Raw genomic sequence first — 57,671 nt, 5'->3', positions numbered from 1 at the left:
GCCGCCGCGCCAGGTCCGTCCATTCCGGCGTACGGGGATTACCGGCGCCCGCGTACACCCGCTCGCCCGCGAGTTCCGCCAGCGGTACGGCGTCCAGCCCGGCCAGCCGGTGGTCCTCGGGCAGGATCACGGTCATCGGCTCGTACCGCACCGGCTGCTGTTCGAGCCGCGCCCGCACCGCCGGTTCGAGCCCCGCGAACCTCCCGAACGACACGTCCAGCCGCCCCGCGAGGATCTCGGCCGCCGCATGGGTCAGCCCGCTCTCGTACCGCGCCATCAACTCCAGCTCCGGGACGATCTCCCGGGCCCGGCGCAGCACCCGCGTCCCTGTGGCCAACCCCGGCGAGTTCAGATCCACCAACAGGGGCCGCGCCTGCCGGAACGCGGCCACCAGCTCCTCCTGCGCCTCCACCACCCGCCGCGCATAAGGCACCAGCCGCTCCCCGTCCGCCGTCAGCACCACCTGCCGAGTCGTCCGCAGAAACAGCTCCACCCCCAACTCCCGCTCCAGCCGCCGGACATCCCGGCTGAGGGCCTGCTGAGCGACATAGAGGCGAGCGGCGGCCCGGGTGAAGTGCAGCTCTTCGGCGACGGCGAGAAAGCCACGAAGGAGCCGGGGCTCGATGGCATAGGGGGCGACAGACATCCGGCGAATTTACAACCGGGGTGCGTGAATGGCCACGGAGTAAGTGTTGGACGGTGGATCATGATCGGGGCGACGGTGGCCGCATGCCGCATCCACCGACCGAACACTCCTCCGCGCCCCTGCTGACCGTCACCGCCGACACGTTGGTGGCAGCCGACTTCGCCCCTCGCCGCCGCCCGACGACAGCGCCCCGAAAGGGGCGCGGAGAACTGCGCGACCAGCCACGACGAACCCGCACCCGCCGACGCACAACCGCCCCCACCTCTTACCGCGCCCTCTTCCAAAAGCCCGGCACTCTCCGCTTCACCGCCGGCAACCTCATCGCCCGCCTCCCCATGGGCATGTTCAGCGTCAGCGCGATCCTCATGATCGCCGCCTCCCGGGACTCCTACGCCCTGGCCGGCGCGGTGGTCGCCACCGGCCTCGCCGCCACCGCCCTGGTCGCCCCCTGGACCGCACGCCTGGTGGACCGCCACGGCCAGGCCAGGATCGCCGTCCCCGCCACCGCCCTCGCCTCCCTCGGCAACCTCTCGCTGATCGCCTGCTCGCACTGGAACGCCCCCGACTGGACCCTCTTCGCCTCCTACGCGGCCACCGCCACGGTCCCCAACACGGGCGGCATGTCCCGAGCCCGCTGGGCCCACCTCCTCAAGGACGACCCGGCAGCCCTGCACACCGCCAACTCCTTCGAACAGGCCGCGGACGAACTCTGCTTCATGCTCGGGCCGGTCATCGCGGCCTTCCTCTGCACCACCCTGTTCCCCGAGGCCGGCACCCTCGTCGGCTGCGTCCTCTGCATGACGGGCGTACTGGTCTTCGCCGCCCAGCGCACCACGGAACCGCCCCCCACCGGCCGGACGACCGCGAGGTCCCCTCTCCGCAGCCCCGGTATCCCGCCCCTCCTCGCCGTCTTCCTCGCCATCGGCGCGGTCTTCGGCTCCCTGGAGGTCGTCACCATCGCCTACGCGGACGCCCGGGGCCACGCCCCGGCGGCCGGCGTGATCCTCGGGCTCCAGGCGGCCGGCTCCTGCGCGGCGGGGCTCGCCTACGGGGCGCTGCGCGTGACGGGCCCCGCGGAGCGCCGGTTCCGCCGGTGTCTGGCCGCGATGGCCGCCCTGATGACCCTGCCCTGGCTCAGCGCCACCACCACCGGCTCCCTTCCGCTCCTCGCCCCGGCCCTCCTCCTCGCCGGCATGGCCACCGCCCCCACGATGGTCACCGCCATGTCGCTCGTCCAGCACCGCACCCCCGAGGGCCAGTTGAACGAGGGCATGACCCTCGCCGTCACCGGCCTGCTCGGCGGGATAGCGGGCGGGTCGGCACTGGGCGGCTGGGTCGCGGAACACACTCCGGGAACCGGCACGGCCGGCTTCGCGGTACCGGTGGCCGCGGCGACTTCGGCACTCCTGATCGCCTCGGCGCGGCGCCCGACCGCACACACCACCGTTCGATGATCCGAACATCGGACGAATTCCCGTCCGCCCCATTGACGCGCCCTTAGCCCGCCCTTACCTTCCGTCGAAGCGCTTCGACACCAATCATCGAAGCGATTCGACTACACCTTTCGACGATCCATCCGACTCCCCTGGAGGCAAAGGATGTTGACGGCACGAAGGCGTACAGCGGCGGCTGCGGCTGCTCTCGGCGGAGTCCTGCTGCTGGCCTCCTGCGGCGGTTCGGGCAGCGGCGGCGGTGGCGGCGACGGCCGGACCCTCCGCCTCTGGCACTACGAGGGCCCCGACAGCGCGATGGGCGTGGCCTGGAACGCGGCGATCGAGGAGTTCGAGAAGACCCACCCGGGTGTCGAGGTCGAGTTCGAGGAGAAGGGTTTCGAACAGATCCGGAAGACCGCCCCGATGGTCCTCAACTCCTCCGACGCGCCGGACCTCATGGAGTACAACAAGGGCAACGCGACCGCCGGGCTCCTCTCCAAGCAGGGACTCCTCACCGACCTCACTCCGGAGGTGAGCGCGCGCGGCTGGGACAAGAAGCTCAGCGCGGGTGTCCGCACCACCAGCCAGTACGACGCCGACGGCGTGATGGGCTCCGGCAAGTGGTACGGCGTGCCGAACTACGCCGAGTACACGATGGTCTTCTACAACAAGGAACTCTTCGAGAAGCACGGCATCACCGAACCCACCACCCTGGCCGAACTCACCGCCGCCATGGACGAGTTCGTCGACGCGGGCATCACCCCGCTCGCCAACGCCGGCGCCGAGTACATGGCACAGCAGTACCTGTACCAGCTGGCGCTGAGCAGGGCGGACCGCGCCTGGGTGGACTCCTACGAGCTGTACAAGGGCAAGGCCGACTTCCATGACGCCGCGTGGACGTACGGGGCGGAGACCTTCGCCGACTGGGTGGAGAAGGGGTACATCAGCGAGAAGTCGACCGGGACGAAGTCCGAGGACGCGGGCGTCTCCTTCATCCGGGGCAAGACGCCGATCCTGTTCTCGGGGAGCTGGTGGTACGGCCGGTTCAAGGCGGAGAACACGTTCGACTGGGGCACCTTCCTGTGGCCCGACACAAACCTCACGCTCGGCTCCGGCGGCAACCTCTGGGTCGTCCCCAAGGGCGCCGAGAACAAGGAACTCGCCTACGACTTCATCGACATCACCATGTCGGAGAAGATCCAGAACCTGCTCGGCGACAAGGGCGGAGTCCCGGTGGCCGCGGACCCCGCCGCCATCACCGACCCACAGGCCAAAAAGCTGATCGCCGACTTCAACACCCTCTCCGAGAAGGACGGACTGGCCTTCTATCCGGACTGGCCGGTCCCCGGCTTCTACGACGTCCTCGTCTCCGAGACCCAGAAGCTGATCACCGGCGACGCGGACCCGGACGCGTACCTGGACGCGATCGGGAAGGCTTACGAGAAGGACGTACCGGAGCAGTGACCGCGACCGTGGAGCGAGCGGCGGCGGTCGGCAAGGAGGGACGCACCGGCCGCACGCACCACCCCCGAAGCACCCGGGACTCCTACGCGCTGTTCCTCCTCCCCGGCGCCCTCGCGTTCTTCGCCGTCGTCATCGTTCCGTTCCTGATGAACACGGGGGTGAGCTTCACCGACTGGCAGGGCGTCGGCAGTCCGGAGTGGTCCGGCCTCGCCAACTACCGGGAGCTGCTGAACGACTCAGCGTTCTGGGCGTCGTTCCGGCACAGCCTGTTCATGGTGGTCGCGATGGCCGCCGTCCCGACCGCGCTCGGGCTGGTCCTGGCCGCCGCCCTGTTCGACTTCGTCGGCAAGCACTTCGGCGGCCGGGTCGCCGCCGTGCTGCGCGCCTGCTTCTACCTCCCCCAGGTGCTGCCGATCGCCGTGGCGGGCATCGTCTGGAGCTGGATCCTCGCCCCCGAGAACGGCTCCCTGAACGAGCTGCTGAAGGCGGTCGGGCTGAGCGGATGGCAGCAGGACTGGCTCGGCGACCCGGACCTCGCCCTCTACACCGTCATGGCCGTGATGGTGTGGGTGCAGCTCGGCTTCCCGCTGGTCGTCTTCATGGCGGGGCTGCAGCGCGTCGACCCTGCGCTGTACGAGGCCGCCGAGCTGGACGGCGCCGGCTGGTGGCGGCGCTTCCTGCACATCACGCTGCCGCAGATCCGGCCCGAGATCCATGTCGTCCTGCTGTGGTGCACGATCGCCGCGCTCAAGGTGTTCGGCGCGGTGTACGTCCTGACGAAGGGCGGCCCCGGCGGCGCCACCGACGTGCCCTCCTACTTCTCCTTCACCACGTTCTTCGAGAAGACCCAGGTCGGCTACGGCGCCGCGATCTCCACCGTCCTGACCGTGATCGTCCTCGCCCTGGCCCTGGTCGGCCTGAAGCTCCAGACACGCGCCGAGGACGCCGAGGAGGAAACCCGCGTATGACCGCAGTCCGCCGCTATCCGGTCCTCGTGGCCCTCTGCGTCGCCGCCCTCTTCATGATCATCCCGTTTCTGGTCGTGGCCGTGAACGCGGTGAAGTCCCCGGCGGAGTACGCGCGGAGCGGCCCGCTCAGCCTCCCCGACGGCCTCTATCTCGACGGGCTGAAGGACTTCTGGGAGAGGGTCGACTACAGCCAGAAGCTGTTCAACTCCGTACTGATCAGCGGCTCGGTGGCGGTGCTGGCCGTCGTCCTGTCCGTGCTCAACGCGTACGCGATCGGCATCGGCCGGCTGCGGGGCCGTACCTGGATCCTGGCCTTCTTCGTGCTGGCGAACATGCTGCCGCAGGAGGCGCTGGTCTATCCGGTCTACTTCCTCTCCAAGGAAGCGGGCCTCTACGACACCCGCCTCAGCGTGGTCATCGTCTTCACGGTCGTCCAGGCGGCCTTCGGCACCTACCTCCTCGCCTCGGTGCTCGGCCGGTTCCCGCGCGAGATCGTCGAGGCGGCCCGGATCGACGGCGCGAACAAGTGGCAGATCCTGTGGCGGATCGTCGTCCCCGTGAGCCGTCCCACCCTCGGTGTGCTCCTGGTCTTCTTCTTCATCTGGACCTGGAACGAGTTCCTGCTCCCCCTCGTCATGCTGATCTCCAACGACAACCAGACCGTGTCCGTGGCCCTGGGCGTCCTCCAGGGCCAGCGCCTGATGGACGCCACGATGACCAACGCGGCGGCCCTGCTCGGCCTGCTCCCCGCCCTCGTGTTCTTCCTCCTCTTCCAGCGCACACTCACCCGCGGCATCGCCGTGGGAGCCGTGAAGTAGGCCGTGCGGCAGGCCGTGACGTAAGGAGATACCCCCCACATGAAGTTCACCGACGGCTACTGGCTGCTCCGCGAGGGCGTCACGGCGGCCCACCCGGTCGAGGTCCTCGACGTCACCGCCACGGACGGCGGCGCCCTGGAGGTCCACGCCCCGACCCAGCCCATCCGCCACCGCGGCGACCTGCTGAAGGGACCGGTCGTGACGATCAGCGCCCATGCCCCGATGCCCGATGTCATCGGCGTCACGTTCACCCACTTCGAGGGCGAACGGCCACGCGGCCCCCAGTTCGAGCTGACGACAGAGGAGTTCACCCCGCACACCTCCTACGACGACGAGCACGCCACCCTCACCGCCGGTGAGCTGTCGGTCCGTGTGTCCCGCACCGGCCCCTGGCACGTCGACTTCCTCGCCCACGGCCGCACCCTCACCACCAGCGGCCCCAAGTCGATGGGCATCATGCACGAGGCGTCCGGCGCCCACTACCTCCGCGAACAGCTCAACCTGGGCGTCGGCACCTCGGTGTACGGCCTCGGCGAACGCTTCGGCCCGCTCGTCAAGAACGGGCAGGTCGTCGACATCTGGAACGCCGACGGCGGCACGGCCACCGAACAGGCCTACAAGAACGTGCCGTTCTACCTCACCGACGCGGGCTACGGCGTCTTCGTGGACCACCCCGGCAAGGTGTCCTTCGAGGTCGCCTCGGAGGTCGTGTCGAGGGTCCAGTTCAGCGCGGAGACCCAGCAGTTGACGTACTACGTCATCTACGGCCCGACCCCGAAGGAGATCCTCCGCAAGTACACGGCCCTCACCGGCCGCCCCGCCCTCCCACCTCCCTGGTCGTTCGGCCTGTGGCTGTCGACCTCGTTCACCACCTCCTACGACGAGGAGACGGTGACCTCCTTCATCGAGGGCATGCGGGAGCGCCGGCTCCCCCTCTCCGTCTTCCACTTCGACTGTTTCTGGATGCGCGAGTTCCAGTGGTGCGACTTCGAGTGGGACCCCCGGGTCTTCCCGGACCCGGAGGGCATGCTGGCTCGCCTCGGACGCCGGGGCCTGCGGATCTCCGTGTGGATCAACCCGTACGTCGCCCAGCGCTCCCCGCTCTTCGCGGAGGGCAAGGCGCTCGGCCATCTGCTCCGCCGACCCGACGGCAGCGTCTGGCAGTGGGACCTCTGGCAGCCCGGTATGGCCCTGGTCGACTTCACCAGCCCGGCGGCCCGCGAGTGGTACGCGTCGAAGCTGGAGGCGCTCCTCGCCCAGGGCGTCGACTGCTTCAAGACCGACTTCGGCGAGCGGGTGCCCCTGGACGTGACCTGGTCCGACGGCACCGACCCGGAGCGGATGCACAACTACTACACCTACCTCTACAACCGCACGGTCTTCGACGTCCTGCGCAAACACCGGGGCGAGGGTGACGCGGTGCTCTTCGCCCGCTCGGCGACGGTCGGCAGCCAGCGCTTCCCCGTCCACTGGGGCGGCGACTGCGAGTCGACGTACGAGGCGATGGCCGAGTCGCTGCGGGGCGGGCTGTCGCTGGGGCTGTCGGGCTTCGGGTACTGGAGCCATGACATCGGCGGCTTCGAGGGCACCCCGACACCCGCGCTGTTCAAACGGTGGATCGCCTTCGGCCTCCTGTCCTCCCACAGCCGTCTGCACGGCTCGTCGTCGTACCGGGTCCCGTGGCTCTTCGACGACGAATCGGTGGACGTCCTGAGAAAGTTCACCCGCCTGAAGCTCAGCCTGATGCCCTACCTCTACGAGGCCGCGCGCACCGCCCACACCGAGGGTGTGCCGATGATGCGCGCGATGGTGCTGGAGTTCCCGGACGATCCGGGCTGCGCGCATCTGGAACGCCAGTACATGCTCGGCCCCGACCTCCTCGTGGCCCCCGTCTTCAGCGACGAGGGCGATGTCACGTACTACGTCCCCGAGGGCACCTGGACCCGCTTCCCGACCGGGGGGACGGTCACCGGCCCGCGCTGGGTCAGCGAACGCCACGACTTCACGAGCGTGCCGCTGCTGGTCCGTCCGGGCGCGGTCGTCCCGGTCGGCGCTGTGACGGACCGCCCGGACTACGACCACGCGGACGGGGTCACGCTGCACGCGTACGGCCTCGAACACGGGGCCCAGGTCACCGTGCCGGTGGGCGACGTGACCTTCACCGTCGTACGGGAGGGCAAGGTGCTGCGGGCGTCGTGCGGCGACCCGAGGGCGCCGTGGGGTCTCGCGGCCGGCGACCGGGAGGTCCGGGCGGAGGCGGGCACGGGCTTTCTGACGATGGACCTGGACGGAGAGTCGGATCCCGAGGGAACGAGGCCGGTGTGACGGTGAAGATCACGGACGTGGCCCGGCACGCGGGCGTCTCCCCCAGCACCGTCTCGTACGCCCTGAGCGGCAAGCGGCCGATCTCGGCGGAGACGCGGGCGCGGGTCGAGGCGTCCATCCGCGAGCTGGGCTACCGTCCGCACGCGGGCGCCCGTGCCCTGGCCAGCAGCAAGTCGAACGTGCTGGCGATGGTGGTGCCGTTACGGGCCGGGATCAATGTGCCGGTGGTCATGCAGTTCGCGGTCTCCGCGGTCACGACGGCCCGCGCACACGACCACGACGTACTGCTGTTGACGCAGGAGGAGGGCGAGGAGGGCCTGCGGCGGGTGGCGGACACGGCCCTGGTGGACGCGCTGATCGTGATGGACGTCCAGCTCAACGACCCCAGGCTGCCGTTGCTGCGCACCCTGGACCGCCCGTCGGTCCTGATCGGCTTCCCCGCCGACCCCTCCGGACTGACCTGCATCGACCTGGACTTCAGGACGGCGGGCGAGCTGTGCGTGGAGCATCTGGCCGGTCTGGGGCACCGCGTGGTGGGTCTGATCGGCTCCCCGCCCGAGGTCTACGTCCGCCAGACCTCCTTCGCCCAGCGCGTCGTCCAGGGCTTCACCTCGGCCGCCACCCGCAACGGCATGTCCTCCACGGTCCACCCCTGCGAGGCCACCCCCGCGGCCGCCCGAGCGGTGGCGGAGCGTCTCCTGCGGGAACAGCCGGCCCTCACGGGCATCGTCATCCACAACGAGGCGATCCTGGAACCCCTCGTCGACGCTTTCGAACACCTCGGCCTCCGTGTCCCGGCCGACCTCTCGGTCACCGCTCTGTGCCCGGACGACCTCGCCGCGAACCTCCGCGTCCCCCTCACCTCGATCGCCATCCCGGCGGCGGAAGTGGGCGAGAAGGCGGTCGCCCTCCTGATGGAGAAGCTGGCCGGCACCCCCGTACCCGAGTCCACCCTGCTCCCACCCCGCCTGACCGTCCGGGCGAGCACGGCCCGCCGGGTGACGGGGTGAGGAAATGACGAAAGCCCCGCTGCGGTGTCGCAGCGGGGCTTTCGCCCACATGGGAATTGTGGAGATGGCGGGAATCGAACCCGCGTCCAACGGTGCGGAATCAGGGCTTCTCCGTGTGCAGTTCGCTGTGATTTTCTCAGCCCCGGCGATCACGCGAACAAGTCGCCGACGGGCTCAGTCACTGTTAGATTTCCCTCTTCACCCCGTGACCGGGATCAAGGTTTAGTCCCCTAGCTGATGCCAGGATCCGGGTCGGGAACACTCCCGGGCTGACACTCCCTTAAGGAGCAGTCGCTTCGCTACCTGAGATCAGGCGGCGAGAGAGAACTGCTTGGGAGAATCGCTGTTTGAATTGGCGATTATTTGTTTCGGCCTGTGGTTTACGAGATCGTGGCCGCTTCCTCGACACGCTTCCCCTGCTTCGACATCCGCTGTCGAAACCGATCATCCCCATGTTGTTTTTTCAATCCTCCGAAGAGGCCCTCCGAGGAGGGTGTACGCACCCGCTGTGAGGTGCAGAACCATCGTACGTGACCAACGCGAGCACATGCCACCGTATTCCCCGTGGCTACGTGGCTCCGTCGGCCGGTGGCTACGCCTCGCGCTGCTTCCGCTTCACCGCCGCGATCGCGCGGTCCGACTCCCGCCGGTCCTGCTGCTCCCGCAGCGTCTGCCGCTTGTCGAACTCCTTCTTGCCGCGCGCGAGAGCGATCTCCGCCTTCGCCCGGCCGTCCTTGAAGTACAGGGCGAGGGGCACGATCGTGTGACCCGTCTCCTGCGCCTTGGACTCCAGCTTGTCGATCTCCTCCCGGTGCAGCAGCAGCTTCCGCTTGCGGCGCGCGGAGTGGTTGGTCCAGCTGCCTTGGTGGTACTCGGGGATGTGGGCGTTGTGCAGCCACGCCTCCCCGCCGTCGATCTGGACGAAGCCGTCGGCCAGCGAGGTCCGGCCCTCGCGCAGCGACTTGACCTCGGTACCGGTGAGCACGAGCCCGGCCTCGAAGGTGTCGATGATCGCGTAGTCGTGCCGGGCCTTCTTGTTCTGGGCGACGATCTTGCGCTTGCCGCCCTTCTCGCCGTCCCGGCCCCTGGTGTCCGTCCCGCCCTGCTTGGGCTGGGACTCCTTCGGTACGTACATTCCCTTGCTCATGATGCCGTCCATTTTCGCACTACGGAGGGGGTCCACGGGAAACCGATTAACGGGAGCGGCGGCCGGCGCGAACGCGAGAGGGCCGACAGGAACGCGAGAGGCGGGCGGGGCGGCGGGGGCGGCTACGGCCCGAGGCCGCTCAGCACCGTCTCGGCCCGCTGCAGGGCGTCGTCGTCCGCGTCCAGGTCGGGCGTGATGCCGCGGCCGTCGACGCCCCGGCCGGAGGGGGTGCGGTAGTGGCCGACGGTCAGTTCGGCGACGGAGCCGTCGGGGAGGCGGCTCGGCATCTGCACCGAGCCCTTGCCGAAGGTGCGGGAGCCCACGACCACCGCGCGGCCCCGGTCCTGCAGGGCCCCCGTGAGCAGCTCGGCCGCGCTCATCGTGCCGCCGTCGACGAGCGCGACCAGGGGTCTGGTGGTGTCGCCGCCGGGTTCGGCGTGCAGGGCCTGCTGCTCGCCGTTGACGTCGTACGTGGCGACGAGGCCGCCGTCGAGGAAGGCGGAGGCGGCGGTGACCGCCTCGGAGACCAGGCCGCCGGAGTTGCCGCGGAGGTCGAGGACGAAGCCCGCCGCGTCGGCGGACTGCTCCACGGCGGCTCGTACGACATCGCCGGAGCCCTTGGTGAACGCGTCGACCGTGATGACGCTGACCCCGTCGGCGGTGCGGCTCACGGTCACGTCCTCGGTGGAGAGACGGGCCCTGCGCAGGGTCTCGTGCCATGTCCGGGTGCCGCGCCGCAGCTCCAGCGACACCTTCGTACCGGCGGCCGCGCTCTTGGGGGTGTCGGTGCTCCCGGCCCCCCCGCCGATCGCGTCGCCGCGGAGTAAGGAGACGACCTCGGTCACCGGACGCCCGTCGACCTTCTCGCCGTCGACACCGACGAGCCGGTCGCCCGCGCGGATCCCGGCGCCCGCCGCGGGCGAGCCGTCCTGCACCCGGGCCACCTCGATACGGCCGTCGCGCCGCAGCCGGGCCCAGAGGCCGACGCCGGTGTACTCGCCGTCGAGGGCCTCCTCGAACTGTTCGTACTCGCCCTCGGAGTAGACCGCGCCCCACCGGTCGCCGCTGCGGCTGACGGCCCGCTCGGCGGCCTCCACGGGGGACTCGCCCTCGGCCATGGCCTCGGCGGCCGCGTCGGCGACGTCCTGCTCCTTGTCGGCCGGGGCGGAGTGGGAGGGGTTCGCGACGGCCGTCGTCCCGCGGGCCGGATCGTCGAAGGAGCCGGTCGCGGCACCCGCCGCGAGCACGCTCGCGAAGACCAATGTCAGGGCGGCCCCGCGGCCGACGCGGCGGGGCTGTGAGAACAGGTCGCGGCCTGACATGTCGGCGAGTCTAGGACAACGCGAAGGGCCGCACCGGCCCTTGCCGGTACGGCCCCAGGGGCATGCGTCACACCTTCAGGTACTTGCGCAGCGCGACGAACGCGGCCAGCGCCGGCATCAGGAAGCTCACGGTGAGGATGAGCGGCAGCTTGACCAGGACCGCGTCCCAGCCGACGAAATTGATCAACGGCAGGTTCGTGGACAGTGACACTCCGTTGTCGATCACGAAGTACTGCCCCAGGAGCAGGAAGGCACAGGCGACCGTGCCGCCGATGATCCCCGCGACCGCGGCCTCCATGATGAACGGGGCCTGGATGTAGAAGCCCGAGGCGCCCACCAGCCGCATGATCCCGATCTCACGACGACGGCTGAACGCCGAGACACGCACCGTGTTGACGATCAGCAGCAGCGCCACGATCAGCATGACCGCCATGACACCGCGCGCCGCCCAGCTCAGATAACCGAGGAGCCGGAACAGGTTGTCCAGGATGCCCTTCTGGTCCTGCACCGACTGCACACCGTCACGGCCGTTGAAGGCGCTCGCGATGACCTGGTACTTCTCCGGGTCCTCCAGCTTGATGCGGTACGACTCCTGCATCTGGTCCGGCGTGAGGCTGCTGGCCAGCGGCGAGTCGCCGAACTGCTCCTTGTAGTGCTTGTACGCCTCGTCCTGCGACTCGTGTTCGACGTTCTCGACGACCGCCATCTTGTTCAGATCCGACTTGATCTGCTTCTTCTGCTCGGTCGTGACGGCGCCCTTGGCGCAGTTGGGGTCGGACTCCGCGTCGCTCTTGTTGCAGAGGAAGACCGACACGTTGACCTTGTCGTACCAGTAGCCCTTCATCTGGCCGACCTGGTCGCTCATCAGCAGCGATCCGCCGAACAGGGCGAGGGAGAGGGCGACGGAGACGATGACCGCGAAGGTCATCGTGAGGTTGCGGCGGAGACCGACACCGATCTCCGACAGGACGAACTGGGCGCGCATGGCTTCCGCTATGCCTTTCCGTGGACTGGGGCGGTCAGTGCTGGTAGCCGTAGACGCCGCGCGCCTGGTCGCGGACGAGACGGCCCTTCTCCAGCTCGATGACGCGCTTGCGCATCTGGTCCACGATGTTCTGGTCGTGGGTCGCCATCACCACGGTGGTGCCCGTCCGGTTGATCCGGTCGAGCAGCTTCATGATGCCGACGGAGGTCTGCGGGTCGAGGTTGCCGGTGGGCTCGTCCGCGATCAGCAGCTTGGGCCGGTTCACGAAGGCCCGCGCGATGGCCACGCGCTGCTGCTCACCACCGGACAGCTCGCCGGGCATGCGCTCTTCCTTGCCACCGAGGCCGACCAGCTCCAGCACCTGCGGCACGGACTTGCGGATCTCGCCGCGCGACTTGCCGATGACCTCCTGGGCGAAGGCGACGTTCTCTCCGACCGTCTTGCTCGGCAGCAGCCGGAAGTCCTGGAACACCGTCCCGAGCTGGCGGCGCATCTGCGGCACCTTCCAGTTGGACAGGCGCGCGAGATCCTTGCCCAGGACGTGCACCTGCCCCTGGCTGCACCGCTCCTCCCGGAGGATCAGCCGCAGGAAAGTGGACTTCCCGGAGCCGGATGACCCCACGAGGAACACGAACTCGCCCTTCTCGACCTCCAGGGACACATCCCTGAGTGCGGGGCGGGTCTGCTTGGGGTAGACCTTGGACACGTTGTCGAATCGGATCACGGATGCACCACAAGCCGTCGGGAATGGATGACGAGACTGTACCGTCCCCGGCCCGCCGAGAGGCGCGGGGAACTGCCCGACAAGCCCCCACCGGCCCGCGGCGGCGCGACAGGGGGCGCCCAGCCCTTTCCGAGGCCCCCGCGCAACCTCCGGAGGAACCTGGCACAGTGGTGTGGAGGAACGGTCCGGTTCCACGAAACGTTGAGGTATGTGTGAGGCCATTGCAAGGAGGGCGAGGCGCATGACGTACGACCGGTTGGTGTGCGCGAACTGCGCTTCCCCCGTCGCCGAGGGCCGCTGCCATGTGTGCCGGGCCAGCCGCGAGCGACTCCAGCAGGAGAACCCGTTCGCGAGCCTGAGCCCCATGACCCTGATCGCCCTGCTGGCGATCCTGATAGCGGCGGTGGCGCTGCTGGCGCACCAGACGGTATAGGGCGACGACGTACGACGAAGGCCCGGGGCTGGCTGCCCCGGGCCTTCGTCGTACGTCGTGGCCGTGCCTGGTCGCGAACGATCAGGCGGCGGCGCCGCGGCCGACCATCAGGCGCGGCAGCAGACGGAAGCCGATACCGCCGGCGATCATCGTGGCGGCGCCGACCAGCAGGAACGCGGTCTCGGTGGCACCGGTCTCGGCCAGCTCGCCGCCGCCGACACCCTGGGCCTCGGTCTCCGAGCCGGTGTCCGTGAGGGCCGAGGAGCCCTCCTGCTGGACGGACTCGTCGTTGCCGCCGTCGGGCTCTGTACCACCGGTGGAGCCGCCGTCGGTGGAGCTGTTGCCGCCCGTGCTGCTGGCATCACCGGTCGTGCTGGTGCTGTTGGCGCTACCGGTGCTGTTGGCGTTGCCGGTGCTGTTGCCATTGCCGGTGCTGTTGGCGTTACCGGTGCTGTTGGCGTTACCGGTGCTGTTGCCGTTACCGGTGCTGTTGGCGTTACCGGTCGTGGTGGTCTCACCAGACGTGCTCGTCGTGGTGGTCTCACCAGACGTGCTGGTCGTGGTGGTCTCACCAGACGTGCTCGTCGTGGTGGTCTCACCAGACGTGCTGGTCGTCGTGGTCTCACCAGACGTGGTGGTCTCACCCGTGGTCTCGCCAGTGGTCTCACCGGTGGTTTCACCCGTGGTCTCACCGGTGGTCGTGGCACCCTCGGTCACGCCGATGCTGGTGCCCTCGGTGTCGTTGCCGGTCTGGACCGAGACATCGGCTTCGACCGAACCGCCGTCGTCGGTGCTGACACCGACCCCGACGCCGAGGTCCAGCGCGGAAGCGGCACCCGCGGCGGTCAGTGACGCGCCGGCGGCGATCACGGCACCCGCGGCTATGCGCGCAACGCGGATCCGTGTCTTCTTCGTCATATGGCTGCTACCCCCAGTAGCTCATCAGTGAATGGAGCAGAGCGCCCGGGGCCGCGATCAACGGGAGCAGTCGGTTGGGTCGAAGTCCCCCGGTTCACATGCGCCCCAGTAATGCGCATGCCATACGCCACCATTCCCAGTTTTCCCAGCAACGTCAAGGTCGTTGCGTACGCGATGTCCCGTTCACCGCTTTTGACCTCGTCAACAACATGTGAGTGTGACGTAAGACCCAGACATCCCCACGCAGACAAGGCAACTGCCTCCCGATGGAAGACAGTTGCCTTGTCGACAAAGCGCTGAGTTCGGCCGCCCTACTTCTCCCGCTGCTTGCGCCAGCGAATTCCGGCCTCCAGGAAGCCGTCGATCTCGCCATTGAACACGGCCTCGGGGTTGCCGACTTCGTGCTCGGTGCGGAGGTCCTTGACCATCTGGTACGGGTGCAGGACGTACGAACGCATCTGGTTGCCCCAGGAGTTGCCACCGTCGCCCTTGAGGGCGTCCATCTTGGCCTGCTCCTCCTGCCGGCGCCGGTCGAGGAGCTTCGCCTGGAGAACGTTCATCGCGGACGCCTTGTTCTGGATCTGCGACCGCTCGTTCTGGCAGGAGACGACGATGCCGGTGGGAAGGTGGGTCAGCCGTACCGCGGAGTCGGTGGTGTTGACGCCCTGGCCGCCGGGCCCGGACGACCGGTAGACGTCCACCCGCAGCTCGGTCTCGTCGATCTCGATGTGGTCCGTCGTCTCGACCACGGGCAGGATCTCGACACCGGCGAAGGAGGTCTGGCGCCGCCCCTGGTTGTCGAACGGCGAGATACGGACGAGCCGGTGTGTGCCCTGCTCGACGGAGAGCGTGCCGTAGGCGTACGGCACCTGCACGGCGAAGGTGGTGGACTTGATGCCCGCCTCCTCCGCGTACGAGGTCTCGTACACCTCGGTCTTGAAGCCCTTCTGCTCCGCCCAGCGCAGGTACATCCGCTGCAGCTTCTCGGCGAAGTCGGCGGCGTCGACGCCACCGGCCTCGGCGCGGATGTTGACGAGGGCCTCGCGGGAGTCGTACTCGCCGGACAGGAGCGTGCGGACCTCCATCTCGTCCAGCGCCTTGCGGACGGAGGTCAGCTCCGACTCGGCCTCGGCGAGGGTGTCCGGGTCGTCCTCCTCCTCGGCCATCTCGAAGAGGACACTGAGGTCGTCGATGCGACCGCGCAGCGCCTCCGCCTTCCTGACCTCGGCCTGGAGGTGGGAGAGCTTGCTGGTGATCTTCTGCGCCTCGTCCGGGTTGTCCCACAGGGACGGCGCGGCTGCCTGCTCCTCGAGCACGGCGATGTCTGCCCTCAACTTGTCGAGGTCCAAAACGGCCTCGATCGACTCCATGGTCGAGGAGAGGGACTTCAGCTCTTCGGATACATCGACGACTGCCACGCCCCCAGCCTAACGGCTCCGCCGGGTGACCATGGTGGGGCGCCCTCGGCTCGGGGCGGCAGCCGGCGTTCGTGCGGTTGTTCGCTTACGGGTGGGTGGGGGCTGGTCGCTCAGGCCCCACCTCGTCCCTCACCCTCCGACCACTACCCCCTCGTCCTCGGTTCTGGTCGGGTTGACGGTGTCGAAGAGGATCTTGTTGGAAGCGCGGTCGAAATGGAACGTCGCGGTGTACAGGCCGGCCGTGATCTCCTCATTCGCATCGGGGCTGGTCAGCCACTCGGTTTTCTCGGACGTCGAAGCGCTGAGGGCATCAGGAATGTCCTCGGGCTCGGCCTTCTCGAACGTCCTGTCAGGGGCGTCGAGGACGGCCTTCATGTCCTCGGCCGTGGTCTCGAAGTAGCCGACCATTCTGATGTCGCTCGGGCCGGGGGCGCGGGACGAGCCGCCCGCGAGGTCCATCGCGCACCACTCGGTGGTGATGACCTTGCCCAGCGCGGAGAAGCGGTCGGCGACCTGCTGGGTGGTGTCATGGATCTCGCAGCCCGCCGAGGCACTGTCCGTCCCGGGGGCGGACCCCCGCGGTTCCGAGGAACCGCAGGAGCCCACCGAGACGATCGCGGCGAGGACGAGTGCGCCCTTGAGTGCGGCGCCGGCTCGCGTTGCCACGGTTCGCGTTGCCACTAGCGGCCTCCGCCGGACACGGACGTGACTATCGAGCGGCGAACCATACGACGTCGTTTCACATCGCGGCGATGCCGGTACGTCACGGCGATGCCGGCGTGGAGTTCTTCATGTCCGGGGACCCGCCGCCCGAGTCGCCTCCCGATGTCGCCGCCCAGGTGCCCACACCCGCCGCGACCACCAGCGCGACCGCCGCGGCTCCGAGGGTGATCCGTCGGCGGCGGGCCATCGCCCGACGGCGGGCCGAGCCCGGCCGGGGCGCCCCCGGGGCCCTGGGCACCCGCGCCGTCCCCCGGGCCCCGCCCGCCAGCTCGTCCGGCCCGGGCACCCTCATCGACGTGTGCGTGTCCCGGTTGGAGTCCGGCTTCGCCCCGGGGACCAGCGGTACGGCCCCTCGCCGCACCCGCTCCCTGGGCGCCACCGGCACGGTCTGCTCCTCGGCCGGCTCCTCCGTCTCCGCCCCGGGCTCGTCGACGTCCAGCGGTGGCATCCCGGCCAGAAGCGGCAACTGCTCCCGCAGCCGCGCCCCCAGCTCCGACGCCCGCAGCCGCGAGGCCGGCGCCTTCGCCAGACACTGCACGAGCAGCTGCCACAGCTCCTCGGGGATGCCGGGCAGCGGGACGACCGTCTCGGTGACATGGCGGCGCAGCACCGCGCCGGGGTGGCCGCCGCCGAACGGCGTGAAGCCGGCCAGCAGCTCGTACAGCACGGTCGCGAGGGCGTAGATGTCCACGGCGGCACGGGGCGGCAGGCCCTCGACGATCTCGGGGGCGAGATAGTCCGGAGTGCCGATGATCTTCGTGGCGCGGGTACGGCGAGGCGAATCGATCAGCTTGGCGACGCCGAAGTCGGTCAGGAGGGCCGGATGCGCGCCGCCCGGACCCAGCGGGCCCTGCATGTCCAGCAGCACGTTCTCCGGCTTCACGTCCCGGTGGACGACCCCGGCCGCGTGCGCCGCCGCCAGGCCGTCCGCGATGTCGGCCACTATGGCCACCGCCGCCTCGGGGGCCATGCGCCGCTCCCGGTCGAGACGGGTGCGCAGGTCGGTGCCCCGGACGAGGCCCATGACGAGGGCGAGGTCGTTGCCGTCGACGACGAGTTCGCGTACGGAGACCACGTTCGGGTGGTCGAGGCCCAGCAGCGCGGTGCGCTCCTGGACGAAACGACTGACGAGTTCCTGGTCGGACGAGAGGTCCTCGCGCAGCAGCTTGATCGCGACGGGACCCTCCGGGCCCTCACCCAGCCACACCGTGCCGGCGCTGCCCCGTCCCAGAATCTGGTTCGCGGTGTACCGGCTTCCGATCTTCCGTCCCAAGACTGCTCCTACAGGCCGCGTGTTGGCGACAAAGCTACGCGCCCCGGACCCCAACCTTCACCGCCCAGGCGGAAATCACCCCTCAGATATCGACAAATCCCCAACCCTGGCGACGAGACACCACCAACCGCACCACGCGGGCATGCCAAGGCCGTGGGTGACTGCGCCCCTTCAAGGGCGCGGGGAAGAGCGTGACCAGCCCCCACCGACCGGCCCGCAGCCGCTCACAACCGTCGCCGAGGCCGAAGCCGAGGTCCAGGCCGGGGTCGGGGTCGGGGTCGGGGTCCAGGCCGGGGCGGGGTCCAGGCCGGGGTCGGGGTCGGGGTCGGGGTCCAGGCCGGGGTCGGATCAGGCCCAGGTCATTGCCCGGGGTTCGGCCCCCGGGCCCGCGTCACTTGCCCGTGCCGTTGTCCAGTTCGCGGAACCACTTGCCCACATCGCCGGCCCAGTCGGTGAGCTGGCCCCACCAGCTCTGGCCGGTGCCGATCCACCCCTGGAGGGGGGTGAACTCCCAGATCAGCCAGCCTCCGACGATGAAGAGGACGATCATGAAGAAGCATCCCTTGAGGCAGCCGAGGCCCGGGATCCGCATCGGGTTGGCGCTGCGCTGACGCGGCTCCCGCGGCGGCCGGGGCTCACGCTGGGGCCGCGGAGCGGGCTGCTGGGGCTGCGGAGCGGGCGCGTACCGCTGGGGCTGTTGACGCTGCGGCTGTGGGGTGGGCGCGGGAGCGTACGGCTGCTGCTGCGGGTGGCCGTACCCGGGGCCGGGGCCGCCCTGAGGCCCGCGCTGCTGGCGGCGCGGCGGCTGCTGCTGGGGTCGCTGGGGCTGCTGGGGCTGCTGGGGCTGCTGCTGGCGGTTGGCCTGCCGCTGGGGGCGGCGGCGCAGCGGGTCCTCGCCGGGGTCGAGGTACTGGACCTGGGTCTGCTCGTTGCGGTCGCGGGCCGCGCGGAGCTGGTTCTGCCAGGGGTGCGGCTCCTCGGGCGGCTGACCGCCGGGGTCGTGCGACGGCACCGGCGGCATGACGGACGTCGGGTCGGCGCCGGACGTGTGCGGGAGCACGGTCGTGGGGTCACCCGAGCCCGCGGGGCCCGAGGTGTGCGGGAGCACGCTCGTCGCGCCGTTCGGGTCGTACGAGCCGGCGCCGTGCGGCAGCACCTGCGTCGCGTCGGCCGAGCCGAACGGGTCCGGGGCCGCGCCCGGGACCTGCGCCGGGGCCGGGTCGGGGGCGAGGATGTGGCCCACGCCGTCGGCGGCGGCGATCTGCATGGAGTTCGCGTGCACGCCGACGCCCTCGGCGACGATGCGGAGCGCGCGGGCGAGGTTGACCGCGCTGGGCCTCTCGCGGGGGTTCTTGCGCAGGCAGCGCTCGATGACCGTCCACAGCGGGTCGGGGACGGTGGACGGGCGGCGCGGCTCGGCGCTGAGGTGCTGGTGCAGCACTTCGAGCGCGGACTGGCCGTTGAACGGCGGGCGCCCGGTGACCAGTTCGTACATCAGGATGCCGGCGCCGTAGATGTCGACGGCGGAGGTCTGCGGCTGACCCTCGGCGGACTCGGGGGCGACGTACGCGGGCGTGCCGACGAACTCGCTGGTCCGGGTCAGGCCCGGGGAGTCGGCCAGGCGGGCGATGCCGAAGTCGGTCAGCATCGGGTGCATCTGGCCGCCGTCCTGCTTGAGCAGCACGTTGGCGGGCTTGAGGTCGCGGTGGACGACGCCGTCGGCGTGGCTCACGGCGAGCGCGTCGGCGACCTGGGCGGTGAGCAGGGCCGCGCCGACGGGTGTGAACGGGCCGTTCTCACGGAGGTACCGGTGCAGGTCGGGACCCTCGATCAGGTCCATGACCAGGGCGAGCAGATCACCCTCGACGACGAGGTCCCGCACCCGCACGATGTTGGGGTGGGTGAGCCGGAGCAGCACGGAGCGCTCCCGCAGGAACCGCATCACGATGTCCGCGTCGCTCGCGAGCTCCTCCTTGAGGACCTTGATCGCCACGGTCTCGCCGGGGTGTCCGGGCACGGCCGCCTCGGCCCCCGCGGTCTCCCGCTGGCGTGCGCGCCAGACGGTGCCTGTGGCGCCGCGCCCAATCGGCTCCTCAAGGAGGTACTTGCTCCCTACCGGCCGCACGTCATGCGCTCCCTGTTGCTTGCTTGCCTGGTCACGCCCTGGAGTCCCGCGGACGTTCCGACCCACTGTAGTGCGGCCGTCCGCGGTACCGGGCTGTCGTCTTCCTGACTCTTCCCGCCCGTTTCGCTGCGACTTGTTCCGACATGCTGTGTGCTGCCTGCCGGTGTCCGTGTCCGCGAGTACGTACGGGTACCCGTGTGCGTTCGATGGAAAGACGCTCACCCGTGGGCGGTTGGTTGCCGGACACGGACGTACACGGTTCCGGATACGGACGGACCCCGGCCCTGATGCGGACGCGATACGGACGTGACCGATCTCAAGTGATCAACTAGCGGGCACTGGTCAGGCACTTTTGGGGGCAGAGCCGACCAATCAAGATCACTTGGTGGTGGGCGGCGGGCGTGTTGTCAGTGACAGGTGCGAGGATGCCTCCAGAACTGGCCGACGTGCCCGTGAGCGGTGGGGGAAGTCTGCGGTGGGGACCGCGCAGTCTCGTCCTCGTCGTCGCGGGTGCCCGCGCGGAAGGGACCGCTGACGGCGATGCAGATCCGGCTGACCGTCGTAGACCCGCTGGGACCGCCCTCTGAGCCGCGAGGACGTGCCACAACCTGCGACGTGCTGGTCACGGCGCCCGCCGGGACGGCGCTGGCCGCCGTGGCCTCGGGCCTCGCCTCCGCCGTCGGCGACGGCGGTGCGGAGCGGCTGGAGCGCAGCCGGGAGGTCGGCGGCGGGCAGGTTGTGCTGTACGCCGGCGCCGAGCGCCTCGACGCCCAGCGCTGCACCCTCGGCGAGCCACCCCTCATCGACGGCGCCGTGCTCTCCCTGGGCACCCCTTCCGAATCGGGCCCCGAGGTCGACGAGGCCGCCGCGCAACTGCACGTCGTGGCCGGCCCCGACGCCGGCGGCGTCCATCTGCTGCACGGCGGCAAGATCCACATCGGCCGCTCCGCCGACGCCGACGTCCCTCTCGACGACCCGGACGTCTCCCGCCTCCACTGCGCGGTCACCCTCGCCGCCGACGGCCGCGTCTCCGTCGTCGACCTCGGCTCCACCAACGGCACCGCTCTCGACGGCATCCGCGTGGGCGACCGCCCGGTCCGCCTCGCCCCGGGCGCCCTCCTCCGCATCGGCGAGTCCGCGCTCCGCCTGGCCTCGTCGTCGGGGGCCCGGGGGATAGGGACGACGCCTGACGGGGAGGGCCATGTCCGGGTGACGGCCGGGGTGCGGACGCCGGCAGACGGCGACGACTTCGGTTCGGCAGGCGGGGGTACGGGGTCCGGGACGGGCGCGGGGGCCGATAGCGGCTCCGGCTCCGGCGCGGTGACACGTGGACCTGCGGGCGGGCCTGGGGCCGACGCCCCGGGGCACGGGCGTGCCGAGCGGCGGACCGTGCCGGGGCAGGGCGGGGTACCCGGGATCGAGCGGACGGCGGGGGGTACGGGGTCCTCCACGGCCACCACGGGGCGGACGGCCGCCTCCGGTGCCGGCCAGAAACCCGTACACGGGGGCGCGACGGGCGCAGGCGGGGCGGAAGCCCCCGGCCGCGTGGGCCACGGCCGTGTCGGCGACGGACGCGTCGGCGACAGCCGCGCTGCCCGTGGTGGCCGTGCCCCCCGCGATACCGATGATTCCGGCGGGTCCGGCGGGTCCGGGCTGCCCACCAATTCCGGTGGACCGGGTCGTGCCGGTGAGCCCGGCGCTCCCGACGGCCCCGGTGGCTCTCGTGGGGTGGGCGATTCCGGGGACGGCGACAGGCCCGTCGAGTCCGGTACGCGCAAGGGCACTCCCCTTCGGGGCACGGAGGTGCCGCGTGGGGTGCGTAAGCGGGGCGGGTTCGGTGCCTGGGCTCGGCGGTTGGCCGGGGGGCGGGGACAGGCGGGGGCCGAGTACGACCCGTACGAGTACGACGCGGAGGACGACGAGGACGAGCGCGGGGCGATGGCCTCGGTGCTCCCGGCCGGTGGGGAGCGGCTGCCGGAGACATGGCCGGATCCCGCCGCCCTGCTGCTCACCGCGCTCGGGCCGGGCGCCCGGCTGTGGGAGCGGGGGCCGGGGCACCCGGAGGCGCTGGCGGTGCGGCTGGGTACGACGGACCGGGTGGCGCCGGACGGATCGGGGCTGTTGCCGGCGGTGCCGGTGACCACCGGGCTGCGTGAGGTCGGCGCGCTGGGGCTGGCCGGGCCGCGCCCCCGGCTGATGGGGCTGACCCGCGCGGTCGTGGCCCAGCTCGCCGCGCTGCACTCCCCCGACGCCCTGGAACTGGTCCTGATCAGCGCGGACCGCTCCCGCTCCGCCGAGGAACGCACCGCCGACTGGTCCTGGCTCGGCTGGCTCCCCCATCTCCGCCCCGCCCACGGCCAGGACTGCCGCCTCCTGCTCGCCTACGACCGCGAGCAGACGACGGCCCGTCTGGACGAGCTGCTCCGCCGTGTGGAGGACCACGCGGCGGACACGGCGGGACACGCGCCCGGAAGCACGGCCGGCGCGGGCATCGGTCGAGCGGCGGGGGCCGGGGCCGGGGGCCTCACGGGTCGTGGGGCCGATCGCGGTGGGGCGGTGCACGGGCCGGCCGAGGGCGGCCCCGCTCGGCGGGCCGTGCGGCGGCCGTCGTGGGCCCGGGAGGACGGACCGGCCGACGATGGCTTCACGGGACCGTACACGGTGGTGATCGTGGACGGGGACCCCGGAGGTGCCGATGTACGGGAGGCCGTGGTGCGGCTGGCGCAGGAGGGGCCCCTGGCCGGGATCCATGTCGTGTGCCTCGCCGAGACCGAGTCCGCGTCGCCCGCCTCACCGGTGACGGAGACGTACACGGCGGCCTGCGAGGTCTCGCCCGCGTTCCGCGCGTGCGGTGCCGTCGCCCTGCTCAGCGGTGACGTCGCCACGGCGCTACGGCTGCTGCGGGTCGCCTCCGCCGGGTACGGCGCGGGGAACGGTTCCGGGGCATCGGGTCCGGCCGGCTCCGGCCGGACGGGGGCCGCGCACTCCGCGTCCTGCGTCTCCGCCGATCACGCGCGCGGTGCCGACCACACTCGCGGTACGGACGCCGACGCCCCGTCGAGCCGCCCCCGCCCCGACCACTCCGGCCGTGACGACCGGCCCGCCCGAGCGGACCTCGCCCGTGGCTCCGCTCGGGCGGACCCCGCCGCGGTGAGCCGTACGCACACCCACGTCGACCTCGCGGGGAACGCGCTCTCCGGTGCCGACGAGCGGACGCATCCCGGCACCCAGGACCTCCCCTCGCTCGACCCGGACGAGACGCCCGGACTGTTGAACCACGGCACGGTGGCCACGCTGGACGCGGTGTCGGTGGCGTGGGCGGAGCGGTTCGCGCGGGCGCTGGCACCGTTGCGGACGGACGGGGCGGCCGGGGACCGGCAGGCGCGGGTGTCGGCCCCGCTGCCGCAGTCGGCGCGGCTGCTGGACGAGTTGGGGCTGGCGCGGGCCACACCGGCGTCGCTGATGGCCCGGTGGGCGGACGCCGCCGACGACACGACGACGCTCGGCGGACGGGCCTGGGCCGTGCTCGGCGCGGGGCCGCGCGGGCCGGTCTCCGTGGACCTCGTCGCCGAGGGCCCCCATCTGCTGATCGAGGGGCCTGTCGGCAGCGGTCGTACGGAGCTGCTGCGGTCCGTCGCCGCCTCGCTCGCCGCCGCCGAGCGGCCCGACCGGCTGGGCATCGCCCTCGTGGACGGGCGGGACGGCAGTGCCGGTGGTGCCGGTGGTGGCCGGGCCGGGGAGGGGCTGGGGGTCTGTACCGACCTGCCCCATGTGGGTACGCATCTCACGGCCAACGACCCCGTCCGGATGCGGGAGTTCGCACAGTCCCTGATCACCGAGTTGAAGCGCCGGTACGAGTTGCTGGGCGGGCTCGGGTTCGTGGAGTGGCACACGCGGCTCGAGGTCTCGGGCCGTATCGTCCCGCAGCGTTCGGCGAAGTCCGGGCCGGCAACGCCCGGCGCCTCGGTGCCCGGGGCCACCCGGGCGGGATCGGGCGGGGCCGCCGACCTCGACTCGTCCTCCAGCTCCACACTTCGACTGCGGCCGGCGGCCGGCCGGAGGAACACCGATCAGGACGGCAGGGGAGGGGCGGGGAAGAACCCCGCTTCGGAACTCCCCCGGCTCGTCGTCATCGTCGACGACCTCGACGTCCTGCTGTCACCCCCCTTGGGCTCCACGGGGCGACCGGCGGCGGGGTCCGTCGTACGGGCGCTGGAGGCGGTGGCCCGGGAGGGCGAGCGTCTCGGTGTGCATCTCGTCGCCACGAACACCGTCGGTGGGCGTGCGGGCGAGAGTGAGCTGGGGCGTGCGGCAGGCGGACGTGTCGTGCTGAGCGCGCCGATGCCGGGGCCGGACGAACCCGTGCCCGGCCGGGGGGAGTTGCTGGGCGAGGGGGGCCGTACGACCGCGTTCCAGGCGGGCCGTGTCACGGGCCGCATCCCGCGTACCGCCACCCTCCGCCCGACCGTCGTGCCGCTCGACTGGGCCCGGATGGGCGACCCACCGGCGCGACGCCCCGTCCGGGAGTTGGGAAACGGCCCCACCGATCTGGCGTTGCTGGCCAGCGCGTTGGACCGCGCGGCACGAGAGGTCTCGGCGACGGACGTACCGTCCCTGCTGTGAAGGCACACCCGGCACCCGGCGCCGGGTGCCGGGCCGGGGGTGAGAGGCGCTTGCCGGCGCTGACAGGGTGCTTGCCTGGAGAGGCACGGGGCCGCAGGCCCCTTCAGGGGCGCGGGGAACTGCGCGGGCAACCACCGTGGGTGGGAAGCCGCCGACGACGAAGCACCCCTGCGGCGAAGAGACGCCCGGCGCCCTCGCGGCCCCGCACCCCCACATGGTCACGACGCGGTCACGATCACGACGTTGACACCGCAGGCGCTCTTGCCGCCCCCGACCACGCGGCGTAGACCAGAGCGCACGGGACAGCGCTCTACGTTCGACGACGCACGGAGAACGGGGTCAGAGATGCGCAACATCCACTGCATTCGTCGCATTGTTCGCACACGCAAGCCCAATCCCCTCGGCAAGCCCACCCATCCCCCCACATCATCCAAAGCCCCCACGTCCAAAGCCTTAGCGGCCCTCGCCGCAGGCGCCCTCGCCCTCTCGCTCACCGCGTGCGGCGGTGACGACAACGGCGACAAGGGTGACAACGGCAACGACGGCGGCAACGAGGCCACCGTGCGGCTCCCCAAGTTGGACGGCCAGAAGCTCGAGGTCGCGGCGGTCTTCACGGGCCCGGAGCTGGACAACTTCCAGAAGGTCCTGGACGAGTTCGAGAAACGCACCGGCGCCTCGGTGACCTTCGTACCGACCGGCAACAACACGTCCACGTTCCTCGGTACGAAGATCGAGGGCGGCAAGCCGCCGGACGTGGCGTTCCTGCCGCAGGTAGGCGTGTTGCACCAGTTCGCCGACAAGGGCTGGGTGAAACCGCTCGGGAGCGAGGCCCAGGCACAACTGGACAAGAACTTCTCGGACGGCTGGAAGGACCTCGGCGCGTACGAGGGCAAGCAGTACGGCGTCTACGCGAAGGCCGCCAACAAGTCCCTCGTCTGGTACAACACCGCGGCCTTCGAGGCGGCGGGGATCACCGAAGAGCCCAAGACCTGGGCCGAGTTCCTGCAGACCGCGCAGACACTCTCCGACGCCGGCTCGCCCGCCGTGTCCATCGGCGGCGCCGACGGCTGGACGCTCACCGACTGGTTCGAGAACGTCTATCTCTCGCAGGCGGGCCCGGAGAAGTACGACCAGCTCGCCAAGCACGAGATCAAGTGGACCGACCCCTCCGTCAAGGACGCCCTCACCACGCTCGCCGAGCTGTGGGGCAAGGACGACCTGATCGCGGGCGGGGCGTCCGGCGCGCTGCAGACGGAGTACCCGAAGTCGATCACGCAGACCTTCGGCGGGGACACCCCGGCGGGCATGGTGTTCGAGGGCGACTTCGTGGCCGTCACCATCAACGGTGACACGGACGCGAAGATCGGCACGGACGCCAAGGTCTTCCCGTTCCCGGCGGTCGGCGACGACTCCCCCGTGGTCACCGGCGGCGACGCGGCCGTGGCGCTGAAGGACGGCAAGGGCGCACAGGCGCTGCTCACCTTCCTCGCCTCGACCGACGCGGCGGAGATCTGGGCGGCGCAGGGCGGCTTCCTCTCCCCCAACAAGGGTATGGACGAGGGCAGTTACAAGGACGACGTCACCCGGGAGATCGCCAAGGCGCTGCTCGCGGCGGGCGACGACTTCCGCTTCGACATGTCCGACCAGGCCCCGGCGGCGTTCGGCGGCACGCAGGGCGTGGGCGAGTGGAAGGACCTGCAGGACTTCCTGAAGAGCCCCGACGACGTGGCCGGCGCCCAGGAACAGCTGGAGACCGACGCGGCGAAGGCCTACGGGAACGGCTGACGGCGACCTCATGTCGTCTGCCGTGACGAAGACGGCGGGAGGCGCCGGCGCGCTGCCGACACCCCCCGCCGCACCGCGCAAGAGCGTGACGGGTACCCGGCTGTGGGTGGCGGTGCTGTTTCTGCTGCCCGCGCTGGTGCTGCTCGGCGCGCTCGTGGTCTACCCGATCGGGTACTCGGTCTGGCGGAGTCTGTTCGACGCGGACGGCTCCGGCTTCGTGGGCCTCGACAACTACACGGAGATCTTCTCCGACGACTCCACCCTCGTCGCCGTACGCAACACCGCGATCTGGGTCGCGGTGGCCCCGGCTCTCGTCACCGCGCTCGGCCTGATCTTCGCGGTGCTGACCGAACGGGTGCGCTGGGGAACGGCGTTCAAGCTGATCGTCTTCATGCCGATGGCGATCTCGATGCTCGCGGCGGGCATCATCTTCCGGCTGGTGTACGAGCAGGATCCGAACCAGGGCGTCGCCAACGCGGTCGTGACGTCCGTGCACGACGTGTTCGCCGACGAGTCCGTGTATCCGAAGGCCCGGCCCAACGCCCAGGTGAGCGATCTGCGGGCGTCCGGCGGGGGTTCCTTCACCACGGAGGGGACCGTGCGGGCGGGCAGCCCGGCGCTCCTCCCCCTCGTCGGCATCGCGCCCAACCGCCTGCCAGGCGACGCGCAGGACGCGAAGGCGGCCGAAGCCGCCACCGGCGACGGTGTCACCGGCACCGTCTGGCTGGACTTCCGGCTCGGTGGCGGCGGCGAGAAGGGGGCCGTCGACCCGGGTGAGAAGGCGCTGAAGGGCGTCAAGGTCGAGGCGGTGAAGGACGGGAAGGTCGTCGCCACCACGACCAGCGGCGCCGACGGCGCGTTCAGCCTGCCGGAGTCGGCCGACGGGGCTCGACTCAGGCTGCCCGGCTCGAACTTCGCGGCGCCCTACAACGGCATCGACTGGCTGGGCCCGGCCCTCGTCACCCCGGCCGTCATCGGGTCGTACGTCTGGATGTGGGCGGGCTTCGCGATGGTGTTGATCGCGGCGGGCCTCGCCGGCGTGGACCGCAATCTGCTCGAAGCGGCCCGCGTGGACGGGGCGAACGAGTGGCAGGTGTTCCGCCGGATCACCGTTCCGCTGCTCGCGCCGGTCCTGGTCGTCGTCCTCGTCACGCTGATGATCAACGTGATGAAGGTGTTCGACCTCGTCTACATCATCGCGCCCCAGCCCACCCAGGACGAGGCCAACGTCCTCGCCCTGCAGCTGTATCTGGTGTCGTACGGCGGTGGGGGCGACTTCGGTCTCGGCAGCGCGATCGGTGTGGTCCTGCTGCTGCTCGTGCTGCCGGTGATGTGGGTCAACATCCGGCGCCTCAGGAAGGAGCGCCAGCGATGACCGCTCTCGAAACCCCCGCGCCCGCGCCGAAGACTCCGGCGCGCGAGGCACCCGTACGCGCCGAACGCTCCGTCGGCGCCCGGCTCGCGAGCGGCGCGGCGGGCGGCGTACTGCGAGTGTTCCTGCTGCTGGTGGCGCTGTTCTGGCTGGTGCCGACCTTCGGGCTGCTGGTCTCGTCGTTCCGCGACCCGACCGACATCTCCGCCTCCGGGTGGTGGAAGGTGTTCACCGCTCCGGCCCAACTCACCACCGCGAGCTACGAGTCGCTGCTCGCGAACGACGGCGTCACGGACGCCCTGTTCAACACCATCTGGATCACGGTCCCGGCGACGCTGCTGGTCGTCCTGATCGGCGCGATGGCCGGATACGCCTTCGCCTGGCTGGACTTCAAGGGCCGCGACTGGTGGTTCATGGCCGTGGTGGGGCTGCTGGTGGTGCCGGTGCAGGTGGCGCTGATCCCGTTGTCCGGACTCTTCCGGGACCTCGGGATCTTCGGCGACATCATCGGCGTCGTCCTCTTCCACGTCGGCTTCGGACTGCCGTTCGCGATCTTCCTGTTGCGGAACTTCTTCGCGGAGATCCCGCGTGAGCTGCTGGAGGCGGCACGGCTGGACGGGGCGGGCGAGATTCGGCTGTTCGCGACGGTCGTACTGCCGCTGGCCGCACCGGCGTTGGCGTCCCTCGGGATCTTCCAGTTCCTGTGGGTGTGGAACGACATGCTGGTCGCGCTGGTCTTCTCCAGCTCCGGCTCCCAGCCGCTGACGGTCGCACTCCAGCAGCAGGTACGGCAGTTCGGCAGCAACATCGAGGTCCTGGCACCGGGGGCGTTCATCTCGATGGTGATCCCGCTGGCCGTCTTCTTCGCGTTCCAGCGGCAGTTCGTGTCGGGGGTGATGGCGGGGGCGGTGAAGTAGCGGCAAGGGCGCCTGACAGCTCGGGAGTTGGGGACGCGCCGGCGGGTGCGGGCCCGGTGGGCTTCTCGCGCAGTTCCCCGCGCCCCTGAGAAGCAGGGGCTGCGCCCCGTGCTTTTCAGGCCCACCGGCCGTCACCCTTCAGGCCCGCGGGGCCGTGGTCTTTCAGGCCCCGCAGGGGCCTGGGCTTTTAGGGGCGCGGGGAACTGCGCGAGAAGCCCCACCGGGCCCGCACCCGCCCGACAACCCCAGCCCCCGAGCTACTGGGCGCCCCCACCTCGGCGGAGCCAACCGCGCGAACAAACCCCGCACGCCCACGAGTTCACGCCCGTGCGCCCCCAAGTCCCGTGGATATCCCCCGTATGGAATACACCGCGTAACCAAATCATCCCATCGGCCGTTTCCGGGCAGTATGCCCGCGCCGACCCATGGATGTCCTCCTTGCCCAGGTTCAGTGTCATCGTTCCCGCGTACAAGGTTCAGGCGTACCTGCACGAATGCCTGGATTCCGTGCTGTCCCAGTCCTTCACCGACCTCGAACTGATCGTCGTCGACGACGCCTCCCCCGACAACTGCGGCGCGATCGCCGACGAGACCGCGGCCCTCGACCCCCGCGTACGGCGAACCGTGCGCCTGCGGGAGAACGCGGGCCCGGGTGCCGCCCGCAACAAGGGGATGGAGTACGCGAGGGGGGACTACCTCCTCTTCCTCGACGGCGACGACACGTTCACTCCGGGCGCACTGCAGGCGATCGCCGACCGCGTCAAGGAGACCGGCGAACCGGACGTCCTCGTCCACGACTTCGCCCGTACCTCCTGGTCGGGCGATTCCGTCCGCAACGAGCGCGCCCTCCGACTCACCGAGCAGGGCCACGCCCCCTTCCGCCTGGACGACCGCCCGGGCCTGCTGGGCGTCCGCCCGGTGGTGTGGAACAAGGCGTACAAACGGGAGTTCGTCGAGGACCACGACTTCCGGTTCCCGCCCGGCATCTACGAGGACACGGCGTGGACGTACCCCGTGCTGATGGCGGCCGAGTCCGTCGCCACCCTCGACCGGGTCTGCGTCCACCACCGCCGGCGCCGCCACGGCAGCGCGCTCGGGGCGACTACACGCGGCCACTTCGACGTGTTCGAGCAGTACGACCGGGTGTTCGCCTACGTCGACGAGCGGCCGGAGCTGGCGCAGTGGCGTCCGGTGCTGTTCCGACGCATGGTCGACCACCTCACCTCCGTGTTCTCCCGGCGCCACGGGCTGCCGCGCGAGGCGCGCGCCGAGTTCCTGCGCACGGTCCGCGCGCACTGCGCCCGCTACCGCACCCCGGGCGCCCCCATCCGCGCCCGCGCCCGGCTCCGGCACGCGCTCCTGCGGCTCGGCAGCCGACGCGTCTACCGCGCGCTGTGGGCCGGGGCGCGGCTGGGCCGAGGGGCCGGACGCCTGGCGGGGGGCCTGGCCGGGCTCTTCCGCGCCGCCGGACTGCGCCTCCACTACCGCGTCCAGCGTCTCCTCCCGCTGCGCGCCGACCGGGCGGTGTTCGCCGCGTACGGCGGGCGGGGCTACGAGTGCAGCCCGGCCGCGCTGGAGAACGCGTTCCGTACGTACGTCCCCGGGATGCGCACCGCGTGGGTCGCGCGTCCGGAGCACCACCACACGCTCCCGGTGGCGACCCGACGGGTGCTCCCCGGTTCGATGGCCTACTGGACGGCGCTCGCCCGCTCCAAGTACCTGGTGAACAACGTGGACTTCGACCGGCGCCTGATCAAGCGCCCCGGTCAGGTCCTGTTGCAGACCCAGCACGGCACGCCGCTCAAGCGCATGGGCCTCGACCTCCAGGACCGGCCGGCGGCGGCGCGTGGCAGGGACTTCGCCGCCGCGCTGCGCGGCAGCGACCAGTGGGACTACGTCCTGTCCGGGAACCGCCACTCCACGCTCGTCTGGGAGCGCGTGCACCCGTCCGCGTACACGACCCTCGAATACGGCTCGCCGCGCAACGACGTCTTCCTGAGGGCCACTTCGACGGACGTGGCCCGGGTGCGGGAACACCTCGGCATCCCCGAGGGCGCGGTCGCCGTCCTGTACGCCCCCACGCACCGCGACTACCGCTACTCTCAGCGCGCCCACCTGGACCTGGAGCGGGTGCTGCGCAAGCTCGGACCGCGTTTCGTGATCCTCGCCCGCGCCCACCGCGCGTACGGCTCCCCGCTGACGGACCTGGCGCACGGCCGCGTCCTGGACGTCACCGGTCACCCGAGCGTGGAGAGCCTGTGCCTCGCCTCGGACGCCCTGGTCACCGACTACTCCTCCCTGATGTTCGACTACGCCAACCTCGACCGGCCGATCGTGATCCACGCCGAGGACTGGGAGGCGTACGAGGCGGCCCGGGGCACGTACTTCGATCTGCGCTCCTTCCCGCCGGGCGCGGTCGCGCGCAGCGAGGACGAGCTGATCGACATCTTCGCCACGGGGCACTGGCGTGGGTCGCGGTCCGCGCAGCTGCGGGCCGCGTTCCGTGACCGTTTCTGTCAGTACGACGACGGGCGGGCGGCGGAGCGGGTGGTGCGGCGGGTCGTCCTGGGTGACACCTCCTCGGGCGGCTTCGTACCGCCGGCCGCCCGTCACCCGGTTCCGTCGGCCGCGGCGGCGCGTCCGTCGTCTCCGCTGGCCACCGTGGCGGGGCCCGACCTGGGCGGCTCCCCGCCGGCGTAGCGGCCTTTCCCCTCGCCCCCGCCGCCCCTACCCGCCCCTCCCCCATCCAGGGGATGCGCCCCTTCGACCCCCAGCGCGGGCCCCGTCGTGGTTGCTCGCGCAGTTCCCCGCGCCCCCGAAAGGAAAGAATGCCCCGCTTCAGCATCATCGTCCCCACGTACGGTGTCGAAGGGCGCCTGTCGCTCGCTCTGGAGTCCGTTCTCGGTCAGCCGTTCGGTGACTTCGAGCTGATTCCGGTGCATGAGGCGGCGGCGGACTCACCCGCGGGGGCGGTCAGCGCCGCGTACGCCACGAGGGACACCCGGGTGGCCCCCGTCGAGTCGCCGCCCTCGGGCGGACTGAGCGCCGCGCGCAACGCGGGGCTGTCGGCGGCGCACGGGGCGTACGTCCTGTTCCTGGACGGGGACGACACACTCGCGCCGGGCGCGCTGCAGGCGATCGCGGACCGGCTGGGCGAGACCGACGACCCCGATGTCCTGTACTTCGCGCATGAGCGCGCGCACTGGTGGGAGGGCGGTACGACCGTCGTGCGCCCGACCGGTCCGCGGACCCCGGCGTGGAGCGCGGCCTACCGTCGGGACTTCCTCACCGAGCGGCAACTCATGTTCCCCATCGGCCACTTCACCGACCTCGGCTGGAGCGGCATGGTCGCGCTCGCCGCCGACCGTACGGCCGAGCTGCGGGCCACGGTCTGCGTACGGCATCTGCTGCGCCGGCAGGGCAGCCGACTGCACGCGCCCGGCGCGCACCAGCTCGAACTGCTCGACCAGGTGGAGCTGGTGCTCGCCAGGGCCACGGCCGAACGGGGCGTGTCGGAGGCGTTGTTCGCGCAGCTGTTCGCGGTCGTGCTGCGGAGCGCCGCGCACCCGGAGCGGCTGCCCGTCCACCTCCGCCGCGCCTTCTTCCGCCGCGCCACGCACCTCTACCGCCACTACCGCCCGGCCGTCTTCCAGCCGCCCGGTGGCACCCTCGGCGTGCAACACCGACTGCTCGCGAGCGGCTCGTACGCCGGCTTCCGGGTCCTGTGCGTCGCCGCCCGGGCGGCGGCCGGGGCCCTGGCCGCGCTCCCCCGGCCCCGCGCGCCCCTGACCCGCGCCCTGTACGCCGCCCAGCGCCGCCATCCGCTGGACAGAAACCTCGTCGTGTACCGCGCGCACCGGGGCCGCGATGTCGGCTGCGACCTCGCCGCCGTCCGGGCGAAGGCCCGCGAACTCGCCCCGCGTCTGCGCTCGGTGTTCCTCGTCGGGCCCGAGGCGGTGGACGGTCTCCCCGAGGGCGTCGAGTACGCCGTCATCGGCAGCCGGCAGCACTGGCGGGTCCTCGCCCGTGCCAAGTACCTCGTCGACAACGCCGACTTCGCGGACGCGGTCGTCAAGCGTCCCCGCAGCGTCCATCTCCAGACCCAGCACGGCACGCCGCTGCGGACGACGGGCCTGGACCAGGCCCCGTACCCGGCGGTGGCCGCCGCGTCCGGCGGTTGCACGGGCCTCCTTGAGCGCGTGGACCGCTGGGACTTCGGCCTCTCCGCCAACCGGCACTCCACGGAGACCTGGGAGCGGGCCTTCCCGGGTACGTACGAGCAGTTGGAGTACGGCTCTCCGCGCAACGACGTCTACTACACGGCGACAGCCGAGGACGTGACGCGCGCCCGGCGTGAACTGGGTGTGCCCGAGGGCCGGAAGGCCCTCCTCTACGCCCCCGCCCCCCGCGATCACGCCCCCCACGACCGGACCACCGGCCATGACGCCCGGCTCGATCTGTTGGCGTTCTGCGAGTCGGTGGGCGAGGAGTTCGTGGTGCTGCTGCGGGCGCACCACTTCCACGACGGCGCAACCCCCCGCCGGAGCGACGGCCGGATCATCGACGTCACCGCGCACCGCTCCGTCGAGGACGTCTGCCTCGCCGCCGACGCGCTGATCACCGACCACTCGTCCCTGGTGTTCGACTACGCCAACCTCGACCGGCCGATCGTGATCCACGCGGAGTACTGGGACGTCCACCGGGAGACCCGGGGCGTCTGCTTCGACCTGCCCGCCGCGCCGCCCGGTCATGTGGCGCGTACCGAGCGGGAGTTGGCGGACCTGTTCCGCGACGGCTCGTACGCGGACGTGGAGGCGGACGCCCTGCGGGCCGGTTTCCGGGAGCGGTTCTGCCAGTTCGACGACGGGCGGGCGGCCGAGCGGGTCGTCCGGCGGGTGTTCCTCGGCGAACGGCCGGAGGCGCTGCCGCCCGTCGTGCCCCTCGCCGAACGCACCCCCGCCCCGGCGCCCGCCACCGCGACCCTCGTGAGGAGCTGACGGACATGCCCCGCTTCAGTGTCATCGTCCCCGTCTTCGAGGTCCGGGGCTTTCTGCGCGAGTGCCTCGACTCGGTCCTGCGGCAGTCGTACCGGGATCTGGAGGTGATCGCCGTGAACGACTGCTCGCCGGACGGCAGCGGCGAGATCCTCGACGTGTACGCCGCCCGCGACCCGCGCGTACGGGTGCTGCATCTGCCCGCGAACGTGGGCCCCGGCCGCGCCCGCAACGCCGGACTGCCGTACGCCACCGGGGACTTCGTGCTCTTCCTGGACAGCGACGACACCCTCACCCCGGGGGCCCTGCGCGCGCTGGCGGACCGGCTGGACGAGGCCGGCGATCCCGATGTGCTGGTCTTCGACCACGTCCGCGCGTGCTGGTGGGGCGAGACGCGGCGCGACAGCCTCGCACACCTCCTGACCACAGCCGGCGAAGGCACGTTCACGGTCTCCGAGCACCCGGAGATCCTCGAACTGCCGACCGTCGTGTGGAACAAGGCGTACCGGCGGGAGTTCGTCGAGGCGCACGGCTTCCGGTTCCCGCCGGGCCACTACGAGGACACGCCCTGGACCTTCCCCGTGCTGTTCGGCGCCGGGCGGATCGCCGCGCTGGACCGGATCTGTGTGGCCCACCGGCAGCGGCGGCGGGGCGACATCCTCTCCACCACCAGCCGTAGGCACTTCGACGTGCATGACCAGTACGAGCGGGTCTTCGGCTTTCTGGACTCCCGTCCAGGTGCGTCGGGTTGGCGGTCGTATCTGCGGAACAGGATGGCGGCGCACTGCCTGGACATCCTCGCCGGGCCGGACCGGGTGCCGTCGGGCGACCGGGCCGAGTTCTTCCGGCGGACGGCGGAGCTCTACCGGAAGTACCGGTCGGACCACGATCCCGTGGCCCCCGAGTGCCGGCTGCTGGAGGGCGGTTGGGCCGCCTACCGTGCCCGGCGACAGGTCACCCGGGCCCGTACCGCGCTCGGCGTACACGGGGAGCGCCTGCGGGCGGCCGGTGCCGAGCTGGTCGGACGGGGCTGGTCACTGGCCCACGAGCGGCTGCCGCAGGACCCGGACCTGGCCCTGTACTCGGCGTTCTCGCACCGAGGGGTGCTCGGTGACCCGGCGGCCGTGTACCAGGCCGCCCGTGAGCTCGCGCCGCACATCCGCGGGGTGTGGGTGGTGCGGCCGGAGCGGGTGGCCGCGCTCCCTCCGGGTGTCGAGTACGTGACGCCGGGCTCGCCCGAGTATCTGCGCATGGCCGCGCGGGCGACGTACTTCGTCGGCAACGCCGACTGGCCCGGCACCCTCACCAAGCGGCCCGGCAGCGTCCACCTCCACACCCATCAGGGCACCCCGCTCAAGTTCATGGGCGCCGATCTGCTGCACAAGCCGGGCGCCCGGCTCGGCGTGGACGTGCCGGACATGCTGCGCCGGGCCGACCGCTGGGACCACAGCCTCGTCGCCAACCGCCACTCCGAGCTGGTGTGGAGCAGGGCTTATCCGTGCGGTTTCACCTCGCTGCGGACCGGCAGTCCGCGCAACGACGTCCTCGTGAACGCCGGACCGGACAGCGGCACACCGGTCCGTGAGCGGCTCGGCATCCCGGCCGGCCACACGGTCGTGCTGTACGCGCCCACGCCCCGCGACTACCGGCGGGGCGGCCATGTCGAACGCATCGACCTCGCCCGGTTCGCCGCCGACCTGCGCCGCAGCATGGGCGAGGCCCACACCCTCGTCGTACGGCTGCATCCGTCGCTCGCGGACGGCCCGGCGCGCGGGTTGGGGCTCGCCGAGCTGCATCGGCGGGGTGTCGTCGTGGACGCGACGGACGAGCCGCACGTCGAGGAGCTGATGCTCGCCTCCGACGTCCTGGTCACGGACTACTCGGCCCTGATGTTCGACTACGCCAACCTGGACCGGCCCATCGTCGTCCACGCCGACGACCGGGACGCCTTCGCGGCGAGCCGGGGCGTGTACCTCGACATCACCGCGGACCCGCCCGGCCATGTGTCCCGCTCCTACCGGGAGCTGGCCTGGCTGTTCGACTCCGGGCAGTGGCGGGACTCGGAGTCGGCGCGGCTGCGGGCCGGATTCCGGGAGCGGTACTGCGAGTTCGACGACGGGCGGGCGGCCGAGCGGGTCGTCCGGACGCTGATGCTGGGTGAGAGGGCGGTGGTGGCGGTGCCCGCGCCGAGGCCGGCCGAATCCCTGACGAGCACCGGCCTCGTGTTGTCATGAGGGCGCGGTCATGAAGACCGGTCATGAGGGCACGGTCATGAAGGCCGGTCGTGAAGGCACGGTCATGAGGGCGCGGGCGTGGGTGCTGCTGCTCGCCGCCGGTTTCGCACTGCTCCAGCTCGCGAGCGTCACCGGGCGCGTCACCCCCGACACCAGGAACTACGTCTCGTACGCCCTGACTCTGGGCGGCGCGGGCATGCGGGAGTCGGCGGCCGGGACCATCGACCACTACTGCGGGAGCCGGGCGGCGACGGCCGAGCGGAAGCAGAGCGTGGACGTGGTGCGGTTCCGCGCGCCGAGCCCGGCCGCACGGGTCGCCGAGGAGTGCCGCCGGGAACTGTGGCGGAAGGTGGACCGGCGACTGACCGCCGGGCGGAGCGGCGGCCATGTCGCGCCGTTCGCCTCGGAGCGGTTCCAGCGGATCTTCGAGGTGCGGCCCGGGTATCCGCTGCTGCTGACGCCGTTCGTCGCGGTGTTCGGGGTCATGTGGGGCGTGTGGCTGGCGAGCGTGCTGATCGCGGCGGCCGGGGGCGTACTGGCCTTCCTCGTCCTGCGCGCCGTCCGCGCCCCTACCCCCGTCGCCCTCACCGGCCAGGCCCTGTACTACGTCCTCCCGTGCGGCGCGACCGCCATGCGGCCCATGACCGAGGGTCTGCTGCTGGCCCTGACACTGGCGGCGCTGTGGGGATGCGCGCTGGCGAGGGAAGGGCGGGTGCGGGCGGGGGTGCTGCTGGTGGGCGGTGCCCTGTCGGCGCTGTTCACGGTGAAGCACTCGCAGGCGCTGTTCCTCGGGGTGTGCCTGGCGGGGGCGTGCGCGGTGGTCGCCGTGCGGCGCGTACGCGGTGGTGAACGAGAGGGGCGCGAGCCGGTCCAGTCGTGGGTGCGGGCCGTCGGGGCGGTGTCGGCGGGCGCGGCGGTGTGCACGCCGGCGCTCGCCTGGCTGCTGCACTACCCGGCGTCCACCGAGAGCCTTCAGGACCTGCTCACCGACCACTTCACCCGCCCCGACCGGGCCGGGCCGTGGCCGGAGTTCCTGCGTCTGGAGTTCCGGTTCTGGGTGGAGTGGGGGCGTCGGCAGCTCACCCAGCCGCTGTTCCCGGCCGCGCTGGTCGCGGGCACCTGGGGCGCGCTGCGGCAGCGGCCGGTGTTCGGATGGTTCGTGATCGCGGGCGCGTTCACGGGGATCCTCAACCAGGCCGGGCACCCGGACATCACCATCTGGGGCGACCGGCTGATCGTGGTGGCGTGGCTGCTGCCGGTGCTGGGGCTGCCCCTGCTGCTGGAGCGCGTCACGGCTCCCCGAAGCTCACTCGATGTGGTGAGCGCGAGCTGAGCGGCTGACCCGCACGGCGATACCGGGAATACGCGCTAGATGCCCCATACAGCCCAGGCCGATCACAGTTCCGGTTCCGAATCCGAGTCCGGCTCCGAATCCGGCTCCCAGCCTGGCTCCGACTCCGGTTTCGAATCCGGCTCCGACTCCGGTTTCGGCTCGGGACCCGGCTCCGGTTCTCCGGACGCCGCTACTCCCGGCCGGCGTCCGGAGGACCGGAGCCGCCCGCGTGCCGCGCTCGGGGCCATCGCCCTGCGCGGCGGCCGTACCTGGCTGACCCGGCGGCCGACCCCGTATCTCGTCGTGGGCGGGCTGTTCTGGCTGGTGATGACGCTGGCGTACTGGCGGGTGCCGCTGTGCTGCGACGCCGGTCTGCACGCGGCGGTCGTCGAACGGCTCCGCTGGGACCTGCTGCACCCGGCCCACCCGACCGCCGCCCTGCCGGGCACGGGCAGCCCGTACTACTCCCCGTACGCGGTCGCCCAAGGTGTCCTCGCGCGGCTGACCGGGCTGAGCGGCTGGTCGATGGTGAAGCTCGCCGGGCCGGTGAACCTGCTGGTGCTGCTCACCGGGGTCGGCCGTTTCGCGCGCGTGCTGACGCCCCGGCCGTGGGCGCCGGTCCTCGCGCTGCTGTTCATGACGTTGCCGTGGGGCACCGAGCGGGCCCCGTGGAGCGACGGCCTCGGGCTGATGTCGATGACGACGAACCTCGGCCGTCCGTCGGCGTTCGCCATCGGGCTGACGTTCTGGGCATGGGCGTGGACGGGGGTACGCGCGCGTGGCGGCGGGTGCGAGCGGCGGGTGCGGTACGTCGGGCCGAGCGGCCTCGGCAGCGTGGGGGCGTACGCCGGGCTCGGCGCGCTGTACGGGCTGATCCTGCTGGTCCATCCGATCACGGCCGTGGCTTCGGTCGCCGGGGCCCTGGCGATCGTGGCGGCCAGGCAGCGCGGGTGGCGGGGGCCGCTGGTGGGGCGCTGGGCGCTGACGGTCACGGTCGCCCTGGCGGTCGCGGCCTCCTGGCCGTACTACGACGTCCTGTCGCCGGCCGGAGGCGCGGGCGTGGACGGCATCCACCGGCTCCGCTACGAGGACATGGCCGGCCATCTCTGGCCGGCGCTGCTCGGGCTGCCGGCGCTGTGGGCACGGGGGCGCCGGTCCCTCAGGGATCCGCTGGTGCTGATGTGCGCGGCGGGGTGCCTGGTGGTGGCGTACGGCTGGGTCGGCGGGCACCCGACGTACGGCCCGGTGCTTGCGGCCGTGTCCGCGCAGCTCGCCCTGGCGGTGGAGCTGGCGGCCCCCCGGCCGTGGAGGCGTGCGCGGCGGGCGCTGGGGGGTGCGGCGGTCGTGGGGGCGTGCGCGGGGTTTCTCACGGTGCACGCCGGTGCGGTCGTACCGGCCGCGCTCGACCCCGTCGGCTTCGAACAGCCGCCGCGGTGGCCTTCGTACGAGTGGGCGGCGCGGCATGTGCGGGCGGGGGAGGTGCTGATCGCCGACGGGTACTTCGCGGGGCGTTCGATCGCGGGGTACGGAGTGAACGTGGTGGCGCCCGCCTGGCCCGATCCCGCGTTGCAGGAAGGGAAGCGGGTGCGGCGGATCGCCGATGTCCGGAACTACCTCGACCCCGCGTCGACTCGTGGTCTGCGGGGGGTCGTCGCGCGGCGGTACGGCGTGAGGTGGCTGTTGCTCACTCGGTGGCGGAAGGTGCCGGAGGAGGCGGTGGTCGTGGACTGGAGTCCTCGGACCGGGGAGGTGCTGGCGCGGATCGCTCCGTAGGGAGGGGGGCAGGAGCGATCCGCGACGTGACGGCCGGTGGGGCTGATCGCACCCGCGCGGGCGAGCCGCGTGTCGACACAGCCTCGCGCCCCGCAGGTGTGGGCCCTTCCCGGCCCGACGGACCTACTCGACGACCAGCTCGACCGGGACGTTGTTGCGGGTGGCGTTGGAGTAGGGGCAGACCTGGTGGGCCTGCTCGACGAGCTTGCGGCCGGTGGCCTCGTCGACGGAGTCGGGGAGCTCGACGCGGAGGGTGACCTTGAGGGCGAAGCCCTCGCCCTGCTTGCCTATGCCGACCTCGGCGGTCACGGCGGCGTCACTGACGTCGACCTTGGCGGCGCGGCCGACGAGGCCGAGGGCACTGGCGAAACAGGCGGAGTAGCCGGCGGCGAAGAGCTGCTCCGGGTTGGTGCCCTGGCCGTTGCCGCCCATCTCCACCGGGAGGGCCAGGTCGAGGTCGAGCTTGCCGTCGTTGCTGACGGCGCGACCTTCGCGGCCGTGGGTGGCGGTGGCGACAGCGGTGTAGAGCGCGTCCATGGGAGAACCATCCGTTTCACAGGTCATGTCACGTCCGGCGGTCCGGTCCGACCGCCGTTCACGGACCTAAGTAGAGCACACAATTCAATTGCCTACAACTAAATGGCGGACAGGCGTTACCCTGGAGCCATGACCACGAGTGCCGCCCCCATGCCCGAGGGGATCTCCGAGGAGTTCTCCGGGCAGATCTCCGAGGAGGACTTCCTCCGTCTCGACCGGCAGATCTGCTTCTCCCTGCACGCCGCCTCGCGCGCCTTCAACAGCGTCTACCGCGTGGTCCTGAAGGACCTGGGGATCACCTACCCCCAGTACCTGGTGATGCTGGTGCTCTGGGAGCAGGGCGAGCTGCCCGTGAAGAAGCTGGGCGAGCATCTGCGGCTCGACTCCGGGACCCTGTCGCCGCTGCTCAAGCGCCTGGAGGCGGCCGGCCTCGTACGGCGTGAGCGCAGCGCCCGCGACGAGCGGTCGGTGATGGTGCGGCCGACCGAGGAGGGCACCGCCCTGCGCGAGCGCGCGCTGGCCGTGCCGCGCCGGATCGTCTCCGCGACGAGCTTCGACCTCGACGAGATCCGCGAGCTGCGCGACCGCCTGGACCGCCTGACGGCCGCGCTGGACGAAGCGGCCCCGGAGGAGCCCGCGAGCTAGGCGTCACCCCGCCCGTGCGATCGATCCGAGCCGTCCGGCAGGTTCGAGCCACCCTCGCGTGGCGACGGAATCCCACCACCCCGGACGGAACCCCTACCTCCCCCGCACCATCTTCCCCACGGGGCCGCGAAGCCGCCCTTAAGGGAAGATTGCACACATACCTCTCACAGGTGCGGGGCAACCATGGCTCTTCAGCAGACGCAGGCGCAGGCGCAGGTCTCCGTCGTCGTCATCGGGTACGACGACGCCGCCCATGTGGCGGACGCCGTGCGCTCGGCGCTCGCGCAGGGGCCGGCCGTCCGTGAGGTGATCGCGGTCGACGACTGCTCGACGGACGACAGCGGGGAGCTGCTGGAGCGGCTGGCCGAGGACGAGCCCCGTCTGCGGGTGATGCGGCGCCAGTCCAACAGCGGCGGCTGCGGCACCCCGCGCAACGACGGGCTGGACGCCGCGACCTCGCCGTACGTGATGTTCCTGGACAGCGACGACGTACTGCCGCCCGGTGCCGTGGACGCGCTGCTGGGCGCCGCCCTGGAGCACGACGCGCCGGTCGCGTCGGGGCTGTGCGTGCGCAGGGAGCTGCCGTCCGGCCGGGAGACCCCGTGGCAGCCCGAGCTGTACGCCCGGCGCACACTGGTGGAGGACCCGTCCCGGCGCGTACGCCTGGCGCACGACACCCTCTGCGTCAACAAGCTCTACCGCACCACCTTTCTGCGCGACCACGCGATCCGCTTCCCCGAGGGCCGCTTCCCGTACGAGGACTTCGTGTTCGGCGCGCGCGTACTGGCCGCCGTACCGCGCGTCGCGCTCGTCCCCGAGCCGGTGTACGTCTGGAACGTGCGCCGGTCGGCGGCCCGGCTGTCCATCTCCCTGGACCGCTCCGGCATCGCCAACTGGCGGGCCCGAACAGAGGCCGACCGCCTGTCGTACGACATCCTGCTGGGCGCCGGCGAGAAGCAGCTCGCGCGGGCCACGCGGACGCGCTTCCTCGACCACTCGCTGCGGATGTACGCGCGCGAGCTGGACCTGCGCGGCACGGAGTACCGGCGTGAGTGGTGGGCCCTGACGCGCGCGCACCTGGCCGCCTTCGACGAGGGCGACTTCGCGCAGGCGCCCGCGCCCGGCCGGGTCGTCGCCCGGGTGGTCCTCGCCGCCGAGGAGCCGCGCGACCTGGCCCGCCTCAAGGAGATCGCGGCCCGTCCGGCCCGGCTGACCCCGCCCTACGCGCGCGCGGGCGACGGCTCCCCCGTCTGGTCCGCCGACCTGCCCCAGGTGGAGCTGGACCACCTCCTCGTCCGTCCCGTGCACCTGCTGCCCGCCGCCGTCGACGCGGAACTGCGGCCACGCGCGCGGGGGACGGTGCTCCGGCTGCGGCTGCACGAGCTGTACGGACGGATGGCGGAGGCGGGGCCAGAGAGCGTGGAGGTGGAGTTCACCGAACGTAAGGACGGGCGGGTGGGGTTCGCCGGCACAGCGCCCCTCGCGGCCGAGACGGAGTTCGACAGCTGGACGGCGGACGTCCCGATGGACCTGACCGCGCTGGGCAGCGGCACCTGGGACCTCCGGTTGCGGCTGCGCTTCGCGGACGGCGGCCACCGGGAGACCACCGCGCACGCCCTCGCGGGCGCCGGTCTGCTGCGCCGGAGCGCACTGCCGAGCACACGCCACGGAGTGCTCCTCGTGCAGCCGTACGCGACCCATGCGGGGGCGCTCGCGCTACGACTCGCGCCCGGTTGGCGAGGATTGACCGAAGTCGTACGCCGTCGCCTCAAACGCCTGCTTCACTGATGGCCGACCCGATTGCAGCTGCAGGGACCAGCTGCATGAACCTGCGCGCACGGGCGCGCCCGTATCGGGTCCATGCACCTGCGTCATCGCCCTGACCATCATCCCCAAGACATCACCATGACATCGCCATGGCATCGCCATGACTACGAGAGGACGGTCGTCCATGACCTGGCTGATCACCGGTGGCGCCGGATACATCGGGGCGCATGTGGTGCGCGCGATGCTCGACGCGGGCGAGGAGGCCGTCGTCTACGACGACCTGTCCACGGGGGTCGCCGAACGGGTGCCCGGGGGCGTGCCGTTGGAGATCGGTTCCACCCTCGACGGGGAGCGGCTGGCCCGGGTGATCCGGGACCGGGGTGTCACCGGCGTCGTCCACCTCGCGGCGAAGAAGCAGGTCGGCGAGTCCGTCGAACTGCCCCTGCACTACTACCGGGAGAACGTCGAGGGCCTGCGCACCCTGCTGTCGGCCGGCACGGACGCCGGGGTCGCGTCCTTCGTCTTCTCGTCCTCCGCCGCCGTGTACGGCATGCCCTCCGCCGCGCGGGACGGGGCCCTGGTCACCGAGGAGACGCCGTGCCTGCCGATGAGCCCGTACGGCGAGACCAAGCTGGTCGGCGAGTGGCTGGTACGGGCCACGGGCCGGGCGAAAGGCCTGTCGACGGCCTCCCTCCGCTACTTCAACGTGGCGGGGGCCGCGACCCCCGAACTGGCCGACACCGGCGTCTTCAACCTCGTCCCCATGGTCTTCGAGAAGCTCTCCGAGGGTGCCCCGCCGCAGATCTTCGGCGCCGACTACCCGACCCCCGACGGGACCTGCGTCCGGGACTACATCCACGTCGTCGACCTCGCGGAGGCCCATGTGGCGACCGCGCGACGGCTGCGCGAGGCGCCGGGCACGGACCTCACCCTGAACATCGGGCGCGGGGACGGCGTCTCCGTGCGCGAGATGATCGACCGGATCAACGCGCTCACCGGCCACGACCTGCCGCCCGTGGTCGTCGACCGGCGGCCCGGCGACCCCGCGCGCGTCGTCGCCTCGGCGGACCGGATCGCCGCCGAGCTGGGCTGGAAGGCGCGGTACGGCGTCGAGGACATGATCGCGTCGGCGTGGGCGGGCTGGGCGCTGAACCACCCCGCGCGGTAAGGGATGTGACTGGATCGACGCACTGCGGGAACTGTTCGGTGTCGTTTGCGCGTGTGTACTGAGGGAAGCGAACAACGAGTACGAGAAGCACGACGAGCAACTTCACGACGAGCAAGCGCACGACGAGCAAGCGCACGACGAGCAAGCGACGTACGACGTATCCGACAGGGCGTTACGGGGGTAGCGGCGATGCCGGCATGGGACATCGATCCGATCAACGTGCAGACCACGCTGAACTCGACCGGTGAGGCGGCGGGCGGCCTGGAGAAGGCCGCCAACTCGCTGGTGTCGAACATGGCGAGCGCGGCCGAGTCGGCCGGTACGGCCGTACCGGGCGGGCAGTTCAGCGGGCCCATGATCGGGCCGGTCGCCACGGGCACGCCACGCGTGCCGGTCGGCCCGGTCGCGGCGGCGCTGAGCAAGTACCTGCAGGAGCGGCAGCAGAAGCTGGCGTACATGGCGCAGCGGACCATCGACTCCGTGCAGGGCGCGGCCAAGGCCACCAACGCGTATGTCACGGGCGACCTGGACATGGCCGCCGTGCAGCAGGCCAACGCCCTCAAGGCGACGGTGGTGCCACCCCCGCCGGGTGTCGACGGCAACGGCGGGCAGGGGCCGAAGTGAGCGACGACATCCCCGTCATCCCGGAGGAGGTCCCCGAGTTCACCGGCAACCTGGAGCTGCTCGACCAGAACATCACGGGCGTCCGCACGGCCGGCACCTCACTGAAGGACTCGGGCTCGGCGATCCACACCCGCTTCGGCGGCCTCTCCGCGTACTACAAGGCGCCCGAGGCGGAAGCGCTGTTCGCGACGACCGCGCCGGTGGCGGCCAAGGGCGACGAGTTCGCCACGGAACTGGAGACCGTGGCCTCGGCGCTGGACACGTACGCCGCGGCCGTCGGCCCCCTCAAGCAGAAGTTCGACCAGCTCCGCCAGGACGCGATCGCCTTCCGCCAGAAGATCGAGGGCGACGACGAGTGGCGTGCCGACGGCGACCTCGTCGAGGAGAACAACAACCGCCGCTCGGACATCAACGCCGCGTTCGCCGCCTTCCAGGCCGCCGAACGCGACTGCTACAACAAGATCGTCGCGCTGGTGGGCGGCGAGGCGCTCGTCGTCAACGACGGCTCGAACAAAGAGAACATGTACGGCTACCGGGGTGAGGACCTCAACAACGCCGGCGGTCTGCCCTGGGGCGACCCGGTCGAGGAGTCCAACCCCTGGTACTACATCCACGAGCACGTCTGGGACTTCGCGGTCGGCTTCGTCGTCGACGGGGTGTGGGGAACGATCAAGGGCCTCGGCACCCTGGTGGGCGTCAACGGCTGGGACGCGGCGGGCCAGGCCTGGGTCGGCCTCGGCAAGCTCGCCACCGGCATCGTCATCATGTCCAACCCGGTGACCGGCGCCGCGTTCTGGCTCACTCCCGACGACAAGTTGCCCTCCTGGATCCGCGACTCCCGCACGGCCGTCGTGGAGACCGGCAAGGCGCTCATCGCCTACGACGAGTGGGGCAAGAACCCGTCGCGGGCGGCCGGTGCGGTGACCTTCAACATCGTGACCACGATCTTCACGGGTGGCGCGGGCGGAGCGGTCTCCGGCGCCGGCAAGGCGGGCGCCATCGCCAAGGCCATCTCGTTCGCGGGCAAGGCCGGCAGGATCGTCGACCCGATGACGTACATCACCAAGGGTGTCGGCGCGACGGCGGTGAAGATCAGCGACGTCATGGCGAGCCTGCGCGGCATCACCGACGGCACGCACATCAAGCTCGGCGAGGGCACGTACCAGATCGCCGACGCACCCAGGATCACGGACGATCTGCCGGCCGGCCTGACCCCCGAGAACAGCGTCCGCATGGAGACGCCCAAGGGCGAGGTCGTCTACCTCGACACCGACACCCTGGTCGTGCACAACGCCGACGGCACGGTCCGGGAGTCCCTGGACGGCATCAAGCACGAGGGGACCGCGGCCGAGCGGGGCGTCGATGTCTCGCGTCCCGCGCCGGAGCTGGTGGGGGCCGGCGCGAAGGTGGGCGACGGTACGGCGGCTGTCGGGCGGGGCGGGGACGGCCTCGGTGCCGTCGGACGCGCGGGGGACGACGTCAGCGGCACGGGGCGCGCGGGCGACGACCTCGGCGGTACCGGACGGGCAGGCGACGACGGGCTGCCGGGTGGACGTGCGGAGGGCCCCTCGGGAAGCCACACCGAAACACCGGGTGGCGGTAGCCACGGTGACGGACCCGGCGGGGGCGGTGGCGGTGGCCACGGTGACGGACCCGGCGGAGGCGGGGACGGACCCGGCGGCGGCGGGGACGGACCCGGCGGCGGCGACGGGCCTGGCGGCGGTGACGGCCCCGGCGGAGGCGACGGACCCGGTGGTGACGGCCCCGGTGGTGACGGCCCCGGCGGCGGCGACGGCCCCGGCAAGCCCGACTTCAGCGAGGGTGACGCGACTCCCCCGCCTCCCACCGGCCCCATGAAGCCGGACCAGGAGGCCGCGGTACTGAACCAGCTCAACCAGGCCAAGCTGAAGCCGCAGGACCTGGAGCGCATGCTCACCCAGATGCGCAAGAGCCCTTACGGGTCCGGCATCGCGGACCACATCGCCCGTGGGGATCTCGCGGGCATGCCCGGCTACAAGGACCTTCTCCTCCAGGTCAAGCAGGGAGACATGACGCCCTCGGTGCACATGGCCATGGAGCACGCGGCGGATCTGCACGCCCGGGGCGTCAAGGACGTGGCCTTCGAGTTCAAGGCGCCGGGCGACAAACTGGACCTGGACGTACTGGTCAGGTCGGGCGACGAGATCGTGTACGGCGTACAGCTCAAGGACGTGCAGTCGGTCGCGGGCATCAACTCCGCCGCCAAGAAGATCGCCATCAAGCAGCTCGCCGGAGAGATCGCGGGTCAGAAGGTCGCCATTCTCGACATCCACGACGTGAAGGGCGCCGTCACCGATGACATCCTGAGGTCCGTCGAGGGATACGCGCGAAGGACCAACGCCACCTTCGAACTGCGTTTCCAGGACGGCTCGATCACCATCCCCGCCAACGGCCCGACTTATCCGTGAGGAATTCCGTGTCCCTTCTCATGCGCGCCCCGAAGGAATGTGCGTCGTGGACGTGGGAGCTCGACGAGTTCGCACCCCCCGGCCTGGAGTCCGCGCTGTCCGTGGCGGCCAGGATGTGCGCCGTGCTGCGCGAGCACGAGCTGCTCGTACCCGACAGCCTCGAATGGGACTGGTTCGTGTACGGCAGCGGCGGCACCGGGCTCATCACCCGCCTCTCGCTCCAGGGTCCGATCGACGACGAGGAGGTACCCGAGCGTGTCGAGCGGAGCCGCCCCGTCGGTTTCCCCACCGCGTCGGTCGGGAGCATTCTCGTCGTGGGTTCCGGGACCTGGATCGACGCGACGGGCGAGAAGCGCGGGGAACACCGGCTGGTCGAGTTGACGGTGGCTCCCGACGCGCCCGGCATCTGGGCGGAACTGGCGGTCTTCCACGACATCTGGGGCCCCTTCGACTTCCGGGGCGAGCCGCATCCTGACGTCGAGAGGCAGAACGCCCCACGCCTCTCGGCGGCCCTCCACTCGCTCGACACGCTCCTGGGCGTCCCCGCCGAGCCCGGCGACCCGACATACTTCGGCGCCGCCGAGGGCCACGGCATCAAGGCCCCGGACGTGATCGACGACCGAGGCCCGGACCTGACCGACCTCCTCTGACCCACGCCGCCGGGCCGCACGCCACCGATGGAGGGCGCGCGGCCCGCCCGCCGCGAGCGCGCCTGCCCCTTCCCCGCCTCGGACCAGCCCCCTCCCGGGATTCGGGAAACGCGTGCCGCGAAACGCAACTCGTCCGTCTGGCAACGCCGTTGGCGGCCCAGGACGCCCACTGGTCGTTTTCCGCGTCAGGGCCGCCACATGACGGTCGTGACAGCCCTTGTCAGGGTCACGGTCATGGCAGCCCTCAGCCGTCGCCCGGTTCGTAGGCGCTGATGACGTACTCGGCCTCGTCATCGATGGCGTCCTTGTCCACGTCCAGGGTGATCCGCGAGGGATACCCGCCGACGGCGTACTCCACCTCCGCCGTGTCCGCCCGCTCGTCCCAGGCCTTCTCCAGCCTGTCCAGCAGGTCGCCGATCTTGGGGATTCGTTCAGGTCCCCGCTCCACCGTCCACCGACTGTCGTCGTCGAGGCCGACAGCCTTGACGACCTTGCCGTCACGGACCGTCACACGGAAGCTCCCCGCCAGGACCTGTGAAGTCGACGTGAGTGTGTAGACGTACGAGGCAGGCTCGTGCCACGTGATGTTGCTCCGCGCCGTGGTGCCCCTCGGCGACGCTCCCCCGGTCGCTTCGGGAGGAGACGTCTCGCCGTCACATGCGACGGTCGCCCCCACCATCCCCGCGGTCAACGCGGCGGCTAAGAGCGCGGAACGAGCACGGGAACGTACGAGAGTCACGGCGACCCCATTCTTGAGCGGCTGTGAGTATGACGCCGCCCGCCACCGAAAGGTTCGGTCGCTCCGCTTCCCGCGCTCTCGGTACCGGCCCCGCACCGGCGTTCGTACCGGTGCCGTACCGGTGCCGTACCGGCGGCGCCCCTACAACGCCCGCAGCGCCGCGGCCGTGGCCCGGGTCAGACTCTCCAGATACCCCTTCGGCAGCTTCGGCGCCCGGACGACCACCGACCGCCAGTACAGCGGCCCGGAGATCACGTCCAGGGCCAGGTCCTCGTCCACACCCTCCCGGACCTCGCCCCGCGCGACCGCGGCCGCGACGATCCCGGTGGCCACGCTCTGCTGGCCCTCCCGCAACGCCTTCTGCATGGCCTCGGCGATCTCCGGGTTGCGGGCGGCCTCGGCCTGGAGGTCGGGGATGATCTGGCCGGCGACCGGGTGGCGCAGGGCACGGGACGTGACCTCGTACAGCAGTCGGAGGTCGCCCTCCAGCGAGCCCGTGTCCGGCACCGGCAGGCCCTGGACCGCCACCGCCGAGACCAGGTCCAGCACCAGGTGCAGCTTGGAGCGCCAGCGCCGGTACACCGCCGTCTTGCCGACGCCGGCGCGGCGGGCGATCCCCTCGATGGACATCCGGGCGTAGCCGACGGCCGCCAGTTCCTCGAAGACCGCCGCCCTGATCGCCTCGGTCACGTCCTCCCGGAGCACGGCCGCCCCGGCGGGGGCCCGGCGGCGCGGCCGTGGCGGCGGCTGCGCTTCGGAGGGGCCGGCGTTCGTCGTCATGGCTCACAGCATAGGGCGTGACGACGAAACGGTTGCGTTCCGACGTCAACTCGGCTTACTCTCGCGTTGCGACGATACGGTCCCGTCCCGACGTAAGAGCAGGGCAAGGGCGGCGTAAGAAGCATGTGACGCATGAGACGCCCGACAGTCGCACCATCAAGTTCGCACCATCGAGTTCGCACCATCGAATACGCGCGTACGCGGGACGCCCCCACCAGCGAAAGCAGCGGAAGTGAGCCAGGTCCTCCACACACCGCCAGCCCTCACGGCGGCCCACCCCCCGGCCGCTCCGGCCGACCGTGGCACCCCCGCCGAGACCCCCGCCCAGCTCGCCGAGCGGTACGGCCTCAGCGTCAGCGGGGCCCGCCCCTCCCTCGGCGCGTACGTACGGCAGCTGTGGGCCAGACGGCACTTCATCACCGCCTTCGCCACGGCGAAGCTGACCGCGCAGTACAGCCAGGCGAAGCTGGGCCAGGTCTGGCAGGTCGCGAACCCGCTGCTCAACGCGGCGGTCTACTACCTGATCTTCGGCCTGCTCATGGGCACCAAGAAGGGCGTGCCGGACTACGTCCCGTTCCTCGTGACCGGCGTGTTCGTGTGGACCTTCACCCAGAGCTCGATCATGGCGGGCACCCGGGCCATATCCGGCAGCCTCGGTCTCGTCCGGGCGCTGCACTTCCCCCGGGCCTCGCTGCCCCTGTCGTACTGCCTGCAGCAGCTCCAGCAGCTGCTGTTCTCCATGGCCGCGCTGGTCGTGATCCTGCTGGCGTTCGGAGTGCCGGTCGCCCTGTCATGGCTGCTGATCATCCCCGCGCTGACGCTTCAGTTCGTGTTCAACGCAGGGGTCGCGATGGTGATGGCGCGGATCGGCGCCAAGACCCCCGACATCGCGCAGCTGATGCCGTTCGTGCTGCGTACCTGGATGTACGCGTCGGGCGTGATGTTCAGCATGGACCGCATCCTCGCCGACCGGGACCTGCCGGCCTTCGTGCACGTCCTGCTGGAGTGCAACCCCGCCGCCGTCTACATCGACCTCATGCGCTTCGCGTTGATCGACAGCTTCCACGCGGGTCAACTGCCGTCGCACGTATGGGCGATCGCAGCGGGCTGGGCGCTCCTCGCGGGCGTCGGCGGGTTCATCTACTTCTGGAAGGCTGAGGAGACGTACGGCCGTGGCTGACATCGACACCATCACCATCACCTCCACCTCCACCGTTCCGGGCACGCGCCGGGAGGCGGCCCCGGACGTCCCCGCCGAACTCGTCCCCACCGTCGTCGTCGACGGCGTCGACATCGTCTACCGCGTCAACGGAACCGGTGCCGGGCGCGGCACCGCCACCGCCGCGCTCAACCGCATCCTGCGGCGGAAGAAGACCGAGAAGGCGTCCGGCGTGCGCAAGGTGCACGCCGTACGGAACGTGTCCTTCACCGCGTACCGGGGCGAGGCCGTCGGGCTCATCGGCACCAACGGCTCCGGCAAGTCGACCCTCCTCAAGGCCGTCGCCGGGCTGCTCCCCGTCGAGAACGGCCGCATCTACACCGACGGCCAGCCGTCCCTGCTCGGCGTGAACGCGGCCCTGATGAACGACCTCACGGGTGAGCGGAACGTCCACCTCGGCGGGCTCGCCATGGGGATGTCGCGGGAGCAGGTGAAGGAGCGGTACGAGCAGATCGTCGACTTCTCGGGCATCAACGAGAAAGGGGACTTCATCACGCTCCCCATGCGCACCTACTCCTCCGGAATGGCGGCGCGGCTGCGGTTCTCCATCGCCGCCGCCAAGGACCACGACGTCCTGCTGATCGACGAGGCCCTGGCCACGGGCGACCGCTCCTTCCAGAAGCGGTCCGAGGCGCGGATCCGTGAGCTGCGGAAGCACGCCGGCACGGTCTTCCTCGTCAGCCACAACAACAAGTCGATCCGGGACACGTGCGACCGGGTGCTGTGGCTGGAGCGGGGGGAGCTTCGCCTGGACGGGCCCACGGACGAGGTGCTGAAGGAGTACGAGAAGTTCACCGGCGGGAAGAAGTAGCACCGAAGGCATCCGAAGACATCGCAGGCATCCAAAGACACCGCAGGCACCCGAAGACATCCGAAAGTACCTGGAAGCAGGACGCCTACCTCTCCAGGAAGCTGAACAGGGCCTCCCACCTGTCCACGATCTCCTCCGTCCCGTACCGCCGGATGTTCTCCCTCGCCCTGTCGCCCATCCGGTCCCGCAGGCTCTTGTCGGTCATCAACAGGTCGAGCCTGCGGGCCAGTTCGCCGGTGTTGCCGGGGGCGACGAGCAGCCCGTCCTCCCCGTCCCGCACGATCTCGTGGACGCCCGGCGCGCAGTCGAAGGCGACGCAGGGGACCGCCATCGCCATGGCTTCCATCAGGGCGAGGGGGAAGCCCTCGCCCCGGGAGGACAGGGCGAAGACCGAGCCGCCGCGCAGGGCGCCCGGCACGTCGTTCGTACGGCCCATCCAGGACACCGAGTCGTCGAGGCCCAGTGCCGTGCACTGCTTCCTGAGGAGTTCCCCGTCCTCTCCGGAGCCGTACACGAGCAGGGTCCAGTCGGGGTGGCGGGGGGCCACCTCGGCCCAGGTGTCAAGGAGCATGTCGACACCCTTCTCGTCGCTGAGCCGGCCGATGCTGACGACGGCCTTCCCGGTGCGCGGCGAGGGCACCTCCGGCACCCAGGGCACGGCGTTGGGCAGGTAGGAGGCGTTGTCGAGGCCCTCGCCGATCCACAGGTCGGCGTCCTCGCGGGTGAGGACGAGCATCCGGTCGACGTCCCGGTAGTGCTTCAACACCCGCTGGAAGCGCGAGGAGCGCCGCGCGGTCTCGAAGGACTCGTGGCTCATCCCGATGACGGTCAGACCGGCGGTGTCGGCGAGCCCGACCCACTCCATCGCCCACACCTGGGTCACGACGACGACCCCGCCGGGGCGCGCGGCCCGGAAGAGACCGCTCAGCACGGCGGCCTTGTCCCGCATGCTCGCGTCCCGTGCCCGGCCGGGGCCCGGCGGTTGGCCGTCGTACAACCTGGTGGTGGGGTACGGGAGTTCGCCGAGGTCGTGCGGGTCCTCGGGGGTGGTGACGCCGATGACGTGGACGCGGTGGCCGCGCTCGGTGAGGAGGTCGGCCAGGTGATGGGACCAGCTGGTCACGCCGCCCATCTCGTCCACGCTGTTGGACACCAGGAAGACGTCCCGCGGCCCGGTCACTCGTGTTCCGTCCTGCCCGGTCACGTGCGCCTCCACCCGGAGAAGAACTGGTCGACGACGCTCTGGGCCGCCGTCCCCTTGTCGTACTCGCCGAAGTCGGCCGTGAACCGCTCCCGCGCGGCGGCGTACTTGAGCGTCTGCTCGTCCAGCGGCATCGACCGCAGGACGGAGTGCAGCTCGTCCTCCGTCCGCACGATCGGGCCCGGCGCCCGTTCGAGGAGGTCGAAGTAGGTGCCCCGGCCCTCGTGCACGTACTCCTCGTAGTCGTACGTGAAGAAGAGCATCGGGCGGTCCAGCAGCGCGTAGTCGAACATCACCGACGAGTAGTCCGTGATCAGCGCGTCCGCGAGGGCGAGGACGGGGGTCACGTCGTGGTGGGCCGAGACGTCGACGACCCGGCCCCGGACCGACGGCGGGAGCACGACGTGGTTGAGGTAGTGGGCGCGTACGAGGAGGACGTACTCGTCGCCGAACGTCTCGGCGAAGCGCTCCACGTCGAAGGGGAGGGTGAAGCGGCGCTGCCCCTGGTGGCGGAAGGTGGGGGCGTAGAGCAGGACCTTCTTGTCCGCCGGAATCGGTGGGATACCCAACTCGGCTGCCAGCCGGGCGCGTTGGGACGTCCCCCGGGCTCGCACCAGCGCGTCGTTGCGCGGATAGCCCACCCGCAGCAGCACCTTCTCGCGCAGCCGGAAGGCCTTCGCCAGGGTGCGGACGTCGTGCTCGGAGCGGATCAGGAAGTGGTCGAAACGGTCGAGGGTGCGTTGTTGTTCGGCCTGCTCGGCGCGGGCCTTGAGCTTCCAGCCGGGCTCGTCGAAGCCCATGCGCTTGAGCGCGGAACCGTGCCAGGTCTGGATGTACGTCGTACCGGGGCGCTTGGCCAGTTTCAGCGGGAAGCTCTGGTTGTCGATCCAGAACTCGGCGCGGGCCAGCGCCCGCAGGTACGGCAGCGACCAGCGGCGGACGAGGGTGGCGTCGGCGGGGAAGCCCTCCGGGCGGCCCGCGTACGACCACACCGCCTCGAAGTCGAGGCCCTGGCGGCGCATCTCCTCGTAGATCGCCCGGGGGCTGTCGCTGTACTGCCGGCCGAGGTGGCTCTCGAACACCACCAGGCGCCGGCGCATCGGCATGCGCCGGAGAACCTGGTGGTAAAGGCGGATTTTGGTGTCTCCGGAGGTGGCCTTCTTGCGCAGCGCCTTCGCCCTGCGGTAGCCCGACTTGGCGAGCCGGCCAGGGGCGCCCTGGAGGCCTCGGGTGACGAGGACGGTGGCCTTCTTGTCGGGGACCAGCCGGAACGCGAGGTGGCCGCGGGCGGAGATCCCCGGTTCGACCCGGTCGGCGACCAGCCGCGTGAGGCGGGGGCGGACCGGCAACTCACCGGTGGCCAGGCCCGGTTCGGCGGCGGTGAGCCGGCTGGTGGTGCGCTCGCCGTCGACGTCCAGATGAAGGCGTACGTCCCAGACGGCGTCCACGATGCCGAGCGGGCGGAGGGTCTTCGAGATGTCGGCGGTGGCCTGCCAGGCGACGTACGGGCCGTCGTGCCGGACGGTCGTCACCGGCACCCGGAAGGTCCGAAAGCGCACGCCGGGGCGGCGGGCGTAGAACTCCAGCTCGGCGGTGAGCCGGGCATCGAGCGGGATGATCCCGAGGGGGTTGGTGACGCGCCCGGCGAGACGGATGCCGCCGCCCGCCGCATCCTCTTCGTACCGCGTCAGCTCGTCGCGCAGGAACAGCTTCCCGACCGGGCGGGCGTGGTAGCCGAGTTCGGTGACGTCCAGGACGCGGCGCGCGAACTCCCCTTCCTCTCCGGGGGTGTCCAGGTGCTCGGCGCACCAGTAGACGCGCCCGTCGCGTTCGACGAGCGGCGCGGAGACCTTGTCGCGGTTGGTGAGCGTGTCCACGGCGGGCAGCAGGTTGTCCCAGTCGCTCATCCGCAGGAGGTAGGCGCAGATGGCGTGGATGGGTTCGACCTCGTCGTACGCGGCCGGGTCGACCGACGCCAGATAGGCACGGGCCAGCTCCGCGAACTCCCGGCGGTAGGCCGCGTCCCGGAAGGGCAGGTCACGCAGGTGCAGCACCAGGTCGTGCTTGAGGAACTTGACGTCCTTGTGGAACTTCAGCTCCCGCATGCCCTTGTCGGCGAGGAGCCGGTCCACCCTACGGTGGATCTCCATGCGGTGCGCGAAGTTGGCGATCTCGGCCCGCCGGTTGCTGATCGAGGCCTCGGACTTCCCGGAGTTCTGGACGACGTTCCAGTCGTAGACCCGGTTGGGGATCAGGGTGATACGGCGGGCGGCGGCGTACGCCTGGGCGGAGAAGAAGAGATCCTCGTAGTGGATGCCTACGGGGAACAGCAGGCCGTTGTCGACCAGGAAGTCCCGGCGGTAGCACTTGTTGGTGGACAGCGTGTCGTAGACCAGCAGGTCGGGCAGCTCGGAGATCGAGTCGAGGGTACGGGTGCGGGTGTACAGCCAGGGGTACCACTTGCTCTCCTTCCGTGTGCGGGTGTCCACGTGGACGCGGACGCAGAGGCCGGAGACGAGGTCGGCGCCGGTGGTCTCGGCGGCCTCCAGCATGTTCCGGCAGGCGTTGCGCTCCAGGACGTCGTCGCTGTCGAGGAAGAGGACGTACTCGCCGCGGGTCTCACGGATGCCCTGGTTGCGGGGTGCGCCGCAGCCGCCGCTGTTCTGGGGGAGCCGGTACGCCCGTACGCGGCCCGGGTGCTCGGCGGCGAGGCGGGCGGCCACCTCGTACGAGCCGTCCGTGCTGTGGTCGTCGACGATCACGACCTCGACGCTCCGCAGCGTCTGCTCCAGCACCGAGCGGACGGCCGTGGGCAGTCTGGCCTCGTCGTTGTAGACGATCACGACGACGGACATCGCGGGTCGCTGGTCCACGTCCGCGCTCACCCCATTCATCCCGTTTCGCTGCTTCTTCTACCCTCTATAGACCGTGGTGCGGTTGAGGGCCACTTGGGTAGATGTCCGCGCGGGTGCACGGGTTGCCTCATCCGCGACCGGCGCGGCCGTCCCGCGATACGCTCCGGAGGCAGGCGTGAGCGGAGGAGGCGGTCGATGCGCGGGGTGGTGCCTGAGCCGCTGCGGGTGGAGGATCCGCGGGAGATCGCCGGGTACCCGCTGTACGCCCGGATCGGTGAGGGCGGCATGGGTACCGTCTATCTCTCCCGCAGCCGGGGCGGCCAGCCGGTCGCGCTGAAGCTGGTCCGCCCGGAGTACGCCGCCAGTCCCGCCTTCCGTGAGCGCTTCGCCCGCGAGGTGGCCGCCGGGCGCCGCGTCTCCGGCTACCACCTGGTGCCGATCGTCGACCACGACGCCGGTGCGGAGCGGCCCTGGCTCGCCACCCACTACGTCCCGGGCGTCCCCCTCGACCAGGCCCTGGAGACCCACGGCCCGCTCCCCGTCCCCACCGTCCTGCAGCTACTGGCCTGCGTCGCGTACGCGCTGGACGCCGTGCACACCGCCGGAGTGATCCACCGGGACGTCAAGCCCGCCAACCTGCTGCTCGCGGCGGACGGGCCCTGGCTGCTCGACTTCGGCATCGCGCGGGCGGCGGGCGCGGCCACCCTCACCACCGCCGGACGCCTCATCGGCACCCCGCGCTACATGTCCCCCGAGCACGCCCTCGGCCGCCGGGTCACCTCCGCGTCCGACGTCTTCGCGCTCGGACTGATCGCGGCGGTCGCCGCCACCGGGCGCCACCCGTACGGCCGCGGCAACCCCCTGGCCATCGCGACCCGCATCGCCGCCACCGACGTCGCCCCACCCGCCCTGGACGGCATCGACCGTCCCCTCCTCGACGTCGTCCGCCGCTGCCTCACCGCCGACCCGGCGTCCCGCCCCTCCGCCGCCGCCATGGCCGAGCACTGCGCCGGCGCGGCCCGCCGCGACGTCCGCGACTTCGCCTCCTGGCTACCGGGCCCCGTGGCCACCTCGGTGACGCTCATCGAAACAGCCTTCCGCACCCTGTCCTTGACGGAGGCCCCGACGACGCCTGCCCCACGGCTCTCGGAAGCGCCGACGGCCCGTCAACTCCCGTCGACGGCCCCGATCACGGTCCGGGACGAGGAATGGCGCAGGAGAGTGCGCCGGGAACCGTAGGCCGCGGTCCGTTGTCCGTACCACTGTGGGCGGTCGCACCGCAGGCCGGAACGGGTGGGCACGGCCAACAGCCGCCGGACTCCCGATAAGCTCTGGTCCCGCCCAACAAGAGCCCAACAGTGCACAGGAGTTGCGCACCGTACCGGGGGAGGCTCCCATCAGCAGCAGCACTGGCGACATCCTGAGCCCGCTGGGACCGCAGGATCCACGAGAGACCGCCGGGTACCACCTGCAGGCCCGCATCGGCGAGGGCGGCATGGGCACGGTCTATCTGTCGCACACCCGCGGCGGCCAGCCCGTCGCCCTGAAGGTCATCCGCCGCGAGTACGGCCAGGACCCCGACTTCCGCCGCCGCTTCGAGCAGGAGGTCCAGGCGGCCCGCCGCGTGCAGGGCTACCACATCGTCCCGGTCGTCGACCACGACACCAACGGCGAACTGCCCTGGCTGGCCTCGGCGTTCATCGCGGGAATCCCCCTGCACGACGCCCTCGTCGCCTTCGGTCCGCTCCCCCTGCCCGCCGTGTTCCAGCTGGTCGGCTGCGCGGCCCGTGCCCTGACCTCCATCCACGCGGCCGGCGTCATCCACCGCGACCTCAAGCCCAGCAACATCCTGCTGGGCTCCCAGGGTCCGTTCGTCATCGACTTCGGCATCGCCCGCGCCGCCGACGCCACCCACCTGACCCAGTCCGGCGGCCTGATCGGCACCCCGCAGTACATGTCGCCGGAGCACGCCCTCGGCGAGCAGGTCACCCCGGCGACCGACGTCTTCTCGCTCGGTCTGATCGCCGCCGTCGCGGCCACCGGACGCCACCCGTACGGCGACGGCGGTGCCATCACCATCGCCGCGCAGATCGCCAACACCGCCCAGCGGCCGCCGAAGCTCGACGGGTACGACGAGCGGTTGCGCCCCCTGCTGGAGCGCTGCCTGACCGCCGAGCCGGCCGAGCGCGTCGGCACCGAGGAACTGGCCACGCTCTGCCAGGAGTCGGCGGGCCGCGGCCTCAGCGACTTCTCCGGCTGGCTCCCGGCACCGCTCACCGCCGAGATCGCCCGCCGCGAGCAGTCGGCCCAGACCCCGCCCCGGCCGACGGCACCCCAGATGCCCGCGGCACCCCCGACCGCCCCTCCGACCGCCGCCCCGGCGCCCCCTGTGACGCCGCCCCACGACCCGGCGGCCTATCCCCAGGCCACCACCCAGGGCCTGCCCCAGCCGGCCCCGACGCCCCCGCAGACCGGCTTCGGCCCGGCGCCCCAGGGCCCGGCCCCGACCCCCGGCTACGGCTACCCGCCCCCGGCGACGGACACCCACAACCTCACCCCGCAGGCCCCGGCACCGGCGGCACCGGCCGCCCCCAAGAAGAGTCGCCGCGGTCTGAAGGCGGCCCTCGTCACCCTGGCCCTCGTCCTCGTGGCCGGCTCGGGCGCGGCGGCCACGGTGTATGTGCTCAACAACAAGAAAGACAGCAACACGACGGCGAACGGCACCAAGGACAGCGGCAAGAGCGCCGGCAAGGACGGCGACAAGGCGGCCTCGTCGCCGACGCCTTCCGAAACCACCGGCGACGCGGAGGACACCGGTGGGAAGAACGACCCCCCGGATGCAGGCACGGACCCCACCGCGTCGACCGGCAACGTGCCCGCGAACGCCACGTACGACGTGCTCTTCGAGAACAAGGCGATGAGCGTGCTGGGCCCGGGCAGCCTGGAGACCACCTATGTGGACCTCGACGGGCCCAAGGTCGACCCGACCACCTACATGGGCACCGAAGTACAGGAGTTCTCCGCCTCCTCCATCAACCTCACGTTCACCCACCCCATGGGTAAGGCGGCGGGCACCACCCCCGAGGAGTGCCTGGCGGGCGCCGAGCAGAACCCGTTCACCCAGACGCTGAGCGGCGACTCCATCAACCGGGACGACGAGATCGTCAAGGGCGACCACCTCTGCTCGGTCACCGGCGAGGGCAACCTCGCGATGTGGACGATCACGGAGGTCGGCGCCCCCAGCGATCTGGACTACCTGCCCGACCTCAAGGGCACGATCACGGTCTGGGAGATCCAGCGCTGAGACCGTGAACGCGCGAGGGGCGCCCCCGGGTTCATCGGAACCCGGGGGCGCCCCCTTCGTCGTACGCGCGGAAAACGCTACGAGTGGCTGCGCAGCAGCGTCCGCATCGTCCGCATCGCCACCGACAGGTTGGCCAGATCGAACGCGTCGGAGCCCTGGAT

At 71.3% G+C, this 57,671-nt stretch carries 42 protein-coding genes and 1 other RNA gene (2 of these 43 running past the window's edge); 26 read left to right on the top strand and 17 right to left on the bottom strand.

The genetic code is table 11. The annotated features are described in order from the left end of the window. Positions 1-646, bottom strand: the 5' portion of a protein-coding gene (locus OG622_RS30720) for a LysR family transcriptional regulator (protein WP_371579858.1). Its footprint begins 329 nt before the window's first position; the window shows 646 of its 975 coding nt (coding positions 1-646); its start codon is at positions 644-646; its stop codon lies beyond the left edge, outside the window. Positions 647-729: 83 nt separating this feature from the next. On the opposite strand from OG622_RS30720, the gene OG622_RS30715 reads away from it, so the two are divergent. From OG622_RS30715 to OG622_RS30690, 6 genes are all read left to right on the top strand, one after another. After that, positions 730-2,100 (top strand): MFS transporter, encoded by a 1,371-nt coding sequence (locus OG622_RS30715; RefSeq protein ID WP_371579857.1) that lies wholly within the window; start codon positions 730-732, stop codon positions 2,098-2,100. A 144-nt stretch (positions 2,101-2,244) separates the two neighbouring features. Next, positions 2,245-3,543 (top strand): extracellular solute-binding protein, encoded by a 1,299-nt coding sequence (locus OG622_RS30710; RefSeq protein ID WP_371579856.1) that lies wholly within the window; start codon positions 2,245-2,247, stop codon positions 3,541-3,543. Continuing rightward, complete coding sequence (locus OG622_RS30705; RefSeq protein ID WP_371579855.1) at positions 3,540-4,511, top strand: carbohydrate ABC transporter permease; 972 nt, start codon at positions 3,540-3,542, stop codon at positions 4,509-4,511. Before OG622_RS30710 ends, OG622_RS30705 begins: the two co-directional genes overlap by 4 nt. Then, positions 4,508-5,329 carry a carbohydrate ABC transporter permease gene (locus OG622_RS30700; RefSeq protein ID WP_371579854.1) on the top strand — a complete coding sequence of 274 codons (822 nt, stop codon included), beginning with the start codon at positions 4,508-4,510 and terminating at the stop codon, positions 5,327-5,329. Before OG622_RS30705 ends, OG622_RS30700 begins: the two co-directional genes overlap by 4 nt. Positions 5,330-5,368: 39 nt before the next feature. Further along, the gene (gene yicI / locus OG622_RS30695) at positions 5,369-7,654 is read left to right on the top strand and encodes an alpha-xylosidase (protein WP_371579853.1); all 2,286 of its coding nucleotides are present in this window, start codon (positions 5,369-5,371) and stop codon (positions 7,652-7,654) included. Further along, on the top strand, positions 7,651-8,664 hold the full coding sequence (locus tag OG622_RS30690) for a LacI family DNA-binding transcriptional regulator (RefSeq protein WP_371579852.1): 1,014 nt from the start codon (positions 7,651-7,653) through the stop codon (positions 8,662-8,664). Before yicI ends, OG622_RS30690 begins: the two co-directional genes overlap by 4 nt. Positions 8,665-8,720: 56 nt before the next feature. Here OG622_RS30690 and ssrA read toward each other — a convergent pair. From ssrA to ftsE, 5 genes are all read right to left on the bottom strand, one after another. Beyond that, positions 8,721-9,116: a transfer-messenger RNA gene (gene ssrA, locus OG622_RS30685) on the bottom strand. Positions 9,117-9,256: 140 nt separating this feature from the next. Further along, entirely contained in the window at positions 9,257-9,799 is a 543-nt protein-coding gene (gene smpB / locus OG622_RS30680) for an SsrA-binding protein SmpB (protein WP_371584278.1), read from the bottom strand. 134 nt (positions 9,800-9,933) lie between these two features. Next, positions 9,934-11,133 carry a S41 family peptidase gene (locus tag OG622_RS30675; RefSeq protein WP_371579851.1) on the bottom strand — a complete coding sequence of 400 codons (1,200 nt, stop codon included), beginning with the start codon at positions 11,131-11,133 and terminating at the stop codon, positions 9,934-9,936. Between the two features lie 67 nt (positions 11,134-11,200). Beyond that, positions 11,201-12,118, bottom strand: a complete 918-nt coding sequence (ftsX, locus tag OG622_RS30670; RefSeq protein WP_371579850.1) for a permease-like cell division protein FtsX — start codon at positions 12,116-12,118, stop codon at positions 11,201-11,203. A 34-nt stretch (positions 12,119-12,152) separates the two neighbouring features. Beyond that, a complete protein-coding gene (gene ftsE / locus OG622_RS30665; RefSeq protein ID WP_371579849.1) occupies positions 12,153-12,842 on the bottom strand; it encodes a cell division ATP-binding protein FtsE in 690 nt (229 codons plus the stop codon). 241 nt (positions 12,843-13,083) lie between these two features. Between ftsE and OG622_RS30660 the strand changes: the two genes are divergently transcribed. Then, on the top strand, positions 13,084-13,275 hold the full coding sequence (locus OG622_RS30660; protein WP_371579848.1) for a hypothetical protein: 192 nt from the start codon (positions 13,084-13,086) through the stop codon (positions 13,273-13,275). Between the two features lie 81 nt (positions 13,276-13,356). Here OG622_RS30660 and OG622_RS30655 read toward each other — a convergent pair whose 3' ends face one another. From OG622_RS30655 to OG622_RS30635, 5 genes are all read right to left on the bottom strand, one after another. Beyond that, complete coding sequence (locus OG622_RS30655) at positions 13,357-14,193, bottom strand: hypothetical protein (protein ID WP_371579847.1); 837 nt, start codon at positions 14,191-14,193, stop codon at positions 13,357-13,359. Positions 14,194-14,504: 311 nt separating this feature from the next. Further along, a complete protein-coding gene (gene prfB / locus OG622_RS30650) occupies positions 14,505-15,611 on the bottom strand; it encodes a peptide chain release factor 2 (RefSeq protein ID WP_371579846.1) in 1,107 nt (368 codons plus the stop codon). Positions 15,612-15,740: 129 nt separating this feature from the next. Beyond that, the gene (locus tag OG622_RS30645; RefSeq protein ID WP_371579845.1) at positions 15,741-16,277 is read right to left on the bottom strand and encodes a hypothetical protein; all 537 of its coding nucleotides are present in this window, start codon (positions 16,275-16,277) and stop codon (positions 15,741-15,743) included. 97 nt (positions 16,278-16,374) lie between these two features. Beyond that, complete coding sequence (locus tag OG622_RS30640; RefSeq protein ID WP_371579844.1) at positions 16,375-17,607, bottom strand: serine/threonine-protein kinase; 1,233 nt, start codon at positions 17,605-17,607, stop codon at positions 16,375-16,377. A gap of 391 nt (positions 17,608-17,998) precedes the next feature. Next, positions 17,999-19,732: a protein kinase gene (locus OG622_RS30635; protein WP_371579843.1), complete on the bottom strand. Its 1,734-nt coding sequence runs from the start codon at positions 19,730-19,732 to the stop codon at positions 17,999-18,001. A 540-nt stretch (positions 19,733-20,272) separates the two neighbouring features. Here OG622_RS30635 and OG622_RS30630 point away from each other — a divergent pair. The 9 genes from OG622_RS30630 (at position 20,273) to OG622_RS30590 (ending at position 38,763) form a co-directional block, all read left to right on the top strand. Continuing rightward, positions 20,273-24,355 carry an FHA domain-containing protein gene (locus OG622_RS30630; protein WP_371579842.1) on the top strand — a complete coding sequence of 1,361 codons (4,083 nt, stop codon included), beginning with the start codon at positions 20,273-20,275 and terminating at the stop codon, positions 24,353-24,355. A gap of 345 nt (positions 24,356-24,700) precedes the next feature. Next, on the top strand, positions 24,701-26,140 hold the full coding sequence (locus tag OG622_RS30625; RefSeq protein ID WP_371579841.1) for an ABC transporter substrate-binding protein: 1,440 nt from the start codon (positions 24,701-24,703) through the stop codon (positions 26,138-26,140). A gap of 10 nt (positions 26,141-26,150) precedes the next feature. Then, positions 26,151-27,515 carry a carbohydrate ABC transporter permease gene (locus tag OG622_RS30620; protein WP_371579840.1) on the top strand — a complete coding sequence of 455 codons (1,365 nt, stop codon included), beginning with the start codon at positions 26,151-26,153 and terminating at the stop codon, positions 27,513-27,515. Beyond that, positions 27,512-28,429 (top strand): carbohydrate ABC transporter permease, encoded by a 918-nt coding sequence (locus OG622_RS30615; RefSeq protein WP_371579839.1) that lies wholly within the window; start codon positions 27,512-27,514, stop codon positions 28,427-28,429. The genes OG622_RS30620 and OG622_RS30615 overlap by 4 nt, the downstream gene beginning before the upstream one ends. A 429-nt stretch (positions 28,430-28,858) precedes the next feature. Next, on the top strand, positions 28,859-31,129 hold the full coding sequence (locus tag OG622_RS30610; protein WP_371579838.1) for a CDP-glycerol glycerophosphotransferase family protein: 2,271 nt from the start codon (positions 28,859-28,861) through the stop codon (positions 31,127-31,129). 128 nt (positions 31,130-31,257) lie between these two features. Next, positions 31,258-33,426, top strand: a complete 2,169-nt coding sequence (locus tag OG622_RS30605) for a CDP-glycerol glycerophosphotransferase family protein (RefSeq protein ID WP_371579837.1) — start codon at positions 31,258-31,260, stop codon at positions 33,424-33,426. A gap of 5 nt (positions 33,427-33,431) precedes the next feature. Further along, positions 33,432-35,657, top strand: coding sequence for a CDP-glycerol glycerophosphotransferase family protein (locus tag OG622_RS30600; protein WP_371579836.1), 2,226 nt, complete (start codon positions 33,432-33,434; stop codon positions 35,655-35,657). Between the two features lie 64 nt (positions 35,658-35,721). Next, entirely contained in the window at positions 35,722-36,990 is a 1,269-nt protein-coding gene (locus OG622_RS30595; protein ID WP_371584277.1) for a hypothetical protein, read from the top strand. Positions 36,991-37,029: 39 nt separating this feature from the next. Continuing rightward, positions 37,030-38,763, top strand: a complete 1,734-nt coding sequence (locus OG622_RS30590; protein ID WP_371579835.1) for a hypothetical protein — start codon at positions 37,030-37,032, stop codon at positions 38,761-38,763. 123 nt (positions 38,764-38,886) lie between these two features. Here the strand turns inward: OG622_RS30590 and OG622_RS30585 are convergent, their stop codons facing one another. Continuing rightward, positions 38,887-39,300 (bottom strand): organic hydroperoxide resistance protein, encoded by a 414-nt coding sequence (locus tag OG622_RS30585; protein WP_371579834.1) that lies wholly within the window; start codon positions 39,298-39,300, stop codon positions 38,887-38,889. A gap of 129 nt (positions 39,301-39,429) precedes the next feature. Here OG622_RS30585 and OG622_RS30580 point away from each other — a divergent pair, with 129 nt between their 5' ends. From OG622_RS30580 to OG622_RS30555, 6 genes are all read left to right on the top strand, one after another. Beyond that, positions 39,430-39,945 (top strand): MarR family winged helix-turn-helix transcriptional regulator, encoded by a 516-nt coding sequence (locus tag OG622_RS30580; RefSeq protein ID WP_371579833.1) that lies wholly within the window; start codon positions 39,430-39,432, stop codon positions 39,943-39,945. 183 nt (positions 39,946-40,128) lie between these two features. Beyond that, the gene (locus tag OG622_RS30575) at positions 40,129-41,733 is read left to right on the top strand and encodes a glycosyltransferase family 2 protein (RefSeq protein ID WP_371579832.1); all 1,605 of its coding nucleotides are present in this window, start codon (positions 40,129-40,131) and stop codon (positions 41,731-41,733) included. A gap of 163 nt (positions 41,734-41,896) precedes the next feature. Next, positions 41,897-42,880, top strand: coding sequence for a UDP-glucose 4-epimerase GalE (gene galE, locus OG622_RS30570; protein WP_371579831.1), 984 nt, complete (start codon positions 41,897-41,899; stop codon positions 42,878-42,880). A 189-nt stretch (positions 42,881-43,069) separates the two neighbouring features. After that, the gene (locus OG622_RS30565; protein ID WP_037703663.1) at positions 43,070-43,504 is read left to right on the top strand and encodes a DUF6507 family protein; all 435 of its coding nucleotides are present in this window, start codon (positions 43,070-43,072) and stop codon (positions 43,502-43,504) included. Continuing rightward, on the top strand, positions 43,501-45,951 hold the full coding sequence (locus OG622_RS30560) for a hypothetical protein (RefSeq protein ID WP_371579830.1): 2,451 nt from the start codon (positions 43,501-43,503) through the stop codon (positions 45,949-45,951). Before OG622_RS30565 ends, OG622_RS30560 begins: the two co-directional genes overlap by 4 nt. Before the next feature lie 20 nt (positions 45,952-45,971). Then, positions 45,972-46,601 (top strand): hypothetical protein, encoded by a 630-nt coding sequence (locus OG622_RS30555; protein WP_371584276.1) that lies wholly within the window; start codon positions 45,972-45,974, stop codon positions 46,599-46,601. Between the two features lie 244 nt (positions 46,602-46,845). On the opposite strand, the gene OG622_RS30550 is transcribed toward OG622_RS30555, so the two are convergent. Next, the gene (locus OG622_RS30550; protein WP_371584275.1) at positions 46,846-47,280 is read right to left on the bottom strand and encodes a DUF6174 domain-containing protein; all 435 of its coding nucleotides are present in this window, start codon (positions 47,278-47,280) and stop codon (positions 46,846-46,848) included. Between the two features lie 201 nt (positions 47,281-47,481). Continuing rightward, positions 47,482-48,120 carry a TetR/AcrR family transcriptional regulator gene (locus tag OG622_RS30545; RefSeq protein ID WP_371579829.1) on the bottom strand — a complete coding sequence of 213 codons (639 nt, stop codon included), beginning with the start codon at positions 48,118-48,120 and terminating at the stop codon, positions 47,482-47,484. A gap of 232 nt (positions 48,121-48,352) precedes the next feature. On the opposite strand from OG622_RS30545, the gene OG622_RS30540 reads away from it, so the two are divergent. Continuing rightward, the gene (locus OG622_RS30540) at positions 48,353-49,300 is read left to right on the top strand and encodes an ABC transporter permease (protein ID WP_371579828.1); all 948 of its coding nucleotides are present in this window, start codon (positions 48,353-48,355) and stop codon (positions 49,298-49,300) included. A 16-nt stretch (positions 49,301-49,316) separates the two neighbouring features. Beyond that, positions 49,317-50,150 (top strand): ABC transporter ATP-binding protein, encoded by an 834-nt coding sequence (locus OG622_RS30535; protein ID WP_371584274.1) that lies wholly within the window; start codon positions 49,317-49,319, stop codon positions 50,148-50,150. Between the two features lie 85 nt (positions 50,151-50,235). Here OG622_RS30535 and OG622_RS30530 read toward each other — a convergent pair whose 3' ends face one another. Beyond that, positions 50,236-51,354 (bottom strand): glycosyltransferase, encoded by a 1,119-nt coding sequence (locus tag OG622_RS30530; protein ID WP_371579827.1) that lies wholly within the window; start codon positions 51,352-51,354, stop codon positions 50,236-50,238. After that, positions 51,351-54,245, bottom strand: a complete 2,895-nt coding sequence (locus OG622_RS30525) for a CDP-glycerol glycerophosphotransferase family protein (protein WP_371579826.1) — start codon at positions 54,243-54,245, stop codon at positions 51,351-51,353. The genes OG622_RS30530 and OG622_RS30525 overlap by 4 nt, the downstream gene beginning before the upstream one ends. Positions 54,246-54,401: 156 nt before the next feature. On the opposite strand from OG622_RS30525, the gene OG622_RS30520 reads away from it, so the two are divergent. Beyond that, the gene (locus OG622_RS30520) at positions 54,402-55,445 is read left to right on the top strand and encodes a serine/threonine-protein kinase (protein WP_371579825.1); all 1,044 of its coding nucleotides are present in this window, start codon (positions 54,402-54,404) and stop codon (positions 55,443-55,445) included. A 130-nt stretch (positions 55,446-55,575) separates the two neighbouring features. Next, a complete protein-coding gene (locus OG622_RS30515) occupies positions 55,576-57,510 on the top strand; it encodes a serine/threonine-protein kinase (protein WP_371579824.1) in 1,935 nt (644 codons plus the stop codon). A 77-nt stretch (positions 57,511-57,587) separates the two neighbouring features. Here the strand turns inward: OG622_RS30515 and OG622_RS30510 are convergent, their stop codons facing one another. After that, a protein-coding gene (locus OG622_RS30510; protein ID WP_371579823.1) for an NAD-glutamate dehydrogenase crosses the window boundary here: on the bottom strand, positions 57,588-57,671 show its final stretch. The gene runs 4,890 nt beyond the window's last position; only the last 84 of its 4,974 coding nucleotides appear in the window; the start codon falls outside the window, past its right edge; the stop codon is at positions 57,588-57,590.

The organism is Streptomyces sp. NBC_01314 (assembly GCF_041435215.1).
GTDB lineage: Bacteria > Actinomycetota > Actinomycetes > Streptomycetales > Streptomycetaceae > Streptomyces.
This window is presented reverse-complemented; position numbering and strand designations above follow the sequence as displayed.

Coding starts and splice junctions, on each gene's coding strand:
- OG622_RS30715 (WP_371579857.1), top strand. CDS start 730: ATGCCGCATCCACCGACCGAACACTCCTCCGCGCCCCTGCTGACCGTC.
- OG622_RS30710 (WP_371579856.1), top strand. CDS start 2,245: ATGTTGACGGCACGAAGGCGTACAGCGGCGGCTGCGGCTGCTCTCGGC.
- OG622_RS30700 (WP_371579854.1), top strand. CDS start 4,508: ATGACCGCAGTCCGCCGCTATCCGGTCCTCGTGGCCCTCTGCGTCGCC.
- yicI (WP_371579853.1), top strand. CDS start 5,369: ATGAAGTTCACCGACGGCTACTGGCTGCTCCGCGAGGGCGTCACGGCG.
- smpB (WP_371584278.1), bottom strand. CDS start 9,799: ATGTACGTACCGAAGGAGTCCCAGCCCAAGCAGGGCGGGACGGACACC.
- OG622_RS30675 (WP_371579851.1), bottom strand. CDS start 11,133: ATGTCAGGCCGCGACCTGTTCTCACAGCCCCGCCGCGTCGGCCGCGGG.
- ftsX (WP_371579850.1), bottom strand. CDS start 12,118: ATGCGCGCCCAGTTCGTCCTGTCGGAGATCGGTGTCGGTCTCCGCCGC.
- OG622_RS30660 (WP_371579848.1), top strand. CDS start 13,084: ATGACGTACGACCGGTTGGTGTGCGCGAACTGCGCTTCCCCCGTCGCC.
- OG622_RS30655 (WP_371579847.1), bottom strand. CDS start 14,193: ATGACGAAGAAGACACGGATCCGCGTTGCGCGCATAGCCGCGGGTGCC.
- OG622_RS30630 (WP_371579842.1), top strand. CDS start 20,273: ATGCAGATCCGGCTGACCGTCGTAGACCCGCTGGGACCGCCCTCTGAG.
- OG622_RS30625 (WP_371579841.1), top strand. CDS start 24,701: ATGCGCAACATCCACTGCATTCGTCGCATTGTTCGCACACGCAAGCCC.
- OG622_RS30620 (WP_371579840.1), top strand. CDS start 26,151: ATGTCGTCTGCCGTGACGAAGACGGCGGGAGGCGCCGGCGCGCTGCCG.
- OG622_RS30615 (WP_371579839.1), top strand. CDS start 27,512: ATGACCGCTCTCGAAACCCCCGCGCCCGCGCCGAAGACTCCGGCGCGC.
- OG622_RS30610 (WP_371579838.1), top strand. CDS start 28,859: ATGTCCTCCTTGCCCAGGTTCAGTGTCATCGTTCCCGCGTACAAGGTT.
- OG622_RS30605 (WP_371579837.1), top strand. CDS start 31,258: ATGCCCCGCTTCAGCATCATCGTCCCCACGTACGGTGTCGAAGGGCGC.
- OG622_RS30600 (WP_371579836.1), top strand. CDS start 33,432: ATGCCCCGCTTCAGTGTCATCGTCCCCGTCTTCGAGGTCCGGGGCTTT.
- OG622_RS30595 (WP_371584277.1), top strand. CDS start 35,722: ATGAGGGCGCGGGCGTGGGTGCTGCTGCTCGCCGCCGGTTTCGCACTG.
- OG622_RS30590 (WP_371579835.1), top strand. CDS start 37,030: ATGCCCCATACAGCCCAGGCCGATCACAGTTCCGGTTCCGAATCCGAG.
- OG622_RS30585 (WP_371579834.1), bottom strand. CDS start 39,300: ATGGACGCGCTCTACACCGCTGTCGCCACCGCCACCCACGGCCGCGAA.
- OG622_RS30580 (WP_371579833.1), top strand. CDS start 39,430: ATGACCACGAGTGCCGCCCCCATGCCCGAGGGGATCTCCGAGGAGTTC.
- OG622_RS30575 (WP_371579832.1), top strand. CDS start 40,129: ATGGCTCTTCAGCAGACGCAGGCGCAGGCGCAGGTCTCCGTCGTCGTC.
- galE (WP_371579831.1), top strand. CDS start 41,897: ATGACCTGGCTGATCACCGGTGGCGCCGGATACATCGGGGCGCATGTG.
- OG622_RS30565 (WP_037703663.1), top strand. CDS start 43,070: ATGCCGGCATGGGACATCGATCCGATCAACGTGCAGACCACGCTGAAC.
- OG622_RS30555 (WP_371584276.1), top strand. CDS start 45,972: ATGCGCGCCCCGAAGGAATGTGCGTCGTGGACGTGGGAGCTCGACGAG.
- OG622_RS30550 (WP_371584275.1), bottom strand. CDS start 47,280: ATGGTGGGGGCGACCGTCGCATGTGACGGCGAGACGTCTCCTCCCGAA.
- OG622_RS30545 (WP_371579829.1), bottom strand. CDS start 48,120: ATGACGACGAACGCCGGCCCCTCCGAAGCGCAGCCGCCGCCACGGCCG.
- OG622_RS30525 (WP_371579826.1), bottom strand. CDS start 54,245: ATGAATGGGGTGAGCGCGGACGTGGACCAGCGACCCGCGATGTCCGTC.
- OG622_RS30520 (WP_371579825.1), top strand. CDS start 54,402: ATGCGCGGGGTGGTGCCTGAGCCGCTGCGGGTGGAGGATCCGCGGGAG.